64 protein-coding genes (1 of these 64 only partly in view) are annotated in these 57,671 nt (G+C 28.5%); 49 read left to right on the top strand and 15 right to left on the bottom strand.

Annotation, left to right across the window (positions count from 1 at the left end; translation table 11 throughout):
- The first annotated feature begins 2 nt into the window (after positions 1-2).
- The 7 genes from purH (at position 3) to ACKU3H_RS15390 (ending at position 8,321) form a co-directional block, all read left to right on the top strand.
- Positions 3-1,535 (top strand): bifunctional phosphoribosylaminoimidazolecarboxamide formyltransferase/IMP cyclohydrolase, encoded by a 1,533-nt coding sequence (gene purH / locus ACKU3H_RS15420; protein ID WP_320034754.1) that lies wholly within the window; start codon positions 3-5, stop codon positions 1,533-1,535.
- Between the two features lie 214 nt (positions 1,536-1,749).
- Entirely contained in the window at positions 1,750-2,334 is a 585-nt protein-coding gene (locus ACKU3H_RS15415; protein WP_320034753.1) for a hypothetical protein, read from the top strand.
- A 673-nt stretch (positions 2,335-3,007) separates the two neighbouring features.
- On the top strand, positions 3,008-3,520 hold the full coding sequence (locus tag ACKU3H_RS15410) for a J domain-containing protein (protein ID WP_320034752.1): 513 nt from the start codon (positions 3,008-3,010) through the stop codon (positions 3,518-3,520).
- A 126-nt stretch (positions 3,521-3,646) separates the two neighbouring features.
- On the top strand, positions 3,647-4,987 hold the full coding sequence (locus ACKU3H_RS15405; RefSeq protein ID WP_320034751.1) for a GntP family permease: 1,341 nt from the start codon (positions 3,647-3,649) through the stop codon (positions 4,985-4,987).
- A gap of 208 nt (positions 4,988-5,195) precedes the next feature.
- A complete protein-coding gene (poxB, locus tag ACKU3H_RS15400; protein ID WP_320034750.1) occupies positions 5,196-6,920 on the top strand; it encodes a ubiquinone-dependent pyruvate dehydrogenase in 1,725 nt (574 codons plus the stop codon).
- A 33-nt stretch (positions 6,921-6,953) separates the two neighbouring features.
- On the top strand, positions 6,954-7,874 hold the full coding sequence (locus ACKU3H_RS15395) for a glyoxylate/hydroxypyruvate reductase A (RefSeq protein ID WP_320034749.1): 921 nt from the start codon (positions 6,954-6,956) through the stop codon (positions 7,872-7,874).
- Positions 7,875-7,904: 30 nt separating this feature from the next.
- Positions 7,905-8,321 carry a methylglyoxal synthase gene (locus ACKU3H_RS15390; protein ID WP_320034748.1) on the top strand — a complete coding sequence of 139 codons (417 nt, stop codon included), beginning with the start codon at positions 7,905-7,907 and terminating at the stop codon, positions 8,319-8,321.
- A gap of 2 nt (positions 8,322-8,323) precedes the next feature.
- Here the strand turns inward: ACKU3H_RS15390 and ACKU3H_RS15385 are convergent, their stop codons facing one another.
- A complete protein-coding gene (locus ACKU3H_RS15385) occupies positions 8,324-8,542 on the bottom strand; it encodes a hypothetical protein (protein WP_320034747.1) in 219 nt (72 codons plus the stop codon).
- A 128-nt stretch (positions 8,543-8,670) separates the two neighbouring features.
- Between ACKU3H_RS15385 and ACKU3H_RS15380 the strand changes: the two genes are divergently transcribed.
- The 6 genes from ACKU3H_RS15380 (at position 8,671) to ACKU3H_RS15355 (ending at position 15,413) form a co-directional block, all read left to right on the top strand.
- On the top strand, positions 8,671-9,147 hold the full coding sequence (locus tag ACKU3H_RS15380; RefSeq protein WP_320034746.1) for a hypothetical protein: 477 nt from the start codon (positions 8,671-8,673) through the stop codon (positions 9,145-9,147).
- A gap of 55 nt (positions 9,148-9,202) precedes the next feature.
- Complete coding sequence (gene bioA / locus ACKU3H_RS15375; protein ID WP_320034745.1) at positions 9,203-10,468, top strand: adenosylmethionine--8-amino-7-oxononanoate transaminase; 1,266 nt, start codon at positions 9,203-9,205, stop codon at positions 10,466-10,468.
- 57 nt (positions 10,469-10,525) lie between these two features.
- Complete coding sequence (locus ACKU3H_RS15370; protein ID WP_320034744.1) at positions 10,526-13,117, top strand: ABC transporter substrate-binding protein; 2,592 nt, start codon at positions 10,526-10,528, stop codon at positions 13,115-13,117.
- Between the two features lie 8 nt (positions 13,118-13,125).
- Positions 13,126-13,779, top strand: a complete 654-nt coding sequence (locus ACKU3H_RS15365) for a CoA pyrophosphatase (protein WP_320034743.1) — start codon at positions 13,126-13,128, stop codon at positions 13,777-13,779.
- A gap of 62 nt (positions 13,780-13,841) precedes the next feature.
- A complete protein-coding gene (locus ACKU3H_RS15360; RefSeq protein ID WP_320034742.1) occupies positions 13,842-14,456 on the top strand; it encodes a fumarylacetoacetate hydrolase family protein in 615 nt (204 codons plus the stop codon).
- A 102-nt stretch (positions 14,457-14,558) separates the two neighbouring features.
- Complete coding sequence (locus ACKU3H_RS15355) at positions 14,559-15,413, top strand: bifunctional methionine sulfoxide reductase B/A protein (protein WP_320034741.1); 855 nt, start codon at positions 14,559-14,561, stop codon at positions 15,411-15,413.
- Between the two features lie 42 nt (positions 15,414-15,455).
- Here ACKU3H_RS15355 and ACKU3H_RS15350 read toward each other — a convergent pair whose 3' ends face one another.
- A complete protein-coding gene (locus ACKU3H_RS15350; protein WP_320034740.1) occupies positions 15,456-15,797 on the bottom strand; it encodes a hypothetical protein in 342 nt (113 codons plus the stop codon).
- A 130-nt stretch (positions 15,798-15,927) separates the two neighbouring features.
- Entirely contained in the window at positions 15,928-16,887 is a 960-nt protein-coding gene (locus tag ACKU3H_RS15345) for an HD-GYP domain-containing protein (RefSeq protein ID WP_320034739.1), read from the bottom strand.
- Positions 16,888-17,071: 184 nt separating this feature from the next.
- On the opposite strand from ACKU3H_RS15345, the gene ACKU3H_RS15340 reads away from it, so the two are divergent.
- Positions 17,072-17,386: an MTH1187 family thiamine-binding protein gene (locus ACKU3H_RS15340; RefSeq protein WP_320034738.1), complete on the top strand. Its 315-nt coding sequence runs from the start codon at positions 17,072-17,074 to the stop codon at positions 17,384-17,386.
- On the opposite strand, the gene ACKU3H_RS15335 is transcribed toward ACKU3H_RS15340, so the two are convergent.
- Positions 17,387-17,959, bottom strand: a complete 573-nt coding sequence (locus ACKU3H_RS15335; RefSeq protein ID WP_320036489.1) for a ribonuclease HII — start codon at positions 17,957-17,959, stop codon at positions 17,387-17,389.
- A 92-nt stretch (positions 17,960-18,051) separates the two neighbouring features.
- Here ACKU3H_RS15335 and ACKU3H_RS15330 point away from each other — a divergent pair, with 92 nt between their 5' ends.
- The 9 genes from ACKU3H_RS15330 (at position 18,052) to mnmE (ending at position 28,708) form a co-directional block, all read left to right on the top strand.
- Entirely contained in the window at positions 18,052-19,161 is a 1,110-nt protein-coding gene (locus ACKU3H_RS15330; RefSeq protein ID WP_320034737.1) for an ABC transporter substrate-binding protein, read from the top strand.
- An 11-nt stretch (positions 19,162-19,172) separates the two neighbouring features.
- Positions 19,173-21,335, top strand: coding sequence for an ATP-binding protein (locus ACKU3H_RS15325; RefSeq protein WP_320034736.1), 2,163 nt, complete (start codon positions 19,173-19,175; stop codon positions 21,333-21,335).
- A 64-nt stretch (positions 21,336-21,399) separates the two neighbouring features.
- Positions 21,400-23,976 (top strand): AAA family ATPase, encoded by a 2,577-nt coding sequence (locus ACKU3H_RS15320; protein WP_320034735.1) that lies wholly within the window; start codon positions 21,400-21,402, stop codon positions 23,974-23,976.
- Positions 23,977-24,063: 87 nt separating this feature from the next.
- Complete coding sequence (gene rpmH, locus ACKU3H_RS15315) at positions 24,064-24,198, top strand: 50S ribosomal protein L34 (protein ID WP_044417745.1); 135 nt, start codon at positions 24,064-24,066, stop codon at positions 24,196-24,198.
- Positions 24,186-24,536 (top strand): ribonuclease P protein component, encoded by a 351-nt coding sequence (gene rnpA, locus ACKU3H_RS15310; RefSeq protein ID WP_407933693.1) that lies wholly within the window; start codon positions 24,186-24,188, stop codon positions 24,534-24,536. Before rpmH ends, rnpA begins: the two co-directional genes overlap by 13 nt.
- Entirely contained in the window at positions 24,520-24,852 is a 333-nt protein-coding gene (gene yidD / locus ACKU3H_RS15305) for a membrane protein insertion efficiency factor YidD (RefSeq protein WP_320034734.1), read from the top strand. Before rnpA ends, yidD begins: the two co-directional genes overlap by 17 nt.
- Entirely contained in the window at positions 24,845-26,461 is a 1,617-nt protein-coding gene (gene yidC / locus ACKU3H_RS15300; RefSeq protein ID WP_320034733.1) for a membrane protein insertase YidC, read from the top strand. Before yidD ends, yidC begins: the two co-directional genes overlap by 8 nt.
- A 12-nt stretch (positions 26,462-26,473) precedes the next feature.
- Positions 26,474-27,364 carry a Jag N-terminal domain-containing protein gene (locus tag ACKU3H_RS15295; protein WP_320034732.1) on the top strand — a complete coding sequence of 297 codons (891 nt, stop codon included), beginning with the start codon at positions 26,474-26,476 and terminating at the stop codon, positions 27,362-27,364.
- A gap of 3 nt (positions 27,365-27,367) precedes the next feature.
- Complete coding sequence (gene mnmE / locus ACKU3H_RS15290) at positions 27,368-28,708, top strand: tRNA uridine-5-carboxymethylaminomethyl(34) synthesis GTPase MnmE (RefSeq protein WP_320034731.1); 1,341 nt, start codon at positions 27,368-27,370, stop codon at positions 28,706-28,708.
- A 14-nt stretch (positions 28,709-28,722) separates the two neighbouring features.
- Here mnmE and ACKU3H_RS15285 read toward each other — a convergent pair whose 3' ends face one another.
- Complete coding sequence (locus ACKU3H_RS15285) at positions 28,723-29,751, bottom strand: hypothetical protein (RefSeq protein ID WP_320034730.1); 1,029 nt, start codon at positions 29,749-29,751, stop codon at positions 28,723-28,725.
- A gap of 102 nt (positions 29,752-29,853) precedes the next feature.
- On the opposite strand from ACKU3H_RS15285, the gene ACKU3H_RS15280 reads away from it, so the two are divergent.
- Complete coding sequence (locus tag ACKU3H_RS15280) at positions 29,854-31,080, top strand: NAD(P)/FAD-dependent oxidoreductase (RefSeq protein WP_320034729.1); 1,227 nt, start codon at positions 29,854-29,856, stop codon at positions 31,078-31,080.
- On the opposite strand, the gene ACKU3H_RS15275 is transcribed toward ACKU3H_RS15280, so the two are convergent.
- Together ACKU3H_RS15275 and ACKU3H_RS15270 are read right to left on the bottom strand one after the other, a co-directional pair.
- Positions 31,081-31,557, bottom strand: coding sequence for a histidine phosphatase family protein (locus ACKU3H_RS15275; RefSeq protein ID WP_320034728.1), 477 nt, complete (start codon positions 31,555-31,557; stop codon positions 31,081-31,083).
- Between the two features lie 80 nt (positions 31,558-31,637).
- The gene (locus tag ACKU3H_RS15270) at positions 31,638-32,138 is read right to left on the bottom strand and encodes a histidine phosphatase family protein (RefSeq protein ID WP_320034727.1); all 501 of its coding nucleotides are present in this window, start codon (positions 32,136-32,138) and stop codon (positions 31,638-31,640) included.
- 167 nt (positions 32,139-32,305) lie between these two features.
- Here ACKU3H_RS15270 and htpX point away from each other — a divergent pair, with 167 nt between their 5' ends.
- A complete protein-coding gene (gene htpX, locus ACKU3H_RS15265) occupies positions 32,306-33,154 on the top strand; it encodes a zinc metalloprotease HtpX (RefSeq protein WP_320034726.1) in 849 nt (282 codons plus the stop codon).
- 20 nt (positions 33,155-33,174) lie between these two features.
- Here htpX and ACKU3H_RS15260 read toward each other — a convergent pair whose 3' ends face one another.
- The gene (locus tag ACKU3H_RS15260; RefSeq protein ID WP_320034725.1) at positions 33,175-33,765 is read right to left on the bottom strand and encodes a DUF134 domain-containing protein; all 591 of its coding nucleotides are present in this window, start codon (positions 33,763-33,765) and stop codon (positions 33,175-33,177) included.
- A gap of 354 nt (positions 33,766-34,119) precedes the next feature.
- Here ACKU3H_RS15260 and ACKU3H_RS15255 point away from each other — a divergent pair, with 354 nt between their 5' ends.
- On the top strand, positions 34,120-34,458 hold the full coding sequence (locus ACKU3H_RS15255; RefSeq protein ID WP_320034724.1) for a hypothetical protein: 339 nt from the start codon (positions 34,120-34,122) through the stop codon (positions 34,456-34,458).
- 42 nt (positions 34,459-34,500) lie between these two features.
- Here ACKU3H_RS15255 and ACKU3H_RS15250 read toward each other — a convergent pair whose 3' ends face one another.
- The 7 genes from ACKU3H_RS15250 to ACKU3H_RS15220 all read right to left on the bottom strand — a co-directional run bounded on the left by ACKU3H_RS15250 (position 34,501) and on the right by ACKU3H_RS15220 (position 39,524).
- Positions 34,501-35,460, bottom strand: coding sequence for a cation diffusion facilitator family transporter (locus ACKU3H_RS15250; protein WP_320034723.1), 960 nt, complete (start codon positions 35,458-35,460; stop codon positions 34,501-34,503).
- Between the two features lies 1 nt (position 35,461).
- Positions 35,462-35,761: a metal/formaldehyde-sensitive transcriptional repressor gene (locus tag ACKU3H_RS15245; protein WP_320034722.1), complete on the bottom strand. Its 300-nt coding sequence runs from the start codon at positions 35,759-35,761 to the stop codon at positions 35,462-35,464.
- Between the two features lie 79 nt (positions 35,762-35,840).
- A complete protein-coding gene (locus tag ACKU3H_RS15240) occupies positions 35,841-36,170 on the bottom strand; it encodes a YnfA family protein (protein ID WP_320034721.1) in 330 nt (109 codons plus the stop codon).
- A gap of 135 nt (positions 36,171-36,305) precedes the next feature.
- Positions 36,306-37,379, bottom strand: coding sequence for a chorismate synthase (gene aroC, locus ACKU3H_RS15235; RefSeq protein WP_320034720.1), 1,074 nt, complete (start codon positions 37,377-37,379; stop codon positions 36,306-36,308).
- Positions 37,379-38,056 carry a ribonuclease III gene (gene rnc / locus ACKU3H_RS15230; RefSeq protein WP_320034719.1) on the bottom strand — a complete coding sequence of 226 codons (678 nt, stop codon included), beginning with the start codon at positions 38,054-38,056 and terminating at the stop codon, positions 37,379-37,381. The genes aroC and rnc overlap by 1 nt, the downstream gene beginning before the upstream one ends.
- Positions 38,057-38,059: 3 nt before the next feature.
- Positions 38,060-38,500, bottom strand: coding sequence for a ribonuclease HI (rnhA, locus tag ACKU3H_RS15225; protein WP_320034718.1), 441 nt, complete (start codon positions 38,498-38,500; stop codon positions 38,060-38,062).
- A complete protein-coding gene (locus ACKU3H_RS15220; RefSeq protein WP_320034717.1) occupies positions 38,475-39,524 on the bottom strand; it encodes a tetratricopeptide repeat protein in 1,050 nt (349 codons plus the stop codon). The genes rnhA and ACKU3H_RS15220 overlap by 26 nt, the downstream gene beginning before the upstream one ends.
- A gap of 116 nt (positions 39,525-39,640) precedes the next feature.
- Between ACKU3H_RS15220 and dnaG the strand changes: the two genes are divergently transcribed.
- The 23 genes from dnaG to ACKU3H_RS15105 form a co-directional block, all read left to right on the top strand.
- Positions 39,641-41,278, top strand: coding sequence for a DNA primase (gene dnaG, locus ACKU3H_RS15215; RefSeq protein WP_320034716.1), 1,638 nt, complete (start codon positions 39,641-39,643; stop codon positions 41,276-41,278).
- Between the two features lie 46 nt (positions 41,279-41,324).
- The gene (locus ACKU3H_RS15210; RefSeq protein ID WP_320034715.1) at positions 41,325-41,708 is read left to right on the top strand and encodes a Rid family detoxifying hydrolase; all 384 of its coding nucleotides are present in this window, start codon (positions 41,325-41,327) and stop codon (positions 41,706-41,708) included.
- Positions 41,709-41,817: 109 nt separating this feature from the next.
- Positions 41,818-42,135 carry a 50S ribosomal protein L21 gene (gene rplU / locus ACKU3H_RS15205; RefSeq protein ID WP_320034714.1) on the top strand — a complete coding sequence of 106 codons (318 nt, stop codon included), beginning with the start codon at positions 41,818-41,820 and terminating at the stop codon, positions 42,133-42,135.
- A 17-nt stretch (positions 42,136-42,152) separates the two neighbouring features.
- Positions 42,153-42,407 (top strand): 50S ribosomal protein L27, encoded by a 255-nt coding sequence (gene rpmA, locus ACKU3H_RS15200; RefSeq protein WP_320034713.1) that lies wholly within the window; start codon positions 42,153-42,155, stop codon positions 42,405-42,407.
- A 199-nt stretch (positions 42,408-42,606) separates the two neighbouring features.
- The gene (obgE, locus tag ACKU3H_RS15195; protein WP_320034712.1) at positions 42,607-43,698 is read left to right on the top strand and encodes a GTPase ObgE; all 1,092 of its coding nucleotides are present in this window, start codon (positions 42,607-42,609) and stop codon (positions 43,696-43,698) included.
- A 1-nt stretch (position 43,699) separates the two neighbouring features.
- The gene (proB, locus tag ACKU3H_RS15190) at positions 43,700-44,500 is read left to right on the top strand and encodes a glutamate 5-kinase (protein WP_320034711.1); all 801 of its coding nucleotides are present in this window, start codon (positions 43,700-43,702) and stop codon (positions 44,498-44,500) included.
- 19 nt (positions 44,501-44,519) lie between these two features.
- Positions 44,520-45,440 carry a methionyl-tRNA formyltransferase gene (gene fmt, locus ACKU3H_RS15185; RefSeq protein WP_320034710.1) on the top strand — a complete coding sequence of 307 codons (921 nt, stop codon included), beginning with the start codon at positions 44,520-44,522 and terminating at the stop codon, positions 45,438-45,440.
- Positions 45,441-45,518: 78 nt separating this feature from the next.
- Entirely contained in the window at positions 45,519-46,154 is a 636-nt protein-coding gene (locus ACKU3H_RS15180; RefSeq protein WP_320034709.1) for a biotin--[acetyl-CoA-carboxylase] ligase, read from the top strand.
- On the top strand, positions 46,151-46,927 hold the full coding sequence (locus ACKU3H_RS15175) for an AAA family ATPase (RefSeq protein ID WP_320034708.1): 777 nt from the start codon (positions 46,151-46,153) through the stop codon (positions 46,925-46,927). The genes ACKU3H_RS15180 and ACKU3H_RS15175 overlap by 4 nt, the downstream gene beginning before the upstream one ends.
- Before the next feature lie 25 nt (positions 46,928-46,952).
- Complete coding sequence (locus ACKU3H_RS15170; RefSeq protein WP_320034707.1) at positions 46,953-47,825, top strand: ParB/RepB/Spo0J family partition protein; 873 nt, start codon at positions 46,953-46,955, stop codon at positions 47,823-47,825.
- A gap of 104 nt (positions 47,826-47,929) precedes the next feature.
- Positions 47,930-48,352, top strand: coding sequence for a F0F1 ATP synthase subunit B' (locus ACKU3H_RS15165; RefSeq protein WP_320034706.1), 423 nt, complete (start codon positions 47,930-47,932; stop codon positions 48,350-48,352).
- Positions 48,353-48,366: 14 nt separating this feature from the next.
- Positions 48,367-48,882, top strand: coding sequence for a F0F1 ATP synthase subunit B (locus ACKU3H_RS15160; protein ID WP_320034705.1), 516 nt, complete (start codon positions 48,367-48,369; stop codon positions 48,880-48,882).
- The gene (locus tag ACKU3H_RS15155) at positions 48,882-49,412 is read left to right on the top strand and encodes a F0F1 ATP synthase subunit delta (protein ID WP_320034704.1); all 531 of its coding nucleotides are present in this window, start codon (positions 48,882-48,884) and stop codon (positions 49,410-49,412) included. The genes ACKU3H_RS15160 and ACKU3H_RS15155 overlap by 1 nt, the downstream gene beginning before the upstream one ends.
- 21 nt (positions 49,413-49,433) lie before the next feature.
- Complete coding sequence (gene atpA / locus ACKU3H_RS15150; protein WP_320034703.1) at positions 49,434-50,951, top strand: F0F1 ATP synthase subunit alpha; 1,518 nt, start codon at positions 49,434-49,436, stop codon at positions 50,949-50,951.
- A gap of 9 nt (positions 50,952-50,960) precedes the next feature.
- Positions 50,961-51,848 carry an ATP synthase F1 subunit gamma gene (gene atpG, locus ACKU3H_RS15145; protein WP_320034702.1) on the top strand — a complete coding sequence of 296 codons (888 nt, stop codon included), beginning with the start codon at positions 50,961-50,963 and terminating at the stop codon, positions 51,846-51,848.
- Between the two features lie 18 nt (positions 51,849-51,866).
- The gene (atpD, locus tag ACKU3H_RS15140; protein ID WP_320034701.1) at positions 51,867-53,261 is read left to right on the top strand and encodes a F0F1 ATP synthase subunit beta; all 1,395 of its coding nucleotides are present in this window, start codon (positions 51,867-51,869) and stop codon (positions 53,259-53,261) included.
- Positions 53,262-53,275: 14 nt separating this feature from the next.
- Positions 53,276-53,653, top strand: a complete 378-nt coding sequence (gene atpC / locus ACKU3H_RS15135) for an ATP synthase F1 subunit epsilon (RefSeq protein WP_320034700.1) — start codon at positions 53,276-53,278, stop codon at positions 53,651-53,653.
- Between the two features lie 12 nt (positions 53,654-53,665).
- Complete coding sequence (locus tag ACKU3H_RS15130; protein WP_320034699.1) at positions 53,666-54,226, top strand: MotA/TolQ/ExbB proton channel family protein; 561 nt, start codon at positions 53,666-53,668, stop codon at positions 54,224-54,226.
- A gap of 2 nt (positions 54,227-54,228) precedes the next feature.
- On the top strand, positions 54,229-54,618 hold the full coding sequence (locus ACKU3H_RS15125) for a biopolymer transporter ExbD (protein WP_320034698.1): 390 nt from the start codon (positions 54,229-54,231) through the stop codon (positions 54,616-54,618).
- 2 nt (positions 54,619-54,620) lie between these two features.
- On the top strand, positions 54,621-55,346 hold the full coding sequence (locus ACKU3H_RS15120; protein WP_320034697.1) for an energy transducer TonB: 726 nt from the start codon (positions 54,621-54,623) through the stop codon (positions 55,344-55,346).
- 4 nt (positions 55,347-55,350) lie between these two features.
- Complete coding sequence (gene tolB, locus ACKU3H_RS15115) at positions 55,351-56,619, top strand: Tol-Pal system protein TolB (protein WP_320034696.1); 1,269 nt, start codon at positions 55,351-55,353, stop codon at positions 56,617-56,619.
- Positions 56,620-56,688: 69 nt separating this feature from the next.
- Positions 56,689-57,642: a DUF523 and DUF1722 domain-containing protein gene (locus ACKU3H_RS15110; protein ID WP_320034695.1), complete on the top strand. Its 954-nt coding sequence runs from the start codon at positions 56,689-56,691 to the stop codon at positions 57,640-57,642.
- A protein-coding gene (locus ACKU3H_RS15105; RefSeq protein ID WP_320034694.1) for a deoxyribodipyrimidine photo-lyase crosses the window boundary here: on the top strand, positions 57,639-57,671 show its beginning. It continues 1,308 nt past the right edge of the window; the window shows 33 of its 1,341 coding nt (coding positions 1-33); the start codon lies at positions 57,639-57,641; its stop codon lies off the right edge, out of view. The genes ACKU3H_RS15110 and ACKU3H_RS15105 overlap by 4 nt, the downstream gene beginning before the upstream one ends.

The following is a 57,671-nucleotide window of genomic DNA, read 5'->3' as shown; positions in this document are numbered from 1 at the left end:
CTTTGAGAGCATTAATTAGTGTTAGTGATAAAAGCGGTGTAGAGAATTTTGCTAAAGAGCTTGTTGCCTTAGGTTATGAAATAATTTCAACTGGTGGAACTTACAACAAGTTAAAAGATGCAGGTATAGCTGTAATTGAAGCAAATGAGGTAACAAAATTTCCAGAATGTTTTGAAGGTAGAGTAAAAACTCTTAACCCATATATTCATGGTGGTATTTTACACAGACGTGATAAACAATCACACTTAGACCAAGCAAAAGAGTTAGGTGTAGAAGGTATTGATTTAGTATGTGTTAATCTATACCCATTCAAAGCAACTATTGAAAAAACAGATGACTTTGAAGAGATTATCGAGAACATTGATATTGGTGGTCCAGCTATGGTTAGATCTGCAGCTAAAAACCATGATTCAGTTATCATTGTAACTGATGTTGCTGATTATGATGTAGTATTAAACAACCTAAAAAATGGAACAAATACTCAAGAGTTCAGAAGAGATATGATGATCAAAGCTTATGAGCATACAGCAGCTTATGACTCTATGATTGCAAACTATATGAACAAAAGATTCAACAACGGTATGGGAGCTAAACAATTTATCGTTGGTGAGAAAGTATTTGATACAAGATATGGAGAAAACCCACACCAAAAAGGTGCATTATATGAGTTTGATAAACACTTATCAAATAAATTCATCACTTTAAAAGGTGAAGCATCATTTAACAATATGGGTGATATCTCTGGAGCTGCAAAAATTGCATCAGCATTTGGTGATGACAATGCAGTTTGTATCGTAAAACACGGAAACCCTTGTGGTTTTGCTATCAAAGATACACTTTTAGAATCTTATACAGAAGCACTTAAATGTGACCCAATCTCTGCATTTGGTGGAGTTGTAGCAGTTAATGGTGTAGTTGATTTAGACTTAGCAGTAAAAATGAACGAAATCTTCTTAGAAGTTGTATTTGCAGCTGACTTTACAGCAGAAGCTGAAGAAGAGTTAAATAAAAAGAAAAGAATCAAACTATTCAAACAAGGTACTGCAAAACTTGAAATGGCAAACGATGCATTTAATTTCAAAATAGTTGATGGTGGATTTGTTTATCAAGATGCTGACAAAGTTGAAGATGATGAGGTAAAAAACTCAGAACTTAAATCAAAAAGAGCAGCAACAGAACAAGAAGTAAAAGATATGGAAATCGCATATAAAGTAGCAAGTTTGACAAAATCAAACTGTGTTGTTTATGTTAAAAACTCAGCAATGGTAGCTGTTGGTATGGGTATGACTTCAAGAGTTGACGCAGCTAAAGCAGCACTTAGAAAAGCAGATGATTTAGGACTAGATGTAACTGGTTCAGTTTTAGCTTCAGAAGCATTCTTCCCATTTAGAGATTCTATTGATGCAGCGGAAGCCGCAGGTGTTAAGTGTGTTATTGAACCAGGTGGTTCTATTAGAGATGATGAGATTATTGAGGCTGCAAATGAATTTGGTATGGCTTTATATTTCTCTGGGAAAAGACACTTTTTACACTAAAGATTGATTTTCTAAGCAATCTTCCTTCATAACTCTGTGTTAGAGAAAACTTTTTTCTAGTCACTTACAACAGTAAGCTCCTACGAAAAAAGTTTTCTCCGCATTGATTCATTTTGAAATCTTACTCATAAAATTAATTTTTAATTATTGATAATATTATTTATTTTTTAATGTTTTTGTATTATAATTTTTTTAATTAAAAAATTGGATTGATATGAATATAAATATACCTGTTGATAGTAAAATAAAAATAGAAAAATTATATGGTAATAACGTAATTGTAATACCTTATGAAAATAATAGTATTTTAAAATATTTAATTGGTATTTTTATTTTATTTTGGTTGGGTGGCTGGTTTATGGGATTTTTAAGTGCTATAAATCAAATAATGCTTGGAAAAGCAGAAACTTTTTTATTTTTTTGGCTTGGTGGATGGACTATAGGTGGAATATTTGCAGGATATATGATATTTAGAATTTTTAGAAAAACTGTACCAGAACAAATATTTTTAAATTACCCATCATTAACATTTGATAGTGGTATCCCTCCTTTAAAATTTTCATTTAATATACTAAATCAAAAAGAAAATTATAGAACTTTATTTTTTAAAAGAAAACAAATAGAATTTAATGAGTTAGATATAAAGTCCATTTTATTAAGAGAAACAAGTAATGGAAATAGATTAACTTTAGATAAGGGTAAAGAGCGAATAGAATTAGCATATGATGCAACAGAAATAGAAAGAGAATGGTTATATAATTATTTATTAAAATTTTATAGATTAAAAGAGTTACAATAGTGGCAAATAATTGGAATATCCCAAAGTGCTTGGAATATGAAGTACGACAAAGAGATAAAAGTGTGTTTATTGTGGTGTTGAATTTACATCTTCAAAAGTTTAGAAGAAAACTATTGCAAGTTGGGAACATATTATAAATGATGCAAAGATAATTACAAGAGAAAATATTGCTTTATGTTGTTGTAGTTGTAATGCAAGTAAAGGACAAAAAGAACTTAGTAGTTGGTTGGACTCTAAGTATTGTAAAGAGCATAATATAACTTTTGAAACTGTAGCTCCAATAATAAAAAAAGTATTGCAAAATAATTGAAATTTATGATTGTATTTTAAAACTGTTAAATACACAAAAACTATTTATGTAATTTATATATTTTAACAACTTTCTTTTGTGAAAAAGAAAGTAGCAAAGAAATCACCCTACGAAGTTTTGAAGGCAGAAGCTTATATAATAGATTTTAGAGAATATAGATAATATATTATATAAGCTTCTGCCTTCAACAACCGGTCTGGTTGCTTTTTGCCATACTTTTTTCAACAAAAAAGTATGAAAGCGTACTCACCTCGTGAGTACAAAATACCAAGGAGTGTCCAACTCCTAAAATTTATAAGTACACTTCTTGCATATAAAAAAATTAACACAAAAATAAAAACAAAAAAGAAAGTATCCTAATCCATGGAAAAAGAAAGTTATTTATACGAAACTTTTATTATATATAACAGCAAATTAAATCTAAAAGATTTCGTAACTATTGGAGAAGTAGACAAAGAAAATAAAATAGCATATTTAGATACACCATATGAGATGGTAGGACCCTTTTGTCTAAACGAACTTTATAATAAAGGAAAGATATATTTCGAAGCTTGTATGGTTATGACACAAAATTTTTGGCATAAAGAGAGGATTAAGCTACAAAAAGAATCTTTCATAAAACAACAACAAAGCCAAAATAGATTTTATGAAGAGATAAAAAACTATAATAAAAAAAGACAATCTTTACATATAAATATTGATATAGAGTATCGTACTCTTTTATCTTTACCCTTAGAAGATAAACTTGATGAAAGCCAAATTAAAGAGGCTTTTAGAAAGGTTGCAAAATATACTCATCCTGATGTTGGGGGAAGCCATGAAGAGTTTATTAAAGTAACAATTGCCCGAGATGAATTACTAGCAAATATCATCTAAAATTATTTTTTAAAAAAATACAAAAAATCCATTTACATTTTTGTAAGCTTTATGATATACTTTTTTCTAATTAGTTTAAAGTTTTAAGTTTTTATTAAGACTTTCTAAATTACAAAAGGAGTTTTCATGTTGGTACTTATTCTTTTAGTGGCAATAGTATTTATCGTACTTGCAACTAGCAAGTTGAAGTTACACCCTTTTATTGCATTACTTATTGCAGCATATGGGATAGCTATTAGTGTTGGTATGGGCTATACTGAAATAGCAACTACATTAACAAAAGGCTTTGGTGGAATCCTAGCTTATATTGGTATAGTAATTGTACTTGGTACTATCATTGGTGTAATACTTGAAAAAAGTGGTGCAGCAATAAAAATGGCAAATGTTATTCTTAAAATTGTAGGTAAGAAAAGACCAGTTTTAGCAATGTCAGTTATTGGATATATTGTATCTATTCCTGTATTTTGTGATAGTGGTTTTGTTATCTTAAATGCATTAAAAAGATCAATGGTAAAACAACTAAAAGTTTCAGGTGTAGCAATGAGTGTTGCTTTGGCAACAGGACTTTTTGCAACACATACTTTAGTTCCACCAACACCAGGACCGATTGCAGCTGCTGGAAACTTGATGGTTGATAACTTAGGGCTTGTTATCATTTTCGGTTTCTTTATTTCAATCATTACAATGTTGGCAGGTTATTTTTGGGCATTAAGATCTGGTAAAATTTATAAAAGTGGTGAAGACTCTTTAGTAGACTTAGAAAAAGATAGTGAAGTTATTGAGAAGTATGGTGAGCTTCCAAGTGCATTCAAATCTTTTGCTCCTATTTTTATTCCTATTTTATTAATGGCTTTAGCAAGTATTGTAAAACTTGTATTTGCAGATGCAAATGAGAGTTTCCTTTATAAACTATTTATCTTCTTAGGAAACCCTACAAATGCATTATTTATAGGTTTACTATTTGCTTCAATGCTTTTACCAAAATTTGATGAAGAAAGATTATCAGGTTGGATTGGAGAAGGTATCAAAAATGCTGGTGAAATTTTAATTATTACAGGTGCAGGTGGTGCTTTAGGTGCTGTATTAAAAGCAAGTGGAATTGGTACATATCTTGGTGAGACTTTACAAACACTAAGTTTAGGTATTTTGGTTCCATTTATTATTGCAGCTGCTTTAAAATCAGCTCAAGGTTCATCTACAACTGCACTTGTTGTTACTTCAACTATTATCTATCCACTTCTTGCAAGTTTAGGATTAGATAGTGAGATTGGTAAAATCTTAACAGTTATGGCTATTGGAGCTGGTGCTATGACTGTAAGTCATGCAAATGACAGTTTCTTCTGGGTTGTTTCTAGATTTAGTCAAATGGATGTTGCTACAGCATATAAAGCTTACACAACAGCAACTTTATTACAAGGTGTTGTAACTATTGCTATTGTTTATGTATTAGCAGGAATATTACTTTAATATTATTTAATAAAAAGGTACTAATATTTTTATTAGTGCCTTTTTCTCTTACTTTTCTTAAACCCTTTAAATTCCATCATCACAGCCTTATGGTAAAAAACAAAGTTATTTAATTTAATTACATTATTATAAATAATTATTTACTTTCACTAAAATAAAAAATATTATAATGGTCATATGTCAACAATTATTATTTGAAGGATTTATTATGAATGACAATATAGCAACTTATTTTGCAAAACTTTTAGCGAAAATGGGTATAAAAAGAATCTGGGGAATCACTGGAGATTCTTTAAATGGATTTAGTGATAGTTTAGAAAAACTAGATGAGATAAAGTGGATTGGTACAAGACACGAAGAAACTGCTGCCTTTGCAGCTGGTGCAGATGCAAAAGTTAGCGGTGAGATATCTGTTTGTGCTGGTTCTTGTGGTCCTGGAAATATGCACTTGATAAATGGTTTATATGATTGCCAAAGAAAAGGTGTACCTGTATTAGCAATAGCTTCACATATCCCCTCTAGTGAGATAGGAAGTGGATATTTTCAAGAAACACATCCCCAAGATTTATTTAAAGAGTGTAGTGTCTTTTGTGAGTTAGTTTCAAACCCTGAACAGATGCCATATATTTTAGAAACGGCAATAAGACAAGCTATATTAAAAAATGGTGTTAGTGTTATTGTTATTCCTGGTGATATTATGCTAAAACCTATGCCTGAAGGTTCAAAACTTTTATGGAATAAACCTAGCTTCCCAAACGTTATTCCAAACAATGAAGATATAAAAGAGGTGGCTAAACTATTAAATGAAAATGAAAAAATTACTTTCTTATGTGGAGCAGGGTGCAAAGATTCACACGATGAAGTTGTAGAGTTAGCCAAACTATTAAATGCACCAGTTGTTCATGCCTTGGGTGGAAAAGAGTATATTGAGTGGGAAAACCCAAATAGTGTAGGGATGACTGGACTTATTGGTTACGAATCAGGATATTATGCAATGGAAAACTCTGATTTATTATTGGTTTTAGGTTCATCTTTCCCTTATAAAGCTTTTTATCCTAAAGATGCACAAATCATACAAATAGATTTAAAACCAGAATCTCTAGGAAGACATATGCAAGTTGACCGAGGACTTATTGGTGATATTAAATCTAGTATTAAAGCTTTATTACCAAAGATAAAACAAAAAGAGAATAGAAAGTTTTTAGATAGTGCATTAAGTCATTATAAAAATACTGTAGAGAAGTTTGATAAACTAGCAAGTGGAAATAGTAAAACTGGATTAATCCATCCTCAATATTTAACAAAAGTTATAGATAAATATGCAAGTGATGATGCTATATTTACTTGTGATGTAGGTACTCCAACTGTGTGGGCTGCAAGATATTTAAATATGAATGGAAAAAGAAAACTTATTGGTTCTTTTAACCATGGTTCTATGGCAAATGCACTTCCACAAGCTATTGGTGCAAAAGTAAACTCACCTCAAAAAGAGGTTATTGCCTTGTGTGGTGATGGTGGATTCTCAATGTTAATGGGAGATTTGTTAACATTGATACAACATAAAGTAAAAGCAAAAATTGTAATATATGATAACAACTCATTAGGTTTTGTAGCAATCGAGATGAAAGCTGGTGGTTTTTTATATGAGAATACAGAATTAACAAATCCTGATTTCTCATCAATAGCAAAAGCAGTTGGTATAAAAGGTTTTAGAGTTGAAGAACCTGAAGATTTAGAAGACACAGTTAAAGAGTTTTTAGAGTATGATGGTGCAGCACTACTTGATGTTACAACTGCAAAACAAGAATTAACAATGCCTCCAAAAATCACTTTTGATGCTGCAAAAGGGTTTGGTATTTATATGTTAAGAGCTATAATAAATGGTAAAGGTGATGAGTTAGTCGAGGTTGCAAAAGAAAATTTAATAAGATAGTTTATTTATTGAATTATTTAAAAGGTTTAAAATATGGGAATGATGATAGTTACCAAAGAAAAAGGGATTGAGACTTGGATTGATAATCTAAAAAAACTCAATACAGATATTGAAATTGAAGTATATCCTGAAGTAAAAGATAAAGATAAGATTACCTTTGCTTTGGTTTGGTCAAAGCTTGATATAGATTTTACAGAATTTAAAAACTTAAAATGTATTGCATCTATGGGAGCAGGGGTTGACCATATATTAAGTAACAATACTATCTCTAAAAATGTATATATTACAAAAGTTGTAGATGATAAACTTGTGTCTTCTATGTGGGAGTATTTATTGTGTAGTGTATTAAATATACTTACAAATCATTATAAATATATAGCACAACAAAAAGAATCTAAATGGGAACAATTAGAATTAAACTCAATTGAAGACTATACAATTGGTTTTATGGGATTAGGGCAATTAGGAGGAGAAATCTCAAAAAGATTTAACAGTTTTGGATTTACTGTAAAAGGGTTTTCAAACTCTAAAAAACAAATAGAATCCATAGAAACTTTTACAAATCTTGATGGGTTTTTAAATGGAGTTGATATTTTAATAAATCTATTACCTCTGACAGAAGATACAAAAGGGGTTTTAAATAAAGACTTGTTTTATAAGTTAAATAAAAATGCTTATGTTATAAATGTAGGTAGAGGTTCTCACTTAGTAGAAGAGGATTTATTAGAGGTTTTAGATTCAAAACACTTAAGTGGAGCTATTTTAGATGTATTTGAAAAAGAACCTTTACCAAAAGAGAACAAGCTTTGGTTTCACCCTAATATTATTGTTACTCCACATAGTGCATCTCTAACTGATTCAAATTCAGTTTCAAAACAAATTGTTGAAAACTATAAAAGAGTAAGGGAAAATTTAATACCTTATAATATAATAGATAGAGATAAAGGGTATTAAAATATACCAAATAAAAAATAAGGTTAAAAAATGAATATTGCATTAGTTGCACATGATAATTTAAAACAAGACATAATAGAATGGGCTTTATTTAACAAAGGTACCTTACATAAACATGTGATATATGCCACAGGAACTACTGGAAAACTATTACAAGAAAAAGGGTTTGGAGTTCACTGCTTAAAATCAGGACCTTTAGGTGGAGACCAACAAATTGGAGCAATGATTGCTGAAGCAAGATTAGATATTTTGTTCTTTTTTGTTGATCCAATGGCTCAACAACCCCATGAACCAGATATTACAGCACTTAGACGTATATGTGATACTTATAGAATACCAATTGCTACAAATAGACAAACAGCTGATTTTATTATCTCTTCACCTTTATTTGAAGGCTATGTTCATGAGATGCCTGATTGGTCAAAATATCAAAATAGAAAAGTATAATCCTAATCTTCTATATTTAACAATAATTTGATATTTGTAACTAAACCTTTACTTCTAAATTGAGGTAAAAGGTTTATTAAAAAATCTTTACCATGATATGAGATATGTTCAGTTATTAACTCTCTTCTTGAATCTGAATTTAAAATCAACTCTTCAACTTCAATTGCATTATTTGATTTTATTGCGTTTAAAAGTTGTATAGATACAGGAATAAATGACATTTGTATTCTCCAAAAATAAATTTAAGGAATAATGGCAAAGAATCTCTTTATATAACTTGATTTGTATGTAGCCAATTTGTAACCATAACAATATGAAACAAACAGTGTTTTTAGGGTAAAATATATTTATGTATAAAGAGAAAACAAATAATATATTAATGAATATAGACAAATATGATTCTATATTTAATTTTGATGATAAGAGTATTAAAATTCCAGTTGGTTATAGTTTATTAGAAGATAAGTATTTAAAAAATACTCCTCCAACTCCAAGTGAAATTGAATATGCAATAAATTATACTGAAGATGAAATAGAAAAACTTGTGCCACTTTTACCTAAAGATTTTGAAATAAGTTGTAAAAATGATTTTGTTGTAGATATAGCTGTTTTATCTGGAAAAGACAAAAAGTCAAAGATTGTTTTGAAAACAGATGAGCTTGAGTATCTATTTGGTCAATATGCAGAAGTTTCACAAGGAAGAGTTCCATCTTTATCTCAAAAAGATATATCTGCTAAATTTTATTCAAAACTATTGATTTTAAGAGAGTTTGTACATCATCTAAAAGTTGATAATATAAACATAATTCATAAAAATGCTATATAAGTGTTAAGACATCACTTTTTAGTTAAAATATTAGTAATATATATGAAGGATTTATATGAATTGGCAAGAGATTGATAAAGAGCATGTATGGCATCCATATAACTCACTACCTTCTAAAACTTCTATCTTACCTGTAGTAAAAACTGATAAAACAAAAATATTTTTAGATGATGGAAGTGAATTAATTGATGGTATGAGTTCGTGGTGGAGTGCAATTCATGGATATAATAATAAAAAACTAAATGATGCTTTAAAAAAACAAGCAGATATTATGCCACATATTATGTTTGGTGGTTTAAGTCATGAAAAAGCAGCAATGGTTTCAAAACAATTGTGTGAACTTACTGGATTAAATAGTGTTTTTTTATGTGATTCAGGTTCAGTATCTGTTGAGGTTGCTCTTAAAACAGCAATACAATATCAAGAAGCCTTAGGAAAAAAAAGATATAAATTTATAGCTTTAGAACATGCCTATCATGGTGATACTTTAGCTGCAATGAGTGTTTGTGACCCAGAAAATTCTATGCACTCAATATATGGCTCTTATTTACCACAACATATATTTACTAAAGCTCCTGAGTTGGGCTTTGATAGTGATTGTAGTGAATCTATTAAAGCTTTGGAAGAGTGTGTTTCAAAACATCATGAAGAGTGTGCAGGGATTATAATTGAGCCAGTTGTGCAAGGTGCAGGTGGCATGAGGATATATAATCCTTTATATGTAAAAAAAGTTAGAGAGCTATGTGATAAGTATGGACTTCTAATGATAGCAGATGAGATAGCAACAGGCTTTGGTCATACAGGTAAAATGTTTGCTTGTGAGTGGGCTGATGTTAAACCAGATATTATGACTGTTGGAAAAGGTTTAACTGGTGGTTATATGACAATGGCAGCTATGATTACCTCAAAAAATATTAGTGAAACTATTTCAAATTCAAAACTTGGTGCTTTGATGCATGGACCTACATTTATGGGAAATCCACTTGCTTGCAGTGTTGCAATAGAGAGTATAAATCTACTTACACAGATGAATTGGAAATTAAAAGTAGATAATATAGAAAAAATCTTTAGTGAAGAGTTAGACAAAGCAAAAGATTTAGAGCTTGTAAAAAGTGTACGAAATATAGGAGTAATTGGAGTAATAGAGTTAAAAGATAATTCCCATGCTCAGTATATTCAAGATTATTGTGTTCAAAATGGTGTTTGGATTAGACCTTTTGGAAAACTTATTTATTCAATTGTTGCATATATCATAAGTGAAGATGAGCTTAGAAAAGTAGTAAAGACAATGATTGAGGCAATTAGTAGTATAAAAAGCTAAATTTTATTTTATAAACCTTTAGCTAATATAACTAAGATTTTAATATTAAAGATAAATATGTATAAAATTAAATATATTATAGTTTTTATTTCATTGTTAATAACAAGTTTAAATGCAAACCAACTAAAAAAGGTTACATTACAACTTTCGTGGTTTAATCAATTTCAATTTGCAGGTTATTATGTAGCAAAAGAAAAAGGTTTCTTTGAAGATAACGGTTTAGATGTAACAATAAAACCTTTTAATTTTGGAATAAATGCAGTAGATGAGGTAGATTCAAAAAAAGCAGATTTTGCCGTTGCAAGGGAAACTTTAATATTAGACAGAGTTGCAGACAAAAAAATTGTAGCTTTATATGCATTATTTCAAGAATCTCCATTAGTATTATTATCTTTAAAAAATTCTGCAATTAATAATATTGAGGATTTTTCAAATAAAAAAATAATGACAACAATAGATGATGCAAGTGAAGTTTCAATTAAAGCAATGCTTCTATCAAAAAATCTAGATTTTAAAAAACTAAACTTTTTAGAACATACTCACGATATTATGGATTTAGTTAATGGTAATACAGATGTGATTTCAGCATATTTATCTAAAACACCATTTGATTTAAATAATATGAATATATCATATAACGTTTTTGCCCCAAGTGATTATGGCTTTAATATGTATAGTGATTTTTTAATTACAAATGAAGATTTGATAAATAATGATTTGAAAACAGTAATGGCTTTTAAAGAAGCAGCATTAAAAGGTTGGAATTATGCTTTTTCAAATATAAAAGAAGCCTCTCAATTAATTTATAATAAATACAATGAGCAAAATTTATCACTAGATGCAATTGAATATGAAGGTGATGTTTTAAAAAGTATGGCATTTTCTGATGCAAATAAATTAGGAGAAATAAGATTAGAAAAAATCCAAAGAATATACGACCTTTACAATGTAATGGGATTGATTAATAATCAAATAGATATTAAAAAGTTAGTTTTAAAACCTGGTTCAGAAATATTTTTAAATAAAGAAGAGAATAGCTATGTTGATAAAAATAGATCAATAAATATGTGTATTATTCCAAATGTTAAACCTTATAGTTTTGTGCAAAACCATGAATTTTCAGGATTTGTTGCTGATTATATGAAGATAATTGAGGAAAAAACTACATTAAAATTTAATCTTGTTGAAACTAAAAATTTTAAAGAATCACTAGATTATTTTAAAAGTGGAAGATGTAATATATTGGCTTCTGCTGAAAATATACCTGAAAGAAGAGGTTTTGCAAATTTTACTAAACCTATTATTGACGTATCACTGGTTTTAGTTACAAAAGATAATAGAAATTTTATTGATGACATATCTGTTCTAAAAGATAAAAAAATAGGAATATATAAATATTATTCTTTTAATAAAACATTAAAAGAAAAATATCCTGAGCATAATTTTGTTGATGTTAATAGTATTGAAGAGAGCATAAAAAAGATTAAAAAAGGTGAGCTTTATGGACATATTGATTTAATCTTAACTTCATGGGATAAAATTCAAGAAAATGAGTTTAATAAGCTAAAAATATCAGCAAAACTAAATCAATCAGTTCCTTTATCAATTGCCGTTAGAAAAGATGATTTAATTATGTATAAAATTTTAAATAAAGCAGTTGAATCAATATCTGAAGAGGAAAAAGATAAGATACTTCAAAAATGGCTAACAATTGAGTATAAAAAAGAGTTTGATTATGATTTACTTTGGAAAGTATTTGTAGGATTTATATTTATTCTGGCATTTTTTATTTATAAACAAATACTTCTAAGAAAGATGAATAACACATTACAAGATAAAGTTGATGAAAAAACAAAAGAGTTACAGCAAATAAATCTTGAACTAGAAGAAAGAGTAAAAAAAGAGGTAAATGAAAACCTTAAAAAAGATACTCTTTTAACAAAACAATCAAAGTTTGCAGCAATGGGTGAGATGATACAAAATATTGCCCATCAATGGAGACAACCATTATCTGTAATCTCAACTGGAGCTAGTGGACTAAAAGTTAAAAAAGAGATTGAAGGAAAAATTGATGAGAAATTATTAGATGAAACTTTAGTTAAAATTATTGATACTACAAATCATTTGTCAACAACGATAGATGATTTTATGCATTTTTTCAAACCAAATAAACAAAAACAAATATTTAAAATAGAAGACGCAATAGATAAAACACTTAATATCTTTAATTACAATATAAACAATAAAAAAATTGAAGTTATAAAGAATATTGATGATGTTAGTTTGAATAGTTTCCAAGGTGAATTTATTCAAATAATTATTAATATAGTAAATAATTCAAAAGATGCATTCAAAGAAGAAAATTGTTCAGAAATGTATATTTTTATAGATGTTAAAAGTAAAAAAGATGAGGTTGTTATTGAGATAAAAGATAGTGCTGGTGGTATAGATGAAGAGATTATTGATAAAATTTTTGAACCATATTTTACTACAAAACATCAATATCAAGGAACAGGTATCGGTTTATATATGTGTAAACAAATTATTGATAAGCATATGCATGGTTCAATAGAAGTTCATAATAAAGAATATACATATAAAGATAAATTACATAAAGGTGCATCTTTTTTAATTAAGTTAAAAAAATAGAGTTAGAAATGAAGAAAAAAGAGTTTAAAAAATTAATTAATAATTTACCTAAAAATCCTAGTGTTATGGCAAGGGATAAATATTTTAATTCAGCAGTTATAATACCTATTATTAAAATAGATAAAGAGTATTATATTTTATTTCAAAAAAGAGCAAAACATATAAGACAAGGGGGAGATATATGTTTTCCTGGTGGTGGATATGAAGAGATTGACAAATCATTTAAACATACAGCTCTTAGAGAGATCAAAGAGGAATTAGGTATTGAAAAAAAAGATATAAAAATATTTGGTCAATTAGATACATATGTTGCACCAATAGGAGCTGTTGTTGAACCTTTTGTTGCAAGAGTTAAGAAAAAAGCTTTAAAGAAAATGAAAATTGATAAAAATGAAGTTGAAAAAACACTTCTGATACCAATTAAATTTTTTAAAGAAAATCCAGCAGTTGAATACACTCTAAAATATGAGGTTCATCCCTATACTTTTGATGAAAATGGAGAAAAAGTTATCCATTTTCCAGTTGAAGAGTTAGGTCTTCCTGAAGCTTATCATAAACCTTGGGGACATAGAAAGCATAAAGTATGGGTATATGATTATGAAGGTGATATAATTTGGGGATTAACAGCTGTTATAATAAATGATTTATTAAAAAAAATCTAACTATATATCTTTTAAAATCCTTTGGTTATAATACTTTAAAAATTTAGGAACAAAGGGTTTTTATGCAATACATAACAATAGACAATAAACACATATATCCTTCAAAAGTAGTTTGTATAGGGAGAAACTACACTGAACACATAAAAGAATTAAACAATGAAACTCCAGATGAAATGGTTTTTTTTATAAAGCCTAATTCTTCAGTTTCTAATAATCTTATATTTCCAAAAGGTCATGAAAGCTGTCATTATGAAGCAGAGATATCTTTTATGATTGAAGAAAACAAAATAAGTGCTGTGGGATTTGGTTTAGATTTGACTTTAAGAGATATACAATCAAAACTTAAAAAGAAAGGTTTACCTTGGGAAAGAGCAAAAGCTTTTGATAACTCAGCAGTTTTTTCAAAATTTATACCTTTTAATAAAGATATTACAAAACTATCAATTGAGTTATATATAAACTCTCAGTTAAAACAAAAAGGGGATTACTCTTTGATGATTAATAAACCAGATGAGATTATAAAAGAGGCAAATAGCTTTTTAACTTTCGAAGATGGAGATATCTTGATGAGTGGTACTCCTAGCGGTGTTGGTGAATATAAAGTTGGAGATATATTTGTAGGAAAAATTCTTTATGAAGATGAAGTGATTGTAGAACAAACTTTTAAAGCTATTTAGAAAGTTTTAAAAACAATTAAAACAAAAAATTATATATTAAATTAATTCTTAACTTGTTTTGTTTTGATAGAATTTGCAAAAATAAACAATTTTGAGGAAAATATGAAATATAATGAATTATCTCCTGAAGAATCTTACGTTATAGATAATAAAGGTACTGAAAGACCTTTCTCTGGAAAATATAATGATTTTTATGAAGAAGGAACTTATCTTTGTAAGAAATGTAACTCTGCGTTATATGTATCAGAAGATAAGTTTAGCTCTGGATGTGGCTGGCCTAGTTTTGATGATGAAATTAAAGGTTCAGTAAAAAGAGTTCCTGATAAAGATGGAAGAAGAGTAGAAATTGTATGTGCAAATTGTGGAGCACATTTAGGTCATGTTTTTGAAGGTGAAGGTTTTACTCCTAAAAATACAAGACATTGTGTAAACTCTATATCTTTAAAATTTGAAGATAAAGAAAAATGTTGTGAGGAGCACGCTTTTGCATATTTTGCAGCAGGATGTTTTTGGGGTGTAGAGCATCATTTTGAAAATTTTAGAGGTGTTCACTCTGCTGTTTCTGGATATATGGGTGGACATTTTGATAACCCAACTTATCAAGCTGTGTGCACTGGTATGACTGGACATTTAGAAGCTGTTAGAATTGAATTTGATGAATGTGTAGTTTCATTTAAAGAGTTAGCACAACATTTTTTTGAAATACATGATTTTACTCAAACAAATGGACAAGGTCCAGATATTGGAAACCAATATCTATCTGCAATATTTTATTTAGATGAGAAACAAAAGCGAGCTGCACTTGAATTAGTTGATCAATTAGAAGAGAAAGGTTATAAAGTTGCAACATCTTTATATGAAGTTGTTAAATTTTATGAAGCTGAAGAGTATCATCAAGATTATTATAAGAAAACTGGAAAAGTGCCTTATTGTCACACTTATAGAAAGATTTTTTAAGAAAAAGTTTAAAGTAGTTTGAATAAGTTACTAAAACGTAACTTATTCTTTTGTTCCTAAGATATAATAAACTTCTTTTTTATCAAGTTTTTGTACATTTACATTATATTTTTCCGCCCAATGCTTTACTTCATTGTGGAATTCTTCTAAAATTTCATCTGCATCATTCTCATCACATTTGATTTTTAAATATTCTGATGAGTTAGATAATCCAACATACGCGTTCATCTTTTTTAAATTGTCATTTAAACTAATTACATGTTTTGAAAATTTTTCAAAATCCTTAGTTTGTTTAATCATTGTTTCCGCTTGTTTTAATGATGATTCACTTTTTGTATAACCTAGTTGTGAAAGTAAAACTTCAGGTGAAACTTCTAAATGCATACTGCTCCTTTTAATTATTTAATTTGATAATATCAAAAAAATTATGAATATGACTTGAAATAAATATATTAAATATAGAACTTATCTATTTTAACTTATTTTCTTTTTTATAAAATATAATTTAATATTTTTATGCTGTTCTTCTTTTTTCTTCTTTAAATATTTTAATAAAATCATCCACTATTCTAGGATCAAGATGTTGAGACATCTCTTTTTTCATCATAATTAAAGTTTCAAATGTACTTACTGCATCTTTATAAACTCTTTTCGTAGTTAATGCATCAAAGACATCACAAATTCCTATTATTTTTGCAAAGAGATGAATATCTTCATCTTTTTGTCTGTCTGGATATCCTGTTCCATCCATTTTTTCATGATGATTTCTAATTCCTGCTAAAATATTTCTATTTGTAATACCCAGTCTTTTTGCTAATAACCATCCTAAAAGTGGATGTTTTTTCATCTCATTAAATTCATATTCTGTTAAAGTTCCAACTTTATTTAAAATACTCACTTTGATTTTGCTTTTGCCTAGATCATGTAATAATGCAGATATTCCTAAATCTTGAATATCATTTTCTTTTAAACCTAGATGTTTTCCTAAACAGATGGCATATACACTAACATTTAATGAATGTGTATGGGTATAATAATTTGATGCAAGTATTGAAATAAAAGAATTAATCATAAATTTTTTATCTAAAATAATTTTAACCATATTAGTAACAATATTTTTTACTTCACTATAATTAGCTAAAGATTCTGGGTCTTTAAACATTTTGTCAATTGTTAAGCCAACTTCTTCATAAAACTTATCCATATCATTTGGTATAACTTTTTGGTTCATAAAACCATTAAAATATTTATCATAAAATTTTTTTTCACTTTCATGAACATATAAATATCTATATGCAATAAGCTCATCTACACGATTTTTCAATATTTTGTAATTTTTGCATAAAACTAAAGATACTCGCTCTTCAATTGTATTTTTAGCATAAATATCAAAATCAAATTTTTCATTTTTATTTATTATTACTTTGTCTATCAAATAGTATTTGTTGATAAAGTAGTCTCCTTCAGTAGACATTTTATCCCTTTTTGTAAGCATTTTAATATTTTCTTGTGTTTAAATGTAGAAAATATATTTTATTATGTATTTTATTATATTTTTTAAAAACTCTTCTTAAATATAGTAATTTAGCTTTTATATATATTCATATTTTTTTAGATAAAATTTTTAAAATTGTAAATAAAAAATATTAGGAAAATTTATGAGTGTATTATTACAAATGGCAATGTTCCCTACAGATCATGGTGAAAGCAAAAGTGAATATGTTGCAGAAGTTATAAAAGTTATTAGAGAATCGGGATTTCCTTATCAATTAACACCTATGGCAACTATTATAGAAACTGAAAAATTATCAGATGCTTTAAATATAATTCAAAAGTGTTATGATACTTTAGATAAATTAGATTGCAATAGAGTATATGCTCCAATTACATTTGATATTAGAAAAGGTCATAAAAATAGATTAAAAGGAAAAGTGGAATCTATTGAGAATAAGATAGGAGAAGTATCAAAATAGTTAAAATAAACTTTTTTGTACCCCAATATTTTCTTCCCCTAAAGCTTTTAATTTAAAAGTTTTTCTATGTTCACTAGAACGCCCATATTGTTTAATTTTTTCAATATGGGCTTTAGTTCCATATCCTTTATGTTTATCAAAGTCATAATCTTTAAATTGCGGTGCAATTTCATACATATATCTATCTCTACTAACTTTTGCCAATATTGAAGCTGCACTTACTTCTTTTATTGTTGCATCGGCCTTTATTTTATGAGCTAAATTTGAAATTCCAAAAGAAGTATTGCCATCCATTAGATATTCAACTGCTTCAAGGTTTTCCATTATCTCTTGGATAGAACTTTTTAAACAGCTACTAATCCCTTTTTCATCAATCTCTTTCGCACTTTTAAATACAATATGATATTTTGTATTTTCAATTATTTTTGGATATAATTCTTCTCTTTTTTTTTCAGTAAGCTTTTTTGAATCATCTAATTCATCAATTTTATTTATAATTACTACACCTGCAACAACTAAAGGGCCAGCTAGTGGTCCACGACCTGCTTCATCAATTCCACATAACATATCTATTCCTATTTATTATCAAAAAAGTTTATTATTTTATTATAGTAGTAAAATTATAGCTTATTAATTGTATAATAAAGTTTTATGCTGGAGAAGAAATGAGTAGAAAGATTTTTGTTATTATTGTGATTATTATCACATTTATTCTTTCATTGATATATTTTTTTAAAAAAGACCAAACTATTGAGATAGGCTTTGTGGGTGGTTTAAGTGGAAAATATTCAAATTTAGGTCATTCAACTTTAAATGGGCTTATTTTAGCATTTGAAGATATTGAATATACAGTTAATGGTAAAAAAATTAGAGTAGATATTAAAGATGATATGCAAGATGAAAAAGTTGCAAAAGATATAATTAACTCTTTTATTGATAAAAAAATTAATTTAATTGTTGGAAATACAACAAGTTCAATGACAAAAATCTCTTTATTAGAAATACCAAAAAACAGCAATATATTTTTATTTTCTCCAACCGCTAGTAGTGGTGAATTTTCAAAAAAAGATGATAATTTCTTTAGAGTTCAAGGTGCCTTAACAAAAGAGAAGTTTAATGAATTATCAAATTACTTTTTAGAAAACAATGTTTTAAATATGTATGCTATTTATGATGAGAAAAACAGTAATTATGTTAATAATTATATGAATAATTTTGAAAAGTCATTTTTATCAAAAGGTGGTAAACCTTTTTTAAAAAAATTAAAAATAAATAAAGACTTCAGTCTGATTGCAGATGAGATTAAATCAAATAATTCAATTGATGGCTTATTTATAATTGGTAATTCTTTAGATTCTTCTAGATTGATACAATATTTAAAGATAAAAGATATAAATAAAACTATTTTTGTCTCAGGATGGGCAAAAGGTTCTGAATTTTTGGAAGATGGTGGAAAAGCTGTTAATGGTACAATTTTTTTAGATTCTTTTGATGAAAACTCTAAAGATCCAAGTTACTTAAAGTTTGTGAATGATTATAAACAAAAGTTTAAAACAGAACCAACAATTTTTTCAGCTCAAGGTTATGAAGCGGGGAAGGTTATTATTGAAATATTAAAAAAAGATGATAATTTAGAAAATTTTAAAAAGAATTTATTAGAAATAAAAGAGTTTAAAAGTTTGCAAGGATTTATTACTTTTGATGAATTTGGAGATATTCATAGAAAACAAAATTTAACAATTGTAAAAGATAATAAGTTTGTAAAAATAAAATAACACGGGAAAAAATGAAAAATAGTAGTTTTAAAAAGCAGATTATACGAAGTTTGGCGCTGTTTATTATTTCAGTTATAGTAGTTATTGGTGTTTTGTCTATTTCAAATATTTATAACACAAAAATTGATTTGATTAAATTTAATCAAAACCTTGTTTTAAAACAAGTAAATGATAGAATCGATTCTTTATTAAATCAAATAGAGTATTTATCAAGCCATATAGAAAATAAAATTGACATGGAAAATAGAGATATAGCATTTAATAATATTTTAGAAACAAACAAAGATATTTCTTCAATTTTAATACTTAATCAAAATGGTACTTTAGAAGAGATATACATAAAAAACAAAGAAAAACAAAATATATATAAAGGTTTTGATTACTCAAATAAAGAGTATTATAAAAAATTAAAAGATAAAAAAAATTATTGGTCTAATGTTTTTTTATCCTCTTTAGATGAAACTCCAACTATTTCCTATAGTTTTAGAATTAAAAATAAAATAGGTGTAATACTTATAGATCTAACTGAGATTTCAAATTTTATCTTAAAATTTAAAAATCAAGATGATAGTTATATGATTAGGGTATTTGATAGAAATGGTGCATTAATTATGGATCCTACAAATATTCAACTTGTTTTACAACGTTTTAATGCAAGTTCTTCAGAAGTGTTTACAAAACTAATAAATACAAAAGAGGTAAATGAAGAAGCAATTTATTATTCAATACTTGATAATGAAGAGCAATATGGTTCATATTTTAAAAATGAAAAAACAGATTGGAATATTGTTGTAAGAGAAAATTATAATAATATTTTAAAATCATTGAATAACATTATATTTTTATACTTAGGTTTAATTTTTTTATTTATGATTTTAGGAATATTTCTGACTTTTAAAATCTCTAAAAAGATATTTAGTTCTTTTGATAAAATTTATACAGTAACATCAAAAATTGCAAATGGTGATTATGAGACAAAAGTTGAAGATAGTGATTTTCAAGAATTTAATATGTTATTAGACAGCTTTTATAAGATGCAAACAGAGATTGATAAAAGAGAGGATAGTTTAGAAAAATCATTAAATAGTTTTAAATCTCTTTTTAATTCAACTATGGAGTGTGTAATTTTATCCAAAGGTTATGAAATAGTTGATGTAAATGATGTAACAGTAAAACTATTTGGCTTTAAATCAAAAAATGATGCAATTGGAAGAAATGTTTTAGATTATATAGTTGATGATTATAAAGAGTTAGTTGCAGAAAATTTTAAAAAAAATGTTGATGTTCCTTATGAGGTTGAATTTATAAAAGAGGATGGAGATATCTTTCACTCTTTAGTACAAGGTAAATTCTTAGAACTAGATAATGAACAAGTTAGAGTTTCTGCTTTAATTGATATTACAGAATTAAAAAATAAAGATAGGTTACTATATCAACAAACTAAAATGGCATCTATGGGTGAGATGATAGGTAATATTGCTCACCAATGGAGACAACCTTTAAATGTGATTAGTACAAGTGCAAGTAGTGTAAAACTTGAAAAAGAGTTTGGTATCTTAGATGATAAACAATTAAATGAATCAATGGATATGATTGTACAAAATGCTTTATATCTTTCAAGAACAATTGATGATTTTAGAAACTTTTTTCAAACAGATAAGAGTTTAGAAGTTTTTGAAGTAAAAACAGTGGTTGAAAAGGCTTTAAAACTTATCCAATCTAGTATAAAAAATCACAATATAATTATAAAAAAGAGTTTTTTAGAAGAGGCGTTTACTGTTGAAGGTTATCCAAATGAATTTATGCAAGTTCTTATTAATATGTTTAATAATTCAAAAGATGCATTTTTATCAAATCAGATTCAATGTAGAGTTATAGAGATAAAAGAAGAACTGTATGATGATTGTTATAAACTTAGAATAGTTGATAATGCAGGAGGAGTTCCTGATAATATTTTATATAAGATATTTGATCCATATTTTACTACTAAACATAAATCACAGGGTACTGGTATTGGGCTTTATATGTCACATCAGATTATTACAGATCATATGAAAGGGAATTTATACGTAAAAAATGTTAATTTTAAATATGAAAATATAAATTATAGAGGTTGTTCTTTTACAATTAAACTGCCAAGAGAAAGTACTCATAACTATACATACGAAATATGACTTGACAAATTATCACTCAAGTTGCTATAATGCTATTAGCAATTAAAGTATAGGAGTGCTAAATATGAATAAACTATTCGAAAAACTAACAAACCAAATGCATGAAACTATTGATTCTTCAGTAGCTTTAGCATTACATAATAAAAACCAAGAAGTTGAAGTGATCCATTTATTATGGGCATTATTAACAAATACAAATTCTGTATTAAATCAATTATTAAATAAAATGAATATTGATAAAGCAGCAATTGAACTTGAAGCAAAATCTTATGCAGCTAAACTTCCAGCTGTATCAAATCTTAAAAAAGAAAATATTAAGTTATCAAGAAATTTTGTTGACAGTTTACAAAAAGCTGAAGGACTTATGGCTAAAAATGGAGACAAATTTATAGCTGTAGATACTTGGCTTATATCAAACTTTGATTCAAATGCCGTGAAAGATGTTCTTGCAAAATATATAAATCTACATGAAGCAAAAAAAGAGCTTGAAGCTATGAGAGCAGGTGCTACAATAAATAGTGCAAGCGCAGATGAAAATCTCGAAGCTTTAGATAAATATGGAATTGATTTAAATAAAAAAGCTATAGATGGTGAACTTGACCCAGTTATAGGTAGAGATGAACAAATCAATAGAATGATGCAAATCTTAATTAGAAAAACAAAAAACAATCCAATCTTACTTGGAGAACCAGGTACTGGTAAAACAGCAATAGCAGAAGGACTGGCTCAAAGAATAGTAAATAAAGATGTACCAACTTCACTTTTAAATAAAAGGGTTGTGACACTTGATATGAGTTCAATGATCGCAGGTGCAAAATATAGAGGTGAATTTGAAGATAGATTAAAATCAGTTATTGATGAAGTAAAGAAAGCTGGAAACATAATTTTATTTATTGATGAAATACATACAATTATTGGAGCAGGGGCTAGTGAAGGTTCTATGGATGCTGCAAATATTCTTAAACCAAGTCTTGCAAGAGGTGAACTTCACACTATTGGTGCAACAACATTAAAAGAGTATAGAAAATATTTTGAGAAAGATACAGCTATGCAAAGAAGGTTTCAACCAGTTAATGTTGATGAGCCAAGTGTAAATGAAGCTTTACAAATCTTAAGAGGTATAAAAGAGAGATTAGAAACTCACCATAATGTTACTATTAATGACTCAGCATTAGTAGCAGCTGCAAAACTAAGTGATAGATATATTAGTGATAGGTTTTTACCAGATAAAGCAATTGACCTGATAGATGAAGCAGCAGCAGAACTTAAGATGCAAATAGAATCGGAACCAACAGCATTGTCTAATATAAAAAGAGAGATTCAAACAATTAATGTGGAAAAAGAAGCTCTTAAAATGGAAAAATCTAAAAAAAATAAAGATAGATTAGAAGAGATTGAGAAGGAACTGGCAAATCTAAATGAAGAAAAACAGAGTTTAGAAGTAAGATTCCAAACAGAAAAAGAGACATTTAATGCAGAAAGTTCTTTAAAAGCAAAAATTGATGAACTTAGAACAAAAGCTGAGAGAGCTAAGAGAGAATCAAACTTTGAGCAAGCAGCTTCTATTGAGTATGGTGAGATTCCAGCATTAGAAGATAAAATTAAAGAGAACCAAGAGAAATGGGACAGAATGCAAAAAGAGGGAACTCTTCTTAGAAACTCTGTAGATGAAGAGGCAATTGCAAGTATAGTTAGCAGATGGACAGGAATTCCAGTTAATAAAATGATGGATTCAGAAAAACAAAGGGTTTTAAAAGTTGAAGATGAACTAAAAAAAGATGTAGTAGGGCAAGATGAAGCTTTAAAAGCTATTAGTAGAGCAATTAAAAGAAATAAAGCAGGTTTATCTGAGGAAAGTCGTCCTATTGGTTCATTTATGTTCTTAGGACCAACAGGGGTTGGTAAAACTGAAAGTGCTAAAACATTAGCAAGATTTTTATTTGATGATGAAAAAGCTCTTATTAGATTTGATATGAGTGAATATATGGAAAAACATGCTGTAAGTAGACTTGTTGGTGCAGCACCTGGATATGTTGGATATGAAGAGGGTGGACAGTTAACTGAAGCTGTAAGAAGAAAACCATATAGTGTAATACTATTTGATGAGATAGAGAAAGCACATCCTGATGTATTTAATATATTATTACAGGTATTAGATGATGGAAGATTAACAGATAACAAAGGTGTAACAGTTGATTTTAAAAACACAATAATCATCTTAACTTCAAATATAGGTAGTGCAAAGATTATAGAAATATCAGATAAAGAGGAAAGAAGAAAAGAGGTTCTAAATGATTTAAAAACACATTTTAGACCAGAATTTCTAAATAGACTTGATGATATTGTGATATTTGAGCAGTTAGGATTAGATGCAATTACAAATATTGTAGATATTTTATTTGCAAATATTAAAAAAAGAGTTGAACAAAAAGATATAAAAATTTCTTTAACACAAAAAGCAAAAGAGTATATTGCAAAAGTTGGATTTGATCCAGTGTATGGTGCAAGACCTCTTAAAAGAGCCATATATGAGGTGGTTGAAGATAGATTGGCAGACTTGATTTTAGAAGATAAAATAGTAGAAGGTTCTAGTGTTGAGTTTGATATTCAAGGGGATGAGGTTATAACAAATATTAGTTAATTATTATAAAATACTTAAACTAAAGAAAGTTTAAGTATTGTTTAAATATAATACGCGACTTAATTTGTGAATAGAGGAACTAAGATTATGAAAAGAACATATCAACCACACAACACGCCAAGAAAAAGAACACATGGGTTTAGAATTAGAATGAAAACTAAGAACGGTAGAAAAGTTATCAAAGCTAGAAGAGCTAAAGGTAGAAAAAGATTAGCTGTTTAAGCAAGACACACCGTCTAAACAATTCTAAAGATTTCAATCAACTTTACAAAAGCGGCAAAAAGTGGCATACCCACTCATTTGTCGCTTTTTTTTCGTCTAACGAAAATCTTAATATAGCATTTGTTGCTTCAAAAAAAGTAGGAAATGCTGTAAAAAGAGCAAAAGCTAAAAGAATATTAAGAGCAATTTGCTTATCTAATGAGAATAGAATAAAAAAAGGTAAATACATTTTTGTTGCTAAACAGGCACTTTTTAACAAAACACATAAAGAGTTAGAAAGAGATTTTACTTACGCAATGAAAAAGTTACAATTACTTAAAAATGAAAACTCTATTTAAATATTTAATTAAATTTTATCAAAAATACTTGTCTATAATATCATTTGGAAGTTGTAGGTATTATCCTTCATGTTCAAATTATGCCATCTGGCAATTGGAGAACAATACTTTCTTTAAGGCAATTTATTTTACAATAGCACGCGTATTAAAATGTAATCAACTTTTTCCTGGTGGATTTGATTATCCAATAGTAAAAGTTGCAAAGCATAATAATATAAATTTCAAAAAAATAAAAGTTAAATACTGGCTAGTACCGGTAGATAACAATAGATACCTCATAGTAAAAAATCGGGAGTGGAAGAGTAATAATGAATAATATGAATCAAGATAATGGTATGCAAAAAAGAATGTTAATCATGACGTTAGTCGTGTTTGTGTTTTTTATTGCTTATGAATTTTTGGTATTAAAGCCTCAACAAGAGGAAAAACAAAAACAACAAGAGATAGCTAAACAGCAAAATCAAAATGCTGCTCCTGATGTAGCTTCAACAACTGATGCAATGGTTCAAAGTGCGCCAACTGATGCAAGTATGTCTAAATCGATTAATGCTTTAACAAGTAAAGCAGTGGGTAAAGCTGATATTATAACAACAATTAAAACAGCAAAAAGTATTATAGAGATAGATAAATTAGGAAGAGTTGCACAAGTAACATTAACTGATAGTATATATAAAGATGGTGAAGGTCACGAAATCAAGCTTTTCGAAGCTGATCAATTAAGACCATTAGAGGTTAGATTCGCTAATACAGATATCAATAATAAAGCTTTCCAGACAAGTTATACATCAACTGTTTCAAATGTAGATGCAACTAAAAATGCACAAAAATTTGTTTTAACACAAAATGTTGATGGTTTAGTATTAACAAAAGAATTTACTGTTTATCCTGATGGACACTATGACTTAAATGTAAAATCATCTCAAAAAGAGCAATTTTTTATTACAAATGGATTCAGACCAAATGTATTAGCAGATATGTATGCTGATCATGGTGTATATGTTAAACAAAATGATGGAACAATGGAATTAACTTCAGATGAAGATTTAGACAAAGTTAAATCATATACTGGAATTAAATTTGTTTCAAACTTTGATAGATATTATGCAACAGTTATTTATAACTTTGAAAAGTCACTTCAAATCTCATTGATGCCAGATAGTTCAAAAAATCCTCAAGCCTTTGCTCATGCATTAGGAGAGATTAGTTTTTCTGGATATATGGGACCTAAAAACTTTAATGATTTAAAAGCTTTAAATCCAGAATTAACAGATGTTATTGAATATGGGTGGTTTACTTTTATTGCTAAACCTATGTTTACATTCTTACAATTCCTTCATGGATATATTGGAAACTGGGGTTGGACTATTGTTATTTTAACAATTATTATTAAACTTGTTTTATATCCTTTATCATACAAAGGTATGGTTTCTATGCAAAAGCTTAAAGATCTTGCACCAAAAATGAAAGAGATTCAAGCAAAATATAAAGATGATAAACAAAAACAATCTATGCATATGATGGAATTATACAAAAAACATGGTGCAAACCCTATGGGTGGTTGTTTACCATTAATTTTACAAATTCCAGTATTCTTTGCTATCTATAGAGTTTTATTAAATTCAATTGAATTAAAAGGTGCAGAATGGATTTTATGGATTCACGATTTAGCGGAAATGGATCCTTATTATGTATTACCAATTTTAATGGGTGCATCAATGTTTGTTCAGCAAAAAATTACACCTAATACTATGCAAGATGAGATGCAAAAGAAGATTTTCCAAATGTTACCAATTATATTTACATTCTTCTTCTTATGGTTCCCAGCAGGGTTAACTCTTTACTGGTTTACAAACAACCTATTTACAATTGCACAACAATATAGTATTAATAAAATATTTGAAAGACAAAGAGCTGCTAAAAAGTAGTAGGAGACTATTATGAAACAATTTGAGGGAAAAAATTTAGAAGAGGTTTATGAGTTAGCGTCAAACGAGTTTGGTTGTTCAATCACAGAATTAGATATTGAGATTGTTCAACAAGCTTCAAAAGGTTTTTTAGGAATAGGTAAAAAAAATGCAATAATTACAGCTATTCCTAAAAAAAGAAGAAGAGATAATAGAAGAGCTAAAGAGCATAAATTTAAGAAAAAAGATATAAAAATTGAAGAGTTCTCAAAAAGAATGGAAGATTCTCATAAAAGAGATGAACGAGCTGAACAAAAAAGAAGAAAAGAAGAAAAAAGAAGAGAACCTAAATTAAATAAAGTACCTAAAGTTGAAGGTAAAGAAAGAATTTTTGATAACTTTTATAATGAATCTGACAATAAAAATGAAGTTGCAAAAATTATTGTAAAAAAAGATAAACAAGATATTTTAGAAGAAGTGAATTCTGGTCTTATCTCTTTATTTCAAGATACATGTTATGGTATTGATAATATTAAAGTTGAATTTTATGATGAAGAGACTTTATACATCGAATTCACAGGTGAAGATTCAGCTTTATTAATAGGAAAAGAGGGTTATAGATATAAAGCACTTTCTTATATTCTTTTTAACTGGATAAATGAAAAATATGGACTTATGTTAAGACTTGAAGTTGCAGAGTTCTTAAAAAATCAAGAGGCTTCAATCCATACATATTTAGAGCCAGTTATTGAAACAATAAAAGAAAAAGGTTCTTTCAAAACAAAACCTTTAGATGGAATCTTAGTACATATTGCACTTAAAAAATTAAGAGAAGAATTCCCTGAAAAATATGTTGCTGTTAAAACAAATGTTAGGGGAGACAAATATGTACTTGTAAATGAGTACAGAAGTAAAGAGCAATAAAAATTGATTTTAGATGATACTATTGTAGCAATAGCTACTGCAAATGGTGTAGGGTCTATCTCTATTGTAAGAATCAGTGGAGACAAAGCCCTAGACATTGCAAAAACACTTTCAAAAAAACAAGAATTAAAACCAAGACTTGCAACACTTAGCTCAATTTATAATTCAAATGATGAGATTATAGATGAAGCTTTAATTTTATATTTTAAAAATCCTTTTTCTTTTACTGGTGAAGATGTTGTTGAATTTCAATGCCATGGTGGTATTGCTATCTCAAACATCATTATGAGTGAAGCTATAAAATGTGGAGCAAGACTAGCTCAACCTGGTGAATTTTCAAAAAGAGCATTTATAAATGGTAAGATTGATCTTACAAAAGCAGAAGCAATTGCTAAGATAATTGAAGCAAGAAGTGAAGATGCAGTTAAACTTTTAGCAAAACAACTAAAGGGTGAATTGACAGATTTCGTAAATGATATTAGAGAAGATTTACTTTTTATGTTGGCTTATACTGAGGTAAATATTGATTACGCAGAAGAGGATTTACCTGAAGATATCTTTGAACAAATCAAAAATAAATTAGACAAAATTGAAGTAAAACTTGAAAATACTTTGGAAGCTAGTAAAAGAAGAGAAGGATTAATTGAAGGTTTTAAAGTAGCAATTATTGGTAAACCAAATGTTGGTAAATCTTCACTTTTAAATAAGCTTTTAAATTTTGATAGAGCTATTATTTCTGATATTGCAGGAACTACTAGAGATACAATTGAAGAATCAGTAAAAATTGGTACTCATATAATCAAAATAGTTGATACAGCAGGTATTAGAGAAGCTGATGATGTGATTGAGCAAATAGGAATAGAAAAGTCAATCAAAGCTGTAGAGGAAGCTGACATTGTAATCTCTTTATTTGATAACAGCAAAGTTTGCGATAAAGAAGATGAAAAAATATTATCTTTAATTGATGAATATTCAAATAAAGAGATTATTAAAGTTTTAAATAAATCTGATTTGGATAATAATTTTGATAAGACTAATCTTGAAGATTATATTGAATTAAGTACAAAAGAAACAATCAATCCTTTAATATACAAACTTGAGTCAATCTTAGATTCAAATACTCACAGTGATGATATGACACTAATCTCAAAAAGACAAGTAGATTCTGTAGAAAATACTTTAGAACATATAAAAAGTTCAAGTATGCCTTTAGAAACAGGAGAGTTAGAGTTTTTTGCATATCATATAAAAGAGGCTTTGGAATATATTTCTAATATCACTAGACCATATGAAAATGATGAGATGTTAGATGTTATGTTTGGGGCATTTTGTTTGGGGAAATAGTTTTTTAAACTATTTCACACCACTAAATCTATACTGGTTATAAGCCCAGCTTCACCATTTTCTTTTAAAAAAATACTTGATTCTTTTAAACTTGCAGTTTGTTCCCCATAAGCTTTTGAATAATTAAAACCAGTTGCAATACTAGATAGATAAATAGCCCCAACACCAGCTTGTGAAAGAGTAATCAAATTATTTTCTCCTTCTTCATTTATTTCCCAGATTTTTAAGCTATTGAATATTGAATCTGCTTCATCAATCCAATTATTTCCATCTTCATCATATTTAGCTAACTCTTTAAAACCATAACCAGTATTAGGTCCAAAAAGTTCATTTCCATTATCTATGGTTCCATTATTGTTTTTATCTAGGGCAAGAAAACCACTTCCATCTTTTAATAAAGGAATCTTTTCTTTAGTGCCATTATTATCTAAATCAAATTCAAAAGTGATTTTTTTACTAATATTATCAAAAGAGTTAATATTTTTATCATCAAAGTTTATTATTAAAGGATCTTGAAATGTAACACCAGCTATTTCTATTTTTGTTTTGTGTTGTTCATAAAATTCTTGAGAAAAATATAGATTTAAATCTATATTAAAAGAACCAGAGCTTGTATTTATTTGTGCATTAGTTGAAAAATGTACAGAACTTTTTTGATAATAAGTTTCTACACTCTCATATGAAGCTGCAAAGGCATTAATACTTATGTTTTGATTGTTAAAATGGGGATTAAAATCATATTTCTTATTTTTATCCATATTCCCAAATGGATATAGATCTATTTTTTTATCTTTGCCATTTAATTTACTTAATAATATCTCTATTAAAAGTTTTTTCATTCTATCTTCAACAGACATATTTTCTTCTGAATTAAAAACTATAGTCTTAGTATAGTTAATAGAATTAGTTGAAAGTTTAATATTATTATTGTTTTCTGAACCTTCTAAATTTTGAGTAATAAGTGTACTACACATTGTTGACTCATGTTTTTGAACAAAACTACTTGCTGATTCCATATTTACATTATAAGAATTAATTAACATGCTTTATCTTTTAAACTATATTTAAGAATTGTATAATAAATAAGATAAAATATTTTTTAACTAATAAAACTACATGTTAAAGATATTTTGATAATATACCACATGGAAAAAAATGAATATGATTTAATAGTTGTTGGCTCAGGTGCAGCAGGAATGATTGCAACAATAGTTGCAGCAAGAGATGAAAAAAAAGTATTATTGTGTGAACAACAAGCGAAATTAGGACCAAAATTAAAAGCCACTGGTGGTGGCAAATGTAATCTTACAAATACACTTTCAAATGAAGATTTTATGAATAGATTTGGCAAAAATGGCAGATTTATGCAAGATGCACTAAATAGTTTTGATTACAAAGAGTTAATATCTTTTTTAAATGATATAGGAGTAGAAACACATATTCCTGATGGGTTTAGAGTTTTTCCCATAAGTCATAATTCGGGTACTATTATTAAAGCTTTAGAAGATGAGCTTTATAATGTAAATGTTGAAGTAAAAAATAATACAAAAGTAGAAGATTTAATTTGTGAAAATGAAACAATCAAAGGTGTGCAAACTTCTACTGAAAAATTTTATGCACCTAATGTTGTTGTTGCAACTGGTGGTTTAGGTTTTTCTATGCTTGGAGCAAATGGAGATGGGTTTGATTTTGCTAAATCTTTAGGACATAAAATAACTGAACTTTATCCTGCTATGCTTCCTGTTATTACAAAAGAGAAGTGGGTAGCAAACTGTAAAGCTGACACAATTGCAAAAGCTATTGTAAAAATTGATTTAAAAAAAGCAAAAAATCTAAAAGCTATTGGGGATTTGATTTTTACACCAAAAGGTTTAAGAGGTCCAGTTATTTTAGATTTTTCTAGGGAGATTACACCTTTTTTAGAAAAATATGGGGAAGTTCCCTTATTAATAAATATGATTAAAGGGATGAATGAAGAAGATGTTTTTAAACATATAAAATCTCATCCTGAAAAATCTGTTGAAGAGACTTTAAATCTTTTATTACCAAATTCTGTTGTTAAAGAGTTATGTCTTATTGTTGAAGCAGATTGTACAAAGAAATTTAAAGATTTAAGTGGGCAAGTAAGAGAAAAACTTGTAAAAATACTAGTAAATACACCATTAACAGTAATTGACCATGTAGGTTTTGAAAAAGCAATGATTACAAGAGGTGGAGTTAGTTTAAAAGAGATAAATCCAAAAACTATGCAAAGTAAAATAATTGAAGGTTTATATTTTTGTGGGGAAGTAATGGATTTAGATGGACCATGTGGAGGTTATAACCTTCAATGGTCTTTTGCAAGTGGAAATTTAGCTGGTAAATTATTGTAATTAAAACTTTATTAGCTCAATAAAATTTGCATTTGATTTATCTATTGAAGTCCAAGAATTGCAATTAAATTCAATTTTTATTGCATTTGCCATTTGAAGTTCCTCTTTAAATTCTGTAAATGTAATAGCTAATGCTGTTAATGCAGGATTATGTCCTATAATCATTAAACTATTTACTGTATCAAAAGTATAAGTAATTGATTCAATTAATTCATTTAAAAAAGCTTGATAGATAACTTCGTTGATCATTATACTTTTATCAAAACCAATCTCTTTTGCAATTATTTCTGCTGTATCTCTTGCTCTTATTGCGGGGCTTGAAACTATTAAATCAGGCATTATATTTTTATTTTTTAGATTTATTCCAAGGTTTTTTGCATCTTCTTTACCTTGTTTTGTTAAAGTAACATCATAATCATCACTAAAATTAGCCATAGATTCTTTTTGGGCATGTCTTACAATATATAATTCTTTCATCTTTCTTACTCATTATAAAATAAACTTATATTAAATTCTAAAACATTTAAGTTAAAAAAAGATTGAAAGATTAAAGATATTTACGATTTTTTATAATAAATTTTTTTTGGGTATTCATAAGATACAAGTTGTGCGTTCTTTTTTGTGATCTCTCTCCATGAATCACAATCAAAAGTGATTTCTAAAATACCACAAGTTGGAAGATTATCATTAAAGTCAATTAGATAAAAAGCTAAAAGATTAAGTCCAGGATTATGACCAATTAAAAAAACATCATCATATTCATCTTCAATAAAAGTAACTATATCTAAAATAGTTTTTAATGATGCTCCATAAAGATATTCATTGTAGATTATATTTTCATGATAACCAACTTTTTTTGCTATCTTTTTTGCAGTATCTCTAGCTCTGTATGCAGGTGAAGAGATTATAACATCTGGAAAAATATCTTTTTTATATAAAATTTCTCCCATAAATGGAGCATTCTTTTTTCCTCTTGCATTTAAAGGTCTATCAAAATCATCTAGTTTTTCATTTGACCAGTCAGATTTTCCATGTCTTATTAAATAGAGTCTTTTCATATTGCCTCATTTTTTTAAGTTTAATCATTATAGCAATTTTTATTTAACTAAAGGATTTAAGTAAAAAAAAATTTACATATTTATACAATAATTCAATAATTATTTTTATTAAATTTCTATTAATGCAAAGATGATAAAATACTAAAAATTGTCAATAAAGGAGATTTATGGAACAAGCTAAAACAATATTTTTATTAACTCTTTTGACTGTATTATTTGTATCGATTGGTTTTTATTTTGGTGGTACAAATGGGATGCTAATAGCATTTTTATTAGCAGGTGGAATGAATTTTTATGCATATTACTATTCTGATAAACAAGTACTAAAACATTATAATGCAACACCTATTGAGGATGTTCATCATCCTGTTTATAGAATTACTCAAAAATTAGTACAAAAAGCTAATTTACCTATGCCTAAAGTTTATTTGATCCCAGATCATACACCAAATGCATTTGCCACAGGAAGAAACTATGAAAATGCAGCAGTTGCAGTAACAATGGGTTTATATGAGATGTTAAATGAAAAAGAACTTGAAGGGGTTATTGCCCATGAGTTATCACATATAAAACATTATGATATGTTAATAGGAACAATAGCAGCAGTTTTTGCAGGTGCGATTGCTATGATTGCAAATATGATGCAGTTTTCAGCAATGTTTGGAGGGAATAATAGACAAGGTGGAAATCCAATTGTGATGATTCTTATGGCTATATTATTACCTTTAGCAGCATCAATTATTCAGATGACTGTAAGTAGAAGCAGAGAGTTTATGGCAGACGAGGGTGCTGCTAGAATGACAGGAAATGTTGAAGGTTTGCAAAGTGCCTTATCAAAACTTGAAAATTATGCAAGAAGAGGACAACCTATACATAATGCTACAGAACAAACTGCACATATGTTTATAATTAATCCTTTTTCTGGAATGAAAGATAGTTTTGGTTCATTATTTAGAACACATCCTACAACTGAGGATAGAATAGCTAGATTAGAAGAGCTAAAATATGACTTATAAAATAGAAGCTTTTTAAGCTTCTATTGAAAGATTCCTACAAGACCCTCTTGGGTTACTTCTTCTTGTAAAATAGGATATATCCCTTTTGCAATTAAAGAGATTTTTAAATCATAATCAATATCTTCTATTAAAAAGTAGTTTACTGTAAAATCATATAAAATGTCAGGTAAGACATTACATGGAGCATCATCTTCATTATTGTATGCAGGGTTTGCTATACAATTTGCAGATTTTAGCTTATAATCTTTAATAAAAAATATCCATACATATTTTGCTTCAGGCCCAGCATATTCAAGTTCTGTATTACTATTTGAGCATACAGCAACATGAAATTCATTTTTAATCTCATGAACTTTTATATTACTTCCCGTAATTAGCGCTAAAGATATCTTCTTTCTAGCACTTTTTATGATTCTTGCAAATGTAGCTCTAGAAACATTCATTTTTTTTGCAGCATCCTCTTGATACATACAAAAAGAGTCCATTAAATGGATTGCTTCTAACTCTTCGTGTAATAGTATTACATCTTGTTTTGCCTTTATATCTTTAGGGCCAAAATATTTTGATACAGGCTTTAATTCTAACTTTCTTTGTAGTTTTTCTCTTGCCATATAAATACCTTATTTAATAATTTCAATTTTACCATAGATTAATTGAATAATACTTGACATATGTTCAAAAAAGTGATACAATTCTGTCATATGTTCACAAAGCAGTATTTAGTTTGACTTTAAATATACATTAGTACAATATAAAATTTGTGATCTTCTCTCATGGTAACCTTTTTGGTTCCCGTTATTGTACAAATAGTATATAAATATAAGCTTTAATGGAATATATTTTTAAACATCAGTTGCGTTAGGATAACAAATAATTGTCTTTTCCCTAGTCATTACTTTTTTTCACTCATCCTGACTATAAGCTGATGTTTTAAACTCCTTTTTTAATTCCTACAAGGAGAGAATATGACTAAAGTTGTATTTCCTACACAAGAAAAATTAAGCTATATTTCAAAAGTTGAAAATAGTTTTTATCATGCAAATTATCTTACAGTATTACACTGTAAAGGCCAAAATATCGATGGTATTGATATTATAAAAAATCCTTTTTATGATGATTTAGAAGGTTTTTGTAAATATTGCAAATCAAAACACTTTGATGTATTAGTATCACATGATGAAGAAAGGTTACCACTTGAAGAGTTATCTAAGTGTGGTGTATCTGTTTATAATACAAAAAAAGATGACATAATATTAAGTATTTTTAGTGATTTCGTACAAGACAAATTGGTAAAAGTAGCATAATATAATATTTTTCTTATAAAGAGAGAACTTCTCTCTTTATATTTACCATTCAAATTGAAAAGTAGTATGAACTATTTTAAATTTCTCTTTTAAATCATGATTTATTTCATGTAAAATATTTTCATAGTTTTCAAAAGAACTTTTATCAATTTTAACATGGGCTGTCATATTATACATATCTTGAGTTATTTCCCAAATATGAATATCGTGTAATTCTATTACTTTTTCATGTTTTTCTATAAACTCTTTTACTTCTTTTAAATCAACAGGTGAGCCTTCCATTAAAGTATGGATTGAATTTTTTAAAATATCTTTTGCCCATTTTCCAATTACGAGAGCAACTAATATTGCTAAAATAACATCTATAAAATACCATGAAGTAAAATGAATAACTACATAACCTATAATAATAGCAACTGAAGATAAAGCATCACTTAGCATATGTACAAAGGCAGATTTTAGATTTATATTCTCTTTATCCCCTTGCATTAAAATTACACCTGTAATTATATTTACTATAAGTCCAATTGTTGCAACAATCATTGCCATTTTTATATCAATAGTTTGAGGATTAAAAAAACGCTCTATTGCCTCATACAAAATCCAAAATATAGATAAAATAATAGTAATCCCATTTATAAATGCTGCTATTACTTCTATTCTATAATATCCAAATGTTTTTTCTAAGGGAGCTTTTTTGCTAGCAATTACAATCGCTACTAATGAAATAATTAACGCAAAAGAGTGGGTAAACATATGAATAGCATCTGAAATCAAAGCCAATGAATTTGATAAAAAACCATAAAAAAATTCTGCAAACATAGTAATTAATGTAATTGATAATGCCCATTTTAAAACTTTTTTATCTGCTGTTCTATGATCATGTGAGTGTCCATGTTCGTGGGAATGTTGATGATGTTCTCCATCATGATGATGGTGATGTTCATGGCTGTCACCTAGATAAGGTTTATGTTCATTTAATCCAAATTTGCAAGTTTCCATATTATTTTCCATATACTTTTATTATTTCAAGTAAATTATCTACTTGTGCCTCAGCTTCAATACTATTTCCATTTCTAAGCTTTTCAATCATATGACCCTTGGCATAGTGTTCAATATATGAGGTAATCATCCCATTAACTGCACCTTTTATTGCAGTTAACTGTCTTATTGTTTCATATGGGTCACTATCTAGTTGAAAAGATTCATCATTAAACTTACTCTTTAAAGAGTTTACTTGTCCTGCAATTCTATTAATTCTATTTTGAAGCTTTTTTCTTTCTACATCACAACAATATGCCATTTTTATTCCTTTATATAGTATACTCCCCTATGGTATATTGAATTTGTTTAAAGATAAATAAAAATAAAAAGTAAAGTTCTTAGTTTTTTTGATTTCCTAAGAGAATAATTGTTATACCAATAAATATTATTAATGAGCCTATAATATCCCATTTATTAAAATTCTGTTTTTCAATAATTAGAAGCCAAAGTAGAGAAGATATGATATATATTCCACCATATATTGCATATGCTCTTCCTGCAAATTCTAAATTAACTTTTGTAAGTAGATAAGCGAATAGTAGTAAAGAGATAAATCCTGGAATTAAATAAAAAAAAGATTTTTGAAGTTTAAAAACAGCCCAAAAGCTAAAACAGCCTATTATTTCAAAAACAGAAGCTAGAAAAAAAATTAAGAAATCTAGATACAAAATATTTACCTTGTTAGGTTTATAATATAAATAAAAAAGCGAAGCAGAAGCTTCGCTGGTTTCCTTTCAACTTGACCAAAGTAAAGGAAAATTGATTATTACAAAAAAACTCTTTAATTTGAGTAAAATATTATTTTACTTGTAAACTTTTTTTATATTTTCAACTTTGCTACTCATATTAAGAAGTAACATATCTGCAAGAACTAATGCCATCATAGATTCAGCAACTATACTACCTCTAATAGCAACACAAGGGTCGTGTCTACCTTTTAGTTCACAATTAACTTCATTATTATTTATATCAATTGTTTCTTGTTTTAAAAATATTGATGGTGTTGGTTTAAAATATACTTTTACATTTATATCTTCACCATTACTAATACCACCAAGGATTCCTCCACTATGATTTGATTTAAAACCATTAGCTCTTATCTCATCATTGTTTTCAAGACCTTTTTTATTTGAACTTTCAAACCCATCACCAATCTCTACACCTTTTACCGCATTAATTCCCATCATTGCATTTGCAATTTGTGAATCAAGTTTAAAATATAGTGGTTCTCCAAGTCCAATAGGGCAGTTTTGTACATTTACAAGGGCAACTCCACCAACAGAGTTATGCTCTTTTTTAGCATTTAAAATAGCTTCTTTTTGGAAATCTTCTTTATCTTTATCAAGTGAAAAGATTTCAGAGTTTTTTGCAAAATCAAAATCAGTTTTGCTTCCTTTTATTCCATCTATTTCACAAATTCCACTTTGAACTTTTATATCTAACTCTTTTAATAAAAGTTTAGCAATAGCTCCAGCTGCTACTCTTGCTGCTGTTTCTCTTGCACTACTTCTTCCTCCACCTCTATAATCTCTAATTCCATATTTATGAAAATAAGTAAAATCAGCATGCCCTGGTCTAAATAGATCTTTTACATTTGTATAATCTTTACTTTTTTGATTTTCATTAAATATCACCATAGATATTGGTGTTCCTGTTGTTTGTCCTTCAAAAACTCCACTTAATATTTCAACTCTGTCACCTTCGCTTCTAGCTGTTGCATAGGCATTTTTACCAGGTTTTCTTCTGTCCATCTCTTCTTGGATAAATGATTCATCTATTTTTATTCCAGCTGGGACACCATCAACAATGCAACCTAATGCTTTTCCATGGCTTTCCCCAAAAGTAGTAAATCTAAATTTTTCTCCAAAGCTATTCATTAATTTTGTCCTTTTAATTTATCAATAGCGATTTTTGCAACTGCTTGTTGAGCAAGTTTTTTACTTTTTCCTATAGCTTTACCATAAGTTTTCCCATCAATCCAAATTGATACTTCAAACTCTTTTTTATGGTCAGGTCCATATGAACCCTCAATTTTATACTCAGGAATTGTTCCAAACTCAGCTTGTGTTATCTCTTGTAAAGCAGTTTTATAATCACTAAATAATACATCTAAATTGATTTTATCGTATGAGTCTTCTAATAGTTTTAAAATAATTGGTTTTAAAACTTCTAATCCTGATTCTAAATATATAGCACCCATAATAGCTTCAAATGCATCTGATAGAATAGAAGCTTTGCTTCTACCTTTGTTTCTCTCTTCTGCATTTGAAATAAAGATATATTCACCTAATTTTATCTCATTTGCAAGTTTAGTAAATCCAGTTTCATTTACTAAACTAGCTCTGATTTTAGATAAATCACCCTCATTTGAACTTGGAAATTTTTTAAAAAGATACTCTCCAACAATTAAGTTAAGAACAGCATCACCTAAAAATTCCAATCTCTCATTGTTATAAGGTTTCTTATAACTTTTATGTGTAAGTGCTTCGATTATCAGATCTTTGTTTTTAAACTGATAAGCCAAACACTTTTCTAACTTTGAATAGTCCGTCATTTTTTATTCCTCTTTTAATTTTTCTGCGAATGTACGCGCAAGTATATCACATCTTTCATTATGTTCATGCCCTGCATGACCTTTAACCCACTTTGCATAGATTTTATGTGGTTTTGAAACCTCTAAATACTCTTGCCAAAGCTCAACATTTTTTACAGGTTTTTTTGAAGCATTTCTCCAATTATTTCTAACCCAACCTGCTAGCCATTCATTTATCCCTTTTACAACATAACTTGAATCAGAAATAATTTGAACACTGCAAGGTTCTTTTAAAGCTTTCAGTCCTTCAATTACACCTTTTAATTCCATTTGATTATTAGTAGTATCTAATTGACCACCACAAAGCTCTTTTTCTTTACCATTGTATTCTAATATTGTTCCCCAGCCACCAGGACCAGGATTTCCTAAAGATGAACCATCACTGTAGAGATTGATTTGTTTCATTTAAACTCTTTACTAAATTATGTTTTACATTTAATGTTAAAATAGAGTGGCAGTGTGGACATCTTGAATCAAATATTGGATGTATTTGTTTACAAGAACTACACATAAATTCAAAATCTATAGTAGCAGGAATCTTATGTTCATGATTATTTAATGCGATTAAAATATCAAATACAAAATCATCACTATGTTTGATAGTTTTTAAATAACCTTTTGCATTGTATAGTTCATTTAAAATTTTATTTTGTGCAATCTTATCAAAATCAAGGTCATCAAAATTTAGGTACCACATCAAATCAATAAGTTTTTTAAAATCAAATTCATTTAAATGTTCCCAGAAAAACTTTTTATTGTATTGTAAATAAAACTGTACAATAAGTCTTTGAATATCTGGATTTTCTTTAAAGATTTCGTAAAGTTTTTCACTTTTTTTCTCAAAAGATTCAATTGGATTGTTTATAATAGTTAATGTATCAATATAGATTTTATCTTTTTTAATATCTACACCAACTTCTTCTAAACACTCAATGGTCTCTTGTGCACTTTGATAATCTTTTAGTTTTTCATTTATAATTAAAAGATAATTTAAAGCATTTATGTTTCTTGGAGAGAATTTTAATATTCTTAAAAATATCTCTTTAGCTCTTTGCATAAATCCACTTTTAAAATAAGTACTTCCTAAAAGTTCAAGAAGTTCCTCTTTTTTTACTCTATCTGTTACATGCTCTAAAAGTGTTAGATAAACAGAAATTGCTTTAGTATAATTTCCTTTGTGTACAAATGTTGAAGCTAATAGAATAATTGAATCAAAAGGCAGGTTGTATGTTTTATATAAATGAACATAGTCTTCCTCTTTTAATTTTCCTATTTCAAATCTTCTTAATAGTTTTCTATAATCTTTTCGTGCCTTCTTCTCTTTATATAAAGAGAATGAATATGTAAGAAATGAAATAATAAAAATAAGAGTAAAAAAAACAATAATACCAAATAAAGGATCTCTGTACTCTAAGACTAAACTATCCAACTAAAACCTTATCTATTTTATTTTAAGAAGATAATATAACATAAATTAAATAGATAGAAAATAAAAATCTTATAATTTAAGTGATAGTTTCTGTATATATTTGGTATAATCCCCAAATGATAACAAAAGACTCTATTGAAAATCTTAAAAACCACCTTGATGTCGTTGATGTTGTTTCTCAATTTCTCGAACTAAAAAAGAGTGGTGCAAATTTTAAGGCATGTTGCCCTTTCCATGGTGAAGATACACCATCTTTTGTGGTTAGCCCTCAAAAGCAAATCTATCATTGTTTTGGATGTGGAGTTGGTGGAGACTCTATAAAATTTGTAATGGAGTATGAGAAACTCTCTTATCCAGAAGCTATAGAAAAGTTAGCTTCTATGTATAATGTGAACTTACAATATGATAACAACAACAATCAAAAGAAACAAGATTTTAAAGTTATTGAAGAGGTTAATAAATTTTATCAAAAACTTTTTGTAAATAATAAAGTTGCAAAAGAATATATGCTTAGTAGAGGAATTTCAGAATTTTCTATCGAAAAATTTGAAATTGGTTATGCCCCTTCATCTAATGATACGATTAATTTTTTAAAAAACAACTATTTTAATTTGGCAGATGCAAAAGAGTTAGGTTTAATAGATACTGGACATAATGGTTTATACTCTAGATTTATAGAAAGAATCACTTTTCCTATATATTCAATTAATGGGAAAATTGTTGGATTTGGTGGAAGAACAATAACTGGGCACAATGCCAAATATGTAAACTCTCCCCAAACAAAAGTTTTTAATAAATCAAAACTTTTATATGGTTATAACATAGCAAAAGAAGATATATACAAAAGAAATAGAATCATTGTAACAGAAGGTTATTTAGATGTAATCATGTTACACCAAGCTGGGTTTAGTACAGCAGTTGCCACACTTGGAACAGCACTTACTAAAGATCATTTACCTTTACTAAGACGGGGAGAACCACAAGTTATTGTTGCATATGATGGGGATAAAGCAGGATTAAATGCCGCATTTAAAGCTTCAGTTATGTTAAGTCAAAGTGAGTTTGAAGGTGGTGTGGTAATTTTTGGTGAAGGTAAAGATCCTGCTGATATGGTAAAAGATGGAAAAGTTGAAGAGTTAAATAAAATCTTTGCAAATCCAGCACCTTTTATACCTTTTGCAATTGATTATATAATTGCAAAATATGATATTAATAACCCTAGCCAAAAACAAAAAGCACTATTTGAAGCAAATGATTATTTAAAATCATTGGGAGAGATATATCAAGATGAATATAAAAGATATATTGCCCAAAGATTAAATATACGAGAAACACTTATAAAAGTTTCATCTGATAATGTAAGAAAACAAGAGGCTAACTTAACTAAAATTGATATAGGCGAACTTTGTATTATAAAATCAATTTTAGAAAAACCAGATAGGTTAGATTCTGTTTTAGATATTATAGATGCATCAATGTTTGAATTTCATAGAAATGAGTTTGAAATTTTATTATCAGATAATAAAGATAATAGACTTATGGGTATATTACTAAATGAAAAACTAGAAATATATGATGATGCAAGATTAAAAGATGAATTGTTAGTCTTACTTTTAAAGTTTTATACAAATGAATTAAGAACCGTACAATATAATCAAACATTAGCTTTCAGAGAAAAGGCAAATCTTCTTAGAAAAATTAAAGATAACATATATCAATTAAAACAAGGTAAATTAGTAAGTTATAATTTATAATAATTTTTGTAAAATTTTTTTCTATGTAATGAACAAAAGGGAAAAAATGGAATTATTAGAAAGTAAAAATTTACCAGAAGCTATTGGACCATACTCTCAAGCAATTAGAGCAAATGGTTTTATTTATACGTCAGCACAAATACCATTAACAGCAGATGGTAAACTTGTAGAAAGAGATATTAAAAAACAAACAAGACAAGTTTTAGAAAATTTAAAAATTTTACTAGAAGATTCTCAAAGTGCAATGGATAAAGTTATAAAAGTTAACGTACATTTAGAAAATATGGATGATTTCGGTGTTGTAAATGTTCTTTTTGCTGAAGCATTTGGAGATCATAAACCAGCTAGGACAACTGTTGCAGCAAAGGAATTACCGATGAATTCATTGGTTGTAATGGATGCAGTAGCTTTACCAATAGATTTTAGATAAAAATAAAAATATAGTTTCGCTTAAAGAAAGTTTAAACTAATGTTGGCTATTATTCCGTCCCGTTAAATGTAATAGTTATTAAAAGATTGATAAATTAGAGGATTGGAATATGTACGCAATTATTAAGTGTGGTGGTAAACAGTATAAAGTTTCTGAGGGTGATATCCTTGACATTGACTATACTGGAAAAGCTGCTAAAGAAACATTAGAAATTACTGACGTTTTAGCTATCAATGATGGTGAGCTAAAAACTGGTGATGCTGTTTCTACTGCTAAAGTTGAAGCTGAGGTAGTATTAGATGGAACTGGTGTAAATAGAGATAGAAAAGTTATCATTTACAAAAAAAGAAGAAGAAAAGATTCTAAATTAAAAAGAGGTTTCAGAAGAAGCTTCACTAAAGTTAGAATTACTAAAATCGCTGCATAAGTTTAAGGAGATAAAGTATGGCTCACAAGAAAGGTCAAGGATCTACTCAGAATAATAGAGATTCAGCTGGTAAAAGACTAGGTGTTAAGAAATATGGTGGTGAAGTTGTAAGAGCTGGAAACATCATTGTTAGACAAAGAGGAACAAAAGTACACTGTGGTGAAAATGTAGGTATCGGAAAAGATCATACAATTTACGCTTTAATTGACGGTGTAGTTAAATTTGAAGTAAAAGACAAAGATAGAAAAAAAGTATCTGTTTACGCTTCTTAATAAGCTAAAAGGTAGTTGTCTTTAAAGGGTGTAGTGCTTTTTGCCTACACCCTTTTTTTGTTTACTAAAATATAATTTTGTTTTAAGTAGTATTATTTAGATTATTATGATAATTTAGAATATTAGTAAAAATAGTGTTTAAAAAAGAGTTATAATATACTTTAAAAGTATAAATGTTTAATATAGAATGGAGTAATTCGTGTTTGTAGATAGTGTAAAATTTACTGTATCATCGGGAAAAGGTGGACAAGGTTGTGCTTCTTTTAGAAGAGAAAAGTTTGTTGTAAAAGGTGGACCTGATGGTGGAGATGGTGGAAAAGGTGGAGATGTTTATTTATTAGTAGACAATAACACTGATACGCTATCATGGTTTAAAGGTCGAACTGTATTAAAAGCAGATAATGGAAGACCAGGTGAAGGGAGAAATAAAACAGGAAAGTCTGCAGAGTCTTTAGTTTTAGTTGTACCTCCAGGAACACAAGTTATCGATAATAAAACAGGCGAAGTTATTCTTGATATGTTAGAAGAGGGACAAAAAGAGTTACTTCTAGAAGGTGGAAAAGGTGGATTAGGTAATACTCACTTTAAAAACTCAAGAAACCAAAGACCCACATATTTCCAACCGGGGCTTCCCGGACAGAGTTTAGAATTAAGGCTTGAATTAAAGCTTATAGCAGATGTAGGTTTAGTTGGATATCCAAATGTTGGTAAATCAACTTTGATCTCTACAACTTCAAATGCAAGTCCAGAGATTGCAAATTATGAATTTACAACTTTAACTCCAAAATTAGGTGTTGTTGAAGTAGGGGAATATAGTTCTTTTGTAATGGCTGATATTCCAGGAATAATTGATGGTGCAAGTGATGGAAGAGGTTTAGGAATAGAGTTTTTAAAACATATTGAAAGAACAAAAACTTTATTGTTTATGATTGATGTAGCAAACTATAGAACAATAATTGACCAATATAAAGTATTAAAAGAAGAGGTTAAGAAATTTTCAGAAGAGTTAAGTGGAAGAAATTTTGCCATTGCATTAACAAAAATAGATGCTTATTATGGTGAAGATTTAGAAGGTGATATAAAAGCTTTCATAAGTGAGTTAGGTTTAGAAGTAGCCCAATCAAATGATTATGGTTTTAATAAAACTCTACCTTATTATGTACAAGATTTAACATTTAATAAATTTGATGAAAGCAAACCATTTTTTATTTTGCCACTCTCTTCTGTAACTCATTTAAATACAAACTCTATTAAGTTTGCTTTATATGATTTAATAGGACAAAACAAATAATATGGAAGAAAAAAGTAAAAGAATAGTAATTAAAGTAGGTAGTGCAGTTTTAAGAGAAGATGATGTATTAGCTGTTACTAGACTTAATAATTTAGTTGATTTAATTGCAAAATTAAAAAAAGAGAAAAATAATGAGGTTATACTTGTAAGTTCAGGTGCAGTTGCAGCTGGTAATACAAAACTAAATCTTGATAGAAAAGTTATCTTAAATAGACAAGCATTGGCTGCTATTGGGCAACCTTTATTAATGAAATTTTATAAAAAAAGATTTAGAGAACATGATTTAAAATGTGCTCAAATGCTTTTAGTGGAAGAGGATTTTGATTCAAGAAAACGTTCTAAAAATGCAAGAGGTGTTATGGAGATTCTTCTTGAAAATGATATTATTCCAATTTTAAATGAAAATGATGTAATTGCAAATCAAGAATTATTGATTGGAGATAATGACCAATTAGCAGCAAGGGCAGCATATTTCTTTGGTGCAGATTTATTAGTTATTTTATCTGATGTAGATGGTTTATATGATTCTAATCCACATGAGAATAAAGATGCTAAGATGAGAAATATAGTGGATAAAATTGAAGATTGTGAATTAGAGATGAAACATACTCCAAATTCAGAATTTGCTACAGGTGGGATAGTTACAAAATTAAAAGCTGCAGATTATGTTATGAAAAAAGGGATTCCTATGTATTTAAGTTCAGGGTTTGACTTAACAAATGCTTGGGATTTTCTAGTTGAAGATAATCATAATAGTGGAACACTATTTAGAGCTAATGTAGTAGATAACTATTATCTTTAAAATATAAAAAAGGATTATAATGAGTAAAAAAGTTCTATTTATGGGAACACCAGATTATGCAACTGAGATTTTTAAGGAGTTACTTAACAGTCAATATGAAGTAATAGGACTTTTTACACAACCTGATAAACCTGTAGGAAGAAAACAAGTTATAACACCTCCACATATTAAACAATATTGTATAGATAATTCTATAGAATTACCAATTTTTCAACCAGAAAAATTAAGAGCTAATGAAGAGGCAAAAAATCAAATCATAGACTTAAAGCCAGATTTTATAATAGTTGCAGCTTATGGGCAAATTTTGCCTAAAGAGGTTTTAGATATCGCTCCATGTATAAACCTTCATGCTTCGTTATTACCAAAATATAGAGGTGCTAGCCCAATTCAAGAATCATTACTAAATGATGATGAGTTTACAGGTGTAACTTCAATGCTTATGGAAGAGGGATTAGATAGTGGAGATATTTTAGCCTTACAATATTTAAAAATCACAAATACTATGGAAGTAAAAGAGGCTTTTGATAAGTTATCAATAATAGCCGCAAAATTAACTATTACAACACTAGATAATTTTGAATTAATAAGTCCAAAAAAACAGAATAATTCAGAAGTTAGTTTTTGTAGAAAAATAAAAAAAGAGTATGGTTTAGTTGATTTTAAAAATGCAAAAAAACTATTTTTAAAATATAAAGCATATTCTTATTGGCCAGGTATATTTTTAGAATCAGGACTTAAAATAAAAGATATTCAATTACTTGATACTAGTACTATAAATAAAGAAGGCGAAATTATTTCTTTTGATGAAAAGGGTGTAATTGTTGGATGCAAAAAGGGTAAACTTCTTATTTCAACTATTCAAGCACCTTCAAAAAAAGCTATAAGTGCTTTAGATTTTATTAGAGGGAAAAGGTTAAATATAGGGGAAGTTTTAAGCTAAATAAAAAGCTTATATAAATCTTTTTTTTAAATTATTATATTTTATACCATATTGAAAAAATATAAGTTATAATGTTTTATGAAAATTATTTTTTTAGATGAAATCGACTCAACACATACATATTTAAAAGAGCTTATAAAAAAAGATGGATATACTTATCCAGTTTGTATAAGTACTGAGATGCAAACAAACGGCATAGGAAGTAGAGGTAACTCTTGGACAGGAAAAAAAGGAAATCTATTTTTTTCTTTTGTTCTAAAAAAAGATGATTTGCCAAAAGATTTAGAAATTCAAAGTGCCTCAATATATTTTTCTTTTCTTTTAAAAAATATATTATCTTCCAAAGGTTCGAATATATGGCTAAAATGGCCAAATGATTTTTATATTAATGATAAAAAAATTGGTGGAACGATAACAACACTTACTAAAGATTTAGTATATTGTGGAATAGGCTTAAATCTATTAGATGTATCTGATGAATTCGGAAAACTTGACATAGAAATTGATAAAAAAGAGTGTTTAGAATTTTATTTCGATTCTTTAAAAAAAAGAATCTCTTGGAAGGATATTTTTAGTCAATTTAAGATAGAATTTCAAAAAAGCAGAAAATTCAAAGCTACAATAAATAATAAAAAAATTTCTTTAGAAAATGCCATTTTGTTTAGTGATGGTTCTATAGAAATAAATAACACAAGGGTTTTTAGTTTAAGATGACAGAAGTAATTGCAATTGCAAATCAAAAAGGTGGTGTAGGTAAGACTACTACTGCGGTTAATTTGAGTGCAGCCTTAGCTTTAGAGGGTAAAAAGGTATTATTAATTGATGCTGATCCACAAGCTAATGCAACAACATCTTTAGGATTTCACAGAGATACTTATGAATATAACATTTATCATGTTATGCTAGGTACAAAAGAGTTAAATGAAATAATTTTAGACTCTGAGATTGAAAACTTAAAAGTTGCGCCTTCAAATATAGGTTTAGTTGGTATAGAAAAAGAGTTCTATAAAAATTTAAAAGATAGAGAACTTGTATTAAAAAGAAAAATTGATCCAATCAGAAAAGATTATGATTATATTATAATTGATTCACCACCAGCATTAGGACCAATTACTATTAATACTTTAAGTGCTTCAAATTCTGTATTAATTCCAATACAGTGTGAATTTTTTGCGTTAGAAGGTTTAGCACAATTATTAAATACTATTAAATTAGTGAAGCAAACTATTAATAGACAATTACAAATAAGAGGATTTTTACCTACAATGTATAGTTCTCAAAACAACTTATCAAAACAAGTTTTTGCAGACCTAGCTCAACATTTTGAGAATAAACTATTTAAGATAGATCAATCTTCATATGTAGTTATTCCAAGAAATATTAAGCTTGCAGAATCTCCAAGTTTTGGAAAGCCAATTATGCTATATGATGCAGCAGCAATTGGTACAAAAGCATATACAAACCTTGCACGTGCAATTGCAGGTTAAATAAATTTAAATTAGGATTTGTCAAATGGCGTTAGGTAGAGGATTAGGTGAATTATTAGGTGAAGTTGAAACAGCATATAGCAATTCAAATAGTAATAATACAAATCATAATAATTCCATTATGGAATTAAGTGTTGATTTAATTAAACCAAACCCTAACCAACCAAGAAAAATATTTGATGAAGATAAATTAAGAGAGTTAAGTGATTCTATTGTTCAACATGGATTATTACAAGCTGTTACTGTAAGAGAAGATGGTAAAGGTGGATATATTCTTGTTGCAGGAGAAAGAAGACTAAGAGCCCATAAATTAGCAAATCTAGATACAATTAAAGCAACTATAATTGATATTGAAGAGTTCAAGTTAAGAGAACTTGCACTTATTGAAAATATCCAAAGAGATGATTTAAATATTATAGAATTAGCTTACTCTTATGCACAATTAATTAATGAACACTCTATTACTCATGAAGAGTTAGCAAAAAGAGTATTCAAAAGTAGAACATCAATTACAAATACTTTAAGATTGTTACAATTATCATCATATGTTCAACAAATGCTTGCTAATAATAAAATCTCTGCAGGGCATGGTAAAATTATGCTTGGCCTTGATGAAGATTTACAAAAGAAAGTTGCAGATTCAATTTATGGACAAAAACTTTCAGTTAGAGAAACAGAAAATCTAGTAAGAGAATTAAAGTCAAATAAAGACAATGATGATAAAAAAGTTTCTAAAAAAACAAAAAGAGTTTATGACTTTAAACCTTTAGAAAAAGCTATTGAAAACCTACAAAAATCAGATTTAAAAGTTAAAGCTGAAAAGAACTATTTTAAAATAGAAATTAGGTCTCAAGAGGACATTGAGAAAATTTCCAACTACTTTGGTAACACTTTTTAAATTTCTTTTACGAAATCATACATTTTAATAAAAATTTATAATTCTTTTCGATAATATATAGTCAGTTTTAGTCAAACTAAACTGTAAAAAATATGGAGGAATGAATGTTAGACATAAGTCCTGTATTGTTGCTTGGTTCAGCAATCATCTTTCTTCTAGTTGTTGCTAGACTAAACAGTTGTTTATTCGTACCACTATTAAAGCATATGGACGATAGAGCAGAATCTATTAAAAAAGATTTAAAAGATGCTCAATCGAACTCTGCAAATGTAGATGGAATTTTAGAAGAAGCAAGTCATATTCTTGCTGAAGCTAAAAAAGAAGCGGCTGCTGTTAGAGAACAAGCATATACTGAAGCGAAAGAAGTAGCTGATGCAAAACTTGCAAGTGCTAAAGAAGAGCTTGAGGCTAAATCAGTTAATTTTTCTAAAGAGTTAGAAGAAGAAGCAAAAGCTTTAAAAGAGTCGTTAGTAGCTGCAATGCCTCAATTTAATGAGAGCTTAAAAGCTAAGATTAGCTCAATTTAAGGGGGAGGGTGAAGTTGAAAAAATTATTATTGATTGGATTAGCAGCTTTAGCTCCTATGGCGTTATTTGCTAGTAGTGAAGGTGCGGAAACAGATATTGTTCAAAGAACCGTTAACTTTATTATCTTTGCTGGAATTTTATGGTATTTACTTGCTGATAAAATTAAAGCATATTTTGCTGGAAGAACTGCGTCTATTCAAGCTGAGCTTGACAAAGTACAAGATTCTTTAAAAGCATCTCAAGATAAAGTTGAAGAAGCTAACAAAAAACTTGAAGAAGCTAAAGCTTTAGCAACAGAGATTGTTGATGGTGCAAAAGCTGATGTAGATTCAGTTAAGAAAAGAGTTTCTGATGCTGTAGATGCTGAAATCGCAAACTTAGAGAAAACTTTTGATGAAAGAATCAAAGTTGAAACATCAAAAACAAAGAGACAAATTGTTTCTGAAGTGCTTGATGAGCTATTAAGTTCAGATAATGTTTCTTTAACTCAAGATGAGTTAGCAAACATTGTTCTTAAGAAGGTAGCGTAATGAATGATTTAATAGCAAAAAGATATGTAAAAGCATTATTGGATGGTAGAGATGTAGAATCTGCAACTGCTATTTATAATGATTTAAAAACTATCTCAGCAGCTTTTGGTGATGAGAAGTTTAATTCAATACTTGCTTCTTCTGAAGTAAAAAGTACTGAAAAAGTAGAATTGGTTATTTCATTTTTAGAAAGCAGTTCTGATGAGTTGAAAAACTTTATTAAACTGTTAGGAACAAATAAAAGATTAGATCTAATTCCAGAGATTGTAACTGAATTAGAATCAAAAATCGCAAAAATGAATAATACATATACAGGTGTAGTTTATACTAACAAAGAATTAAGTAATGATTATGTTTCTTCAATTGAGAAACAATTTAGTCAAAAATTTGATGTTAAGTTGACACTATCACAAAATGTTTGTGATTATGATGGTATCAAAGTAGATATTGATTCTCTTGGTGTTGAGATTTCGTTCTCTAAAGAGAGACTTAAATCACAAATGATTGATCATATTTTAAAAGCAGTTTAGAATTTATAAAGGAGAAATTGAATGGGTGCAAAAATTCAAGCAGATGAAATTAGTTCTATCATAAAAGAGAGAATTGATAACTTTGAATTAAATGTAGATGTAAATGAAACAGGTAAAATCATCTCTTTTGCAGATGGTATTGCTCAAGTTTATGGTCTTAAAAATGTTATGGCTGGGGAAATTGTAGAGTTTGAAAATGGTGAGAGAGGTCTTGCTTCAAACTTGGAAGAGTCTTCAGTTGGTGTTGTTGTACTTGGATCTGGTGATGGTCTTAGAGAGGGTTCTTCTTGTAAAAGATTAGGAAAACTTCTAGAGACTCCAGTTGGTGAAGCAATGGTAGGAAGAGTTGTAAATGCTCTTGGTGATCCAATTGATGGTAAAGGTGCTATTGAGTCTTCAGAATCAAGATTCGTTGAGGAAAAAGCTCCTGGAATCATGGCTAGAAAATCTGTACATGAACCATTACAAACTGGTATTAAAGCAATTGATGCGCTAGTTCCAATAGGACGTGGGCAAAGAGAGCTTATTATTGGAGATAGACAAACTGGTAAAACTACAGTTGCTATTGATACAATTCTTAACCAAAAAGGTGAAGATGTTGTTTGTATCTATGTTGCAATCGGACAAAAAGCATCTTCTGTTGCTTCAGTAGTTAGAACACTAGAAGAGTCTGGTGCTATGGATTATACAATTGTTGTTAATGCTGGTGCTTCTGAATCTTCTGCATTACAATTCTTAGCTCCTTATACAGGTGTTACTATTGGTGAATACTTTAGAGATAATGGTAAACACGCATTAATCGTATATGATGATTTATCAAAACATGCGGTTGCATATAGAGAAATGTCTTTATTATTAAGAAGACCTCCAGGTAGAGAGGCGTTCCCAGGGGATGTATTCTATCTACACTCAAGATTATTAGAAAGAGCTGCTAAAATGTCTGACGAATTAGGTGCTGGGTCTATGACTGCATTACCAATTATTGAGACACAAGCAGGAGACGTTGCTGCGTATATTCCAACAAACGTTATTTCTATTACAGATGGACAAATTTTCCTTGAAACTAACCTATTTAACTCAGGTATTAGACCTGCAATTAATGTTGGTTTATCAGTATCAAGGGTTGGTGGTGCTGCACAAATTAAAGCTACTAAGCAAGTTGCTGGTACTTTAAAATTATCACTTGCACAATTTAGAGAGCTTGAAGCATTTGCACAGTTCGCATCTGATCTTGATGAATCAACAAGAAAAGAGTTAGAACTTGGACAAAGAATGGTTGAAGTACTAAAACAAGGTGTTAATAAACCATTAGTTATTGAAAAGCAAATTGTTATTATTTATGCTGGTACTAAAGGTTATTTAAATGATGTTGCTGTTGGTGATGTTGTTAAATACGAAGAAGAGTTACACACATTCATTGAACAAAAATACACTAATATCTTAGATGACATTAAATCTAAGAAAAAATTAGATGATGAAACAGAAACAGCATTAAAAGCTGCATTAGAAGAGTTTAAAACTGTTTTTAATGCTAAATAAGGATAGTCTATGGCTAACTTAAAAGAGATTAAATTAAAAATTGGAAGTGTTAAGAACACTCAGAAGACTACTAAAGCTATGAAGCTTGTATCTTCTGCAAAACTTACTAGAACTAGACAATTGTCTGAACAATCTAGAAGTTATGCTAAGAAGATAAACCAAGTACTTTCTGAGATCGCAAACAGAGTTAGCAATGTTCAAGATGGTGGTAATAGCAATAAAGCTTTTATCCCTGTTGAGAATCCAAAAACTGTAGATTTAGTTTTTGTAACTGCTGACAAAGGTCTTTGTGGTGGTTTTAACATGGCAACAATTAAAACAGTTAGTAAACTAGCAGCTGAGTATAGATCAAAAGGTGCAACTGTAAGATTTAGAGTGGCTGGAAGAAAAGGTGTTGATTATTTTACTTTCCAAGGTGAAGAATTAACTCAAAAAGTTTCAGACTTATCTTCTGCTCCTGATTATGACAGAGCTGCTGAGTTTATTGGTGAAGTTGTTAAAGATTTCCAAAATGGTGAAACTGATAAAGTTATATTAGTTTACAATGGATTCTTAAACATGCTTACTCAAGAGATTAGAGTAACAGAGCTATTACCAATTAGTTTAGATAATGTTGAAGTTTCTGAAAATGAAACATCTATGTTAGAAATTGAACCAGATGATGATGAAGAAGTGTTAGAAGAATTAACAGGTAAATATATTGATTTCAATATGTATTACTCATTAATTGATTCTTTAGCAGCTGAACACTCAGCTAGAATGCAAGCTATGGAAGCTGCAACTAATAATGCTAAAGATAGAGTAAATTCTTTAACTGTAGAATATAATAAAGCTAGACAAGCTGCAATTACAACAGAGCTGATAGAGATTATCAGTGGTGTTGAATCATTAAAATAATATAAAGGAGCTGCCCGTATGAAAGGTAATATTATTCAGGTAATGGGTCCAGTAGTTGACGTAGAGTTCGACGGATACTTACCAGAAATAAATGAAGCAATCGAAGTTACTTTAGCAGATGCTAATAAAGATAGATTAGTACTTGAGGTTGCTGCACACATTGGAGATAGCAGAGTTAGAACTATTGCTATGGATATGACAGAAGGTTTACAAAGAGGACAAGAGTGTGTTGCTCAAGGTGGACCAATTCAAGTTCCAGTTGGTGAAGCTGTACTTGGAAGAATTTTTAATGTAATTGGTGATCCAGTTGATGAGGGTGAAGCTATCCCTGAAGATACAACTAGATGGTCAATTCACAGAGCTGCTCCTACATTTGAAGAGCAATCTACTAAAACAGAAATGTTTGAAACAGGTATCAAAGTAGTTGACTTACTTGCTCCTTATTCTAAAGGTGGTAAAGTTGGACTATTCGGTGGTGCTGGTGTTGGTAAAACGGTTATTATTATGGAGCTTATCCATAATGTTGCATTCAAACACTCTGGTTACTCAGTATTTGCTGGTGTTGGTGAAAGAACAAGAGAAGGTAATGACCTTTACCACGAAATGAAAGACTCTAACGTACTTGACAAAGTTGCATTATGTTATGGTCAAATGAGTGAGCCTCCAGGTGCAAGAAATAGAATTGCCTTAACTGGTCTTACTATGGCTGAGTACTTTAGAGATGAAAAAGGTCTTGACGTACTTATGTTCGTTGATAACATCTTTAGATTTGCGCAATCAGGTTCTGAGATGTCAGCATTATTAGGAAGAATTCCTTCAGCGGTTGGTTATCAACCAACACTTGCTTCAGAAATGGGTAAATTACAAGAAAGAATTACTTCAACTAATAAAGGTTCAATTACTTCTGTACAAGCTGTTTATGTACCAGCGGATGACTTAACTGACCCGGCTCCTGCTTCAGTATTCGCACACTTAGATGCTACAACAGTACTTAACAGAAAAATTGCTGAAAAAGGTATCTACCCAGCAGTTGATCCACTAGATTCTACTTCAAGAATCTTAAGTGCAGATATTTTAGGTGAAGAGCACTACGGTGTAGCTAGAGGTGTTCAATCAGTACTTCAAAAATACAAAGATTTACAAGATATTATTGCAATTCTTGGTATGGATGAGTTATCTGAAGAGGATAAACTAGTTGTTGCTAGAGCTAGAAAAATTGAAAGATTCTTATCTCAACCATTCTTCGTTGCAGAAGTATTTACAGGTTCTCCTGGTAAATATGTTGAGTTAAAAGACACTATTGAAGGATTCAAAGGGATCTTAGATGGTAAATATGACGATATTCCAGAAATGGCATTCTATATGGTTGGTGGAATCGACGAGGTTTTAGCAAAAGCTGAAGGAATGAAATAATTAAAGGCGGCTTTATGGATACATTAAAATTATCGATAGTTGCACCAAATGGTCTAATTTTTAGTGATGATGTAAAGAGCGTAACTCTTCCTGGAAAAGAGGGTGAGTTTGGTGTCCTTCCTGGACACGCGTCTTTAGTATCTTCATTAACAGTTGGCGTAATTATTATAGAAAAAGCAGGTTCAACTGATGCAGTAGCAATTAACTGGGGACACGTAAAAGTTTCTGAAAGCTCTGTAGATGTTTTAGTTGATGGAGCAGTTGCACTTACTTCAGGTGCTGACTCTGAAATCGCTAAAAATATTGAAGCTGCAAAAGACTTAGTAAACTCTGTTAAAGATGCAAATGTATCATTAGCAGCAGTAGAAGCTAAAATCAACTCATTCGCATAGAAATTAGTGTAGATGATTGATACAGCTTTAAATTATTTAAATAATGGCAGTGCAATAACACTTTTAGTGTTATTGACACTATCATTTTACTTCATTATATGTTTCTGGCTTTTTATTTATAGATTTTTATCTTTAAAATCTTTAATATTTAACGAAAGAAAATCTTTAGATGATTTAACATCTAGAAGTTCTACAATTAGTCCAATGTCTTCTTTAAATAAATGTTCAAATTCTGTTCATACTAAAGAAATATTACACGCATGTGAGATTAATATTATAAAAGATGCAAGTAGTGGTATTACTTGGTTATCTATTATTGCATCAACATCGCCATTTGTTGGTCTTTTTGGTACAGTTGTAGGTATATTGGAATCTTTTGCAAAGTTTTCAAATGAATCAAAAGTTGGATTTTCTGTTATTGCTCCTGCAATAAGTGAAGCATTAGTTGCAACAGCAGCTGGTATTTTTGTAGCTATTTTTGCTTATACTTTTCACCAAATATTAGTTAGAAAAGTTTATGAGTTAAATACTTACTTGAAGGCACAATCACAAATTTTAATTGCTAAAGGTTAAGAGTGTACGATTACAATCAAAAACCTGATTTAAATATTACACCATTGGTTGATATTATGCTAGTACTTTTAGCAATCTTAATGGTTACTGCACCAGTAATTGAGTTTGAAGAACCAATTAATCTTCCAAAAGGAAGTGCTTCAAAACAGATTCAAGCAGTTAAAAAGATTGATATAGTAATTACAAAAAATAGAAAAATATTAATAAATAAAAAAAGATATGATTTAGAAAATTTTTCTGATAACTTTTTACTTTTTGCTAAAGGGCAAGATAGAAAAACTCCAATACATATTCGTGCAGAAAAAAGTTTAATATATGATGATATTATGCATGTTTTGAAATCAGTAAAAGAGGCTGGTTTTTATAAAGTTGCATTAATAACTGATGGGTGATTATGCAAGAAAAAGGTTACTTTTATCTAGCAGGCATTGTATCAGCTAGTATTTACTTATTAATCTGCTTATCTTTTTTAATTTATATTAATGCTCCAAAACCTAAAAAATATGATTCTAGTAAAACAACAGTTTTAGAGTTAGATTTGATTTCTACAAAATCAGAAAAAAGAAGTGCAGCTCCTAAAACCCAAAAAAAAGCTCAAGAGGTAGTTAAAAAATCAACTTCGCGTTCTGCAAAACAAAAAGCAGATTTTAAATCTTTATTTGCAAATGTAAAAACAACGGCAAAAAAGGTTGAAGAAAAAGAGGTAAATGCTGTAAAAGAATCTTTAGATCCTAGTAGATTTAAATCAAAATTTCAAAAACAAAAGAAAACAGATAATAGTACAGTTTCAAAATTATTAAAAGATGTTAAAACAACAACTAATCTTCCATCAAATAGTTCAACTTCAAATGGTGAAGAGGATGAATATTTCTCAAAAATAAAAGAGATATTATGGCAAAGATGGAATCCAAAACTATTAGAATCAGGTCTTGTAGTAAAAGTTCTTGTAATGATTTCAAGTAGCGGTCAATTTGATTATAGAATAATGAAATATTCAAATGATCAACGTTTTGATGAATCATTAAAAGAGTTTTTGGAATCTCAAATAAGTGAGCAATTTCCTAGACCTAAAATTAATTCAAAAGTTGATATTATTGTGAACTTTAAATCAGAAGGATAGATAAATGAATAGATTTTTATTTTTAATTATAGCTTTTACTACTTTTTTATTTGCAGCAGATGCAGAACTTGATATTGTTAAAAAAAGTACAAATTTACCAAAAATTGAAATTTCAGTTGCACCAGGTGCTATGAATAAAGTGTTGACTAATAAAGTTAAACAATTAGTTGAAAAAGACTTAAAAATAAGTGGACATTTTGATGTTATAGATTCTGTAGAAGTTACAGGTTTTAATAAATTACCTAATATGTTGGCACTTTCAAATAAAGGAACAGATTTATTTTTAAATATTAGTTCAAATGTAAGTGGATTTGGTGGATATTCAGTAGATTTTAAATTATTTGATATAAATTCTAAACAGCAAATTTTATCTAAAACTTTGTCTACATCAAAAGAGGATAGATATCCTTTTTTAGCTCATAGAATTGCTATTGCTGTAAATAAGCATTTAAATGCACCATCTATTGATTGGATGGATAAATTTGTAATATTTTCTTTATATAAAGAAGCAAAAAAAGCAGATATCTTTATTGCAGATTATACACTTAGTTTCCAACAAGCTGTTATTAAAGGTGGATTAAATATTTTCCCTAAATGGGCAGATAAAAAGAAAGGTGATTTTTACTACACTACATATGATAATGGGATTCCTACATTAATAAAAACTAATTTATATAATAGAAAAAAAGAAGTTATAATGAAAAGTGAAGGTATGGTTGTAGCATCAGATGTTAGTAGTGATAAAAGAAAATTATTAGTTACTGCTAGTCCAGATTATCAACCAGATATTTATCTTTTTGATACTCAAAGAAAAACAAAAACAAGATTAACTACATATAAGGGAATTGATGTTGGTGCACATTTTGTTGAAAATGATTCTAAAATTGTTTTTGTCTCTGATAGATTAGGTTATCCAAATATTTTTGCTAAAAAAATAGGAAGTAGAGGTGTTCAAAGACTTGTTTATCATGGAAGAAATAACTCTTCTGCAACTACATATAAAGATTATGTAGTTTATACAAGTAGAGAAAGAGATAATGAGTTTGGATCTTATACTTTTAATCTTTTTCTTATGTCAACAAAAAGTGATTTCTTAGAAAGATTAACTGCAAGCGGAAGTAATCAGTTTCCAAAATTTTCAGAAGATGGTGAATCTATCATATTCTTGAAAAATATGAAGGGTAGAAGTTCTATTGGTATAATTAGATTAAATCAAGGTAAATCTTTCCTTTCACCTTTAAAAAATGGAAAAATCCAATCAATCGATTGGTAATATTATAAACTAACAAAAAAAACTTACAAAAATATCCTAGTTTCTATATAATTTCACAAAGGAGTTATTATGAAACTAGGAATATCATCTTGCCTACTAGGTACTATGTGCCGATATGATGGCGGTCATTCACGAGATAGATTTATTGTTAATGAACTTTCAAACTATTTTGAGTTTGAAGCATATTGTCCTGAAAGATTAGTGTTTCCAACTCCAAGACCTGCAATAAGATTAGTAAGAAGTAATGGTGAAGTAACAGTTAGGACAACTAATGATAATAAAGATGTTACAAATACAATTACTGAAATCTCAAAAGAGTTAGCAAAAAATATTGAAGATAACCAATTATGTGGTTTTATTCTGAAATCAAAATCTCCAACATGTGGAATGGAAAGAGTTAAAATCTATCCAGATAAAAAAAATGGACAAAGTGAAAATGTTGGAGTTGGAGTTTTTGCAAAAGAGTTAAAAGAAAAATTTCCTTTATTACCAATTGAAGAAGAGGGTAGATTAGGAGACCCTTGGTTAAGGGAGAATTTTTTAATGCAAATATTTGCATATAAATCATTATTTGAATTTTTAGAATCAAAGCCTACAATTAATGATTTAGTTGAGTTTCATACTTCATATAAGTATTTAATTTATTCAAAGTCTCATAATTCCTATAAAGAATTAGGAAATATAGTTGCCAATAGAGATAAAAAATCTTTAGAAGTAATATTACTTGAGTATAAGAGGTTGTTTTTAGAAACAATTGCACAAAAAGGGACTATTAAAAATACTTACAATGTTTTACTTCATATCTATGGGTATTTCAAAAAAGTTATCTCAAAAGAGGAAAAAGATGAGATTTTAGAAACACTTGAAGATTTTAAGAAAGGTATTATTCCCTTAATAGCTGTAATAAAAATCATAAAGCTTTATACAAAAAAATTTGATATTGAGTATTTAAAAACACAAGTATTTTTAAATCCATATCCAAAAGACTTAGCATTGCGATCTAAAGTTGAGGCATATAAATGAAACAGATATTATGGTTTAGAAGAGATTTA

The organism is Halarcobacter sp., from assembly GCF_963675975.1.
Taxonomy (GTDB): Bacteria; Campylobacterota; Campylobacteria; order Campylobacterales; family Arcobacteraceae; genus Halarcobacter.
Note: the sequence above shows the minus strand (reverse complement) of the source record. Positions and strands in the feature narration are given on the sequence as shown.

Bases quoted from the DNA above. Each gene is read 5' to 3' on its own strand.
- ACKU3H_RS15415 (WP_320034753.1), top strand. From the start codon at position 1,750: ATGAATATAAATATACCTGTTGATAGTAAAATAAAAATAGAAAAATTA.
- ACKU3H_RS15410 (WP_320034752.1), top strand. From the start codon at position 3,008: ATGGAAAAAGAAAGTTATTTATACGAAACTTTTATTATATATAACAGC.
- ACKU3H_RS15405 (WP_320034751.1), top strand. From the start codon at position 3,647: ATGTTGGTACTTATTCTTTTAGTGGCAATAGTATTTATCGTACTTGCA.
- poxB (WP_320034750.1), top strand. From the start codon at position 5,196: ATGAATGACAATATAGCAACTTATTTTGCAAAACTTTTAGCGAAAATG.
- ACKU3H_RS15395 (WP_320034749.1), top strand. From the start codon at position 6,954: ATGGGAATGATGATAGTTACCAAAGAAAAAGGGATTGAGACTTGGATT.
- ACKU3H_RS15390 (WP_320034748.1), top strand. From the start codon at position 7,905: ATGAATATTGCATTAGTTGCACATGATAATTTAAAACAAGACATAATA.
- ACKU3H_RS15385 (WP_320034747.1), bottom strand. From the start codon at position 8,542: ATGTCATTTATTCCTGTATCTATACAACTTTTAAACGCAATAAAATCA.
- ACKU3H_RS15380 (WP_320034746.1), top strand. From the start codon at position 8,671: ATGTATAAAGAGAAAACAAATAATATATTAATGAATATAGACAAATAT.
- bioA (WP_320034745.1), top strand. From the start codon at position 9,203: ATGAATTGGCAAGAGATTGATAAAGAGCATGTATGGCATCCATATAAC.
- ACKU3H_RS15370 (WP_320034744.1), top strand. From the start codon at position 10,526: ATGTATAAAATTAAATATATTATAGTTTTTATTTCATTGTTAATAACA.
- ACKU3H_RS15365 (WP_320034743.1), top strand. From the start codon at position 13,126: ATGAAGAAAAAAGAGTTTAAAAAATTAATTAATAATTTACCTAAAAAT.
- ACKU3H_RS15360 (WP_320034742.1), top strand. From the start codon at position 13,842: ATGCAATACATAACAATAGACAATAAACACATATATCCTTCAAAAGTA.
- ACKU3H_RS15355 (WP_320034741.1), top strand. From the start codon at position 14,559: ATGAAATATAATGAATTATCTCCTGAAGAATCTTACGTTATAGATAAT.
- ACKU3H_RS15350 (WP_320034740.1), bottom strand. From the start codon at position 15,797: ATGCATTTAGAAGTTTCACCTGAAGTTTTACTTTCACAACTAGGTTAT.
- ACKU3H_RS15345 (WP_320034739.1), bottom strand. From the start codon at position 16,887: ATGTCTACTGAAGGAGACTACTTTATCAACAAATACTATTTGATAGAC.
- ACKU3H_RS15340 (WP_320034738.1), top strand. From the start codon at position 17,072: ATGAGTGTATTATTACAAATGGCAATGTTCCCTACAGATCATGGTGAA.
- ACKU3H_RS15330 (WP_320034737.1), top strand. From the start codon at position 18,052: ATGAGTAGAAAGATTTTTGTTATTATTGTGATTATTATCACATTTATT.
- ACKU3H_RS15325 (WP_320034736.1), top strand. From the start codon at position 19,173: ATGAAAAATAGTAGTTTTAAAAAGCAGATTATACGAAGTTTGGCGCTG.
- ACKU3H_RS15320 (WP_320034735.1), top strand. From the start codon at position 21,400: ATGAATAAACTATTCGAAAAACTAACAAACCAAATGCATGAAACTATT.
- rpmH (WP_044417745.1), top strand. From the start codon at position 24,064: ATGAAAAGAACATATCAACCACACAACACGCCAAGAAAAAGAACACAT.
- yidD (WP_320034734.1), top strand. From the start codon at position 24,520: ATGAAAACTCTATTTAAATATTTAATTAAATTTTATCAAAAATACTTG.
- yidC (WP_320034733.1), top strand. From the start codon at position 24,845: ATGAATAATATGAATCAAGATAATGGTATGCAAAAAAGAATGTTAATC.
- ACKU3H_RS15295 (WP_320034732.1), top strand. From the start codon at position 26,474: ATGAAACAATTTGAGGGAAAAAATTTAGAAGAGGTTTATGAGTTAGCG.
- ACKU3H_RS15285 (WP_320034730.1), bottom strand. From the start codon at position 29,751: ATGTTAATTAATTCTTATAATGTAAATATGGAATCAGCAAGTAGTTTT.
- ACKU3H_RS15280 (WP_320034729.1), top strand. From the start codon at position 29,854: ATGGAAAAAAATGAATATGATTTAATAGTTGTTGGCTCAGGTGCAGCA.
- ACKU3H_RS15275 (WP_320034728.1), bottom strand. From the start codon at position 31,557: ATGAAAGAATTATATATTGTAAGACATGCCCAAAAAGAATCTATGGCT.
- ACKU3H_RS15270 (WP_320034727.1), bottom strand. From the start codon at position 32,138: ATGAAAAGACTCTATTTAATAAGACATGGAAAATCTGACTGGTCAAAT.
- htpX (WP_320034726.1), top strand. From the start codon at position 32,306: ATGGAACAAGCTAAAACAATATTTTTATTAACTCTTTTGACTGTATTA.
- ACKU3H_RS15260 (WP_320034725.1), bottom strand. From the start codon at position 33,765: ATGGCAAGAGAAAAACTACAAAGAAAGTTAGAATTAAAGCCTGTATCA.
- ACKU3H_RS15255 (WP_320034724.1), top strand. From the start codon at position 34,120: ATGACTAAAGTTGTATTTCCTACACAAGAAAAATTAAGCTATATTTCA.
- ACKU3H_RS15250 (WP_320034723.1), bottom strand. From the start codon at position 35,460: ATGGAAACTTGCAAATTTGGATTAAATGAACATAAACCTTATCTAGGT.
- ACKU3H_RS15245 (WP_320034722.1), bottom strand. From the start codon at position 35,761: ATGGCATATTGTTGTGATGTAGAAAGAAAAAAGCTTCAAAATAGAATT.
- aroC (WP_320034720.1), bottom strand. From the start codon at position 37,379: ATGAATAGCTTTGGAGAAAAATTTAGATTTACTACTTTTGGGGAAAGC.
- rnc (WP_320034719.1), bottom strand. From the start codon at position 38,056: ATGACGGACTATTCAAAGTTAGAAAAGTGTTTGGCTTATCAGTTTAAA.
- rnhA (WP_320034718.1), bottom strand. From the start codon at position 38,500: ATGAAACAAATCAATCTCTACAGTGATGGTTCATCTTTAGGAAATCCT.
- dnaG (WP_320034716.1), top strand. From the start codon at position 39,641: ATGATAACAAAAGACTCTATTGAAAATCTTAAAAACCACCTTGATGTC.
- ACKU3H_RS15210 (WP_320034715.1), top strand. From the start codon at position 41,325: ATGGAATTATTAGAAAGTAAAAATTTACCAGAAGCTATTGGACCATAC.
- rplU (WP_320034714.1), top strand. From the start codon at position 41,818: ATGTACGCAATTATTAAGTGTGGTGGTAAACAGTATAAAGTTTCTGAG.
- rpmA (WP_320034713.1), top strand. From the start codon at position 42,153: ATGGCTCACAAGAAAGGTCAAGGATCTACTCAGAATAATAGAGATTCA.
- proB (WP_320034711.1), top strand. From the start codon at position 43,700: ATGGAAGAAAAAAGTAAAAGAATAGTAATTAAAGTAGGTAGTGCAGTT.
- fmt (WP_320034710.1), top strand. From the start codon at position 44,520: ATGAGTAAAAAAGTTCTATTTATGGGAACACCAGATTATGCAACTGAG.
- ACKU3H_RS15180 (WP_320034709.1), top strand. From the start codon at position 45,519: ATGAAAATTATTTTTTTAGATGAAATCGACTCAACACATACATATTTA.
- ACKU3H_RS15175 (WP_320034708.1), top strand. From the start codon at position 46,151: ATGACAGAAGTAATTGCAATTGCAAATCAAAAAGGTGGTGTAGGTAAG.
- ACKU3H_RS15170 (WP_320034707.1), top strand. From the start codon at position 46,953: ATGGCGTTAGGTAGAGGATTAGGTGAATTATTAGGTGAAGTTGAAACA.
- ACKU3H_RS15165 (WP_320034706.1), top strand. From the start codon at position 47,930: ATGTTAGACATAAGTCCTGTATTGTTGCTTGGTTCAGCAATCATCTTT.
- ACKU3H_RS15155 (WP_320034704.1), top strand. From the start codon at position 48,882: ATGAATGATTTAATAGCAAAAAGATATGTAAAAGCATTATTGGATGGT.
- atpA (WP_320034703.1), top strand. From the start codon at position 49,434: ATGGGTGCAAAAATTCAAGCAGATGAAATTAGTTCTATCATAAAAGAG.
- atpG (WP_320034702.1), top strand. From the start codon at position 50,961: ATGGCTAACTTAAAAGAGATTAAATTAAAAATTGGAAGTGTTAAGAAC.
- atpD (WP_320034701.1), top strand. From the start codon at position 51,867: ATGAAAGGTAATATTATTCAGGTAATGGGTCCAGTAGTTGACGTAGAG.
- atpC (WP_320034700.1), top strand. From the start codon at position 53,276: ATGGATACATTAAAATTATCGATAGTTGCACCAAATGGTCTAATTTTT.
- ACKU3H_RS15130 (WP_320034699.1), top strand. From the start codon at position 53,666: ATGATTGATACAGCTTTAAATTATTTAAATAATGGCAGTGCAATAACA.
- ACKU3H_RS15120 (WP_320034697.1), top strand. From the start codon at position 54,621: ATGCAAGAAAAAGGTTACTTTTATCTAGCAGGCATTGTATCAGCTAGT.
- tolB (WP_320034696.1), top strand. From the start codon at position 55,351: ATGAATAGATTTTTATTTTTAATTATAGCTTTTACTACTTTTTTATTT.
- ACKU3H_RS15110 (WP_320034695.1), top strand. From the start codon at position 56,689: ATGAAACTAGGAATATCATCTTGCCTACTAGGTACTATGTGCCGATAT.